Genomic DNA, 55,844 nt, shown 5'->3' with positions numbered 1-55,844 from the left:
GTGAGCTGCGTCTCGGGGTGCTGCAGGCACGGGATCCCGAGTCGGCCGCCCGGCGCCTTTCCACCTATCAACTGGCCCAGCGCTTCGAGCCGCTACCGGTCGACGAGGCCGTTTCCGAGGCATGGGCGCTTCTGGTCGCCCGATTGCGGGTGGCGGGCCGCAAGGCTCCGATCAACGACAGCTGGATAGCGGCGACCGCCCTGGCCTACGGCATTCCCGTGGTGACCCAGGATGCGGACTACGACGAGATGCCCGGTGTCGAGGTCGTCAGGCTGTGAGGCCGTGGGCCCGGCCGGTCGCAGGTCGTACGGCCGGCCGGGCCGTTCCCGGGATCAGGGGACGGGAAGGCGGACGCCTGTGGTGATCCTGTCCAGTTCACCGGCCAGCTCCGGACTGACCGTGACGTGGACGGCGGCGTCGGAGGCCACCCAGAAGGCCCCGGTCCGGCCGTCCGCGCCGGCGGTCCGGATGCCCGTGATGTTCGGCCCGGCGACGGGGGAGGTCAGCCGTTTCCAGCCGCGGAGGAAGTCGTCCAGCCACCGGGTGGAGTGCAGGGCCGCGCCGCGGACCACGGTGACCTCGACGCCGCGGCGGCCGTCCGACCAGCGGCCGGTCACCGATGGCCGCTCACGCGGCCGCCTCCGCTCTCATGCCCGTCCATACGCCCGGCCGGGACGGGAGGTTGCCCGATGGCCGGTTCCCTGGAGGTCGGGAACCGACGGCTTGACGACGGGGAGATGCCGAGTGGATACTGAGGGTGTCATGCCCTCTGGGGCATGAAAGTGGCGCCGGGAACCCCCCGATGGAATCGGGAGCCCGGCGTTCGCGTTTTCCCGCTCATTCTTCTGTGCCTTCCAGGAGGGTGACACGGTTTTCGAACAGGGGCCACCATCGTTGGTCGCCGTCGAGCCATCCGGTGACCACCCCGGCCACCACGTCAGCCGCCCACAGAGCGGCGTCTGAGCTGGCTCGTTCCCAACGAACCGCCATCTCAGCAGAGAACCGCCCTTGCCGGCGCAGAACGGTAAGGATCGCCCTGTCGCTCGCGTCCTGTTCGTGGCGCGACTCGAAGACCACGCCTTCGATGCGGCGTGCGGACAGCTCCGGCAGCAACCTGAGCAGGCAGTGCCGCCGTGATCGCTCTGAACGGCTCGCGTTGCCGTACAGACTGATGGCGACCACTGATGCGCAGTCCAACGAGGCCACCGTGTGGGCGATGAGAGATCTTCGGGGTGTCCGTTCGGTTCTCCAGTGGACGGTGGGTGCCTTGCCATGCCGAAGCGCGTCCATCACCGATCTGATCCGGTCGAGGTCCTCGGTCGGGAGGAGGACCGCGGCAAGGGTGTAGACGCAGTCGTCGTCCTTGCGAACACGACAGCTTTCGTCGACATAGGCGGAGAACACCCGCCTGACTTTACGTTACTTTCTCTTTACCTTCCGTGGTATCGCGTGTGTCAGAAGGACCGGAACTGGCGGGTGGTGGAGATGGCGCCGGAGGTCGTCATGGTGAAAGTTCGCATGGAGTCGGCGAACTTCGACAGGTCCCACTCGGCCGGGCCGTGGTACCAGTACAGGTTGTCGGCCTGCTGCCCGTTGCCGTTGACGGAGGAGACCACGCGGGCCCAGCGGTCCACGCAGTCGAAGATCACGGCGTAGGGCAGGTAGCGGGAGAACAGCTCCACCCGCTGGGCCGCGGGGACGTCCGCGCCGAGGTCGGCGGAGGAGAGATACTCCCGGAAGCCCAGGGTGTGGGCGAGGGCGGCGGCGCCCTTGGCGGTCTTGGCGGGCATGTACTGCCCGCCGACGGCCAGCGCCGCGCCGGCGATGATCAGGGCCAGGCCGAGCAGGCCGTACGTGGTGAACCAGGCCAGCGCCACGGTGGCGAGCACCCCGGCGAAGGTCAGCGCCACGCCCAGGGTGGTCCAGCGGGTGCGGACGGTGTCGGGGCGGCGGGCGAACCAGCCCTGGGTGACCACGTCGCGGTAGAGCGCGGCGCGGACCTTGCCGAGTTCGGCGCCGAAGGAGCCCTTGAGCTCCGAGAGCAGCACCGCGTCGCGGCCGTGGAAGACGGCCTCGTAGAGCGCCCGCTCGTACGGCAGCAGCGAGCCGACGGGGGCGCCGGGCAGCCGGACCAGCGTCCAGTCCGGGGTGTCGTAGGTCTGCCGGGGCCGCTCGTCGATCCGGATGTAGCCCCGCACGGCCAGGTCCACGATGGTGGCGGTCACGTCGATCACGTCGGCCTGCTCGTCCATGAGCGTGCCGATCTGGCCGGGGCGCACGCCGTCCGGCGGGGCGAAGTGGCCGTTCTCGATCGGGCGGAGCGAGCCCGACTCGTGGCCGACCACGCGGGCGTCGCGGCCGCGGGTCCAGTAGAGCAGGCCGAGGCCGCCGAGGAGCAGAGCCAGCAGGCCGGCCAGCGCACCGCCGGTGACGGCGTTCAGCGTGAAGGCGTTGGACAGCTCGAAGCGGCGCTCCAGCACGGGCGCACCGGTCGTGGCTCCGGCCGGGTAGCCGACGACGACGGTCAGCACCTCGCCGGGGCCGAGGCCCTGCTGCTCGAACTCCGCGCTGGTCCCGGTGTGGTCGAAGGACGCGGCGGTGCAGGCCACCGCGGAGGCCAGCACTCCGGCGAAGCAGGACAGGTTCTGCATCTGGGCGGGCCCGGTCACCTTGACCGTGGCCTGCTCCACCGGGACGGACCAGCCGCCCACGGCGTACCAGCGCAGCTCCTGGATGTCGGCCAGCGGGGTCACCGCGCCCTTGACGTCGTACTCGATCGTCGCGGTGCCGGAGCCCTTCAACGTGATCGACCCGTCGGCGAGCGTGCCGTCGCCCTTGAACCCGGTGACCTGGTAGAGCCGGTCGTTGCCGTCGTCGTAGCGCGTCCGGTCGACGAGCGTCCGCTTCGGCGCCCCGCCGGTGAACTCGACGGTCTCCTTGACGTGCAGCACGCCGTCCTGCCGCAGTTCGAGCTCGACCACGTCGCTCTTCACCGTGTCTGCCCAGGCGGAAGCGGCACCCGCCGTACCGGCGAAGGCCGGGGTCAGGCCCGCGGCCAGCGTCAGCACGGCCGCCGCGACCAGGCTTCCGGCCGTGCGATGGACCGTCCGATGGGCCGTCCGATGGGCCGTCCGATGGGCCGTCCGATGAAAGAAAGATCCCGCCATGGCTCGGCAGCCTATCGAGAACCGCGGAGAGGTGACGGCCAGCCTTATTACGATTTTTCGGTCAATAACGGCATGTGATGGTCTATCCGCTAGATTGCCGCGCGGTGATCCAGTCTTCCCCGAGAGGCGGTCAGATGCGCCCGCGCCGGTCGAGCCCCCTGGTCTTCGGTGTCTTCGGCGTCCTCGCCACGACCTTCACCGCCGTCGTGCTGGCGGCCGCCCTGGCGGGAGGGGACGAGGCGGCGGTCCCCGCGGGCCCGGGAACCGCGCCGACGGCCACCGAGCGGGCCGTGCCCGCCCCGACGGAGAGGACGGAGGTCGAACCGCCGACCTTCAGCCCGCCGCGCAAGCTCGACCTCGGCGCGCTGGGCGAGTCCGAGATCGCGCTGGCGGGCGGGAGCACGGCCGCGGACCGGCGGGCCGCACGGAGCGCCATGGCCGTCGACCTGCGGTACATGCAGCGCTCCCAGACCGGCGCCCGGCTGAAGCGCAACCCGCTGTACGGCACCGGCATGATGCGCCCCACCACCTGCCGGGCGCCGCGCCCCTCGACCCAGGCGAGGGACATGCTCGCCTTCCTCAACGCGACGACCGGCTGCCTGGACCGGGCCTGGGCCGCCAAGTTCTCCCAGGCGCGCGCGGTCTTCCAGCAGCCCCGCCGGGTCTTCTGGTCGCGTCCGGGACGCGGGCCGTGCGGCAGCTACCCCGCCTCGGGCGCCGCCGCGTACTACTGCCCCTCCAACCGGGGGATGTACATCGGGCTGTCGCACCTGATCCAGCAGACCGGCCGGATCGACCCGGCGAGCAACCACGTGCCCTACCTGTCGGTGCTCGCCCACGAGTACGGTCACCACGTGCAGTCCATGGCGGGGATCGGCGGCGCGTGGTGGTGGGAGGTCTCCAACAAGTCCAAGACCGCCCAGAACGCGCACTCCCGCCGGTCGGAGCTGCAGGCCCAGTGCTTCGCCGGGGTCTTCATGCGGACCGTCCGGGTCCCGCTCGGCATCACCGCCGCCCGCTGGCAGGCCGTGCTGGAGACGGAGTACGGCCGGGGCGACGACCAGAACGGCCTGGGGCTGCGCGACCACGGCAACGGCCAGAACTTCGCCGGGTGGCTGGACCACGGCTGGAAGTACGCGCGGCCGGGTTACTGCAACACCTGGACGGCCCCCGCCTCGCACGTCAGCTGATCCCCGGCCTCCCGCACGCAGCCCGCGGCGGGACCGCCGCGGACCCGGTCCGGGCCGTCGAGGCGTGCGGCCCACGGGTCGGCGAGCACGGTGAAGAACGCGACCGCGCTCCAGAGCAGCAGGCCTCCGGCGGACAGCTCCAGGGCGAGGCTCGCCCAGCCGGTCCTTCCGCCGCCCGCCTGGCCGCGTCCCCAGCCGGTCCTCCCCCCGTCCGCCCGGCCGCGCGTCCCGCCGGGGCCGCCGGTCGTCCGGTCCGCGATGGTCGTCCGGTCCGCGGTGGCGACCGCCGGATGATGGGCCCTGCCGAGGGCGGCGAACCCCAGGGTGACGGAGACGAGCACCAGGGGGGCCGAGGCCCCGGAGGCGGCCGGGACGAGGCCGGCCAGGACGGCCGCGCCGCCCGCCAGGAGTGACACCAGGCCGAGGCCGCCTCCCGGCTGTGAGCTCCGGGAGGCGCGGCCCGAGCGGGTGGGGCGTGGGCGGGGATCCGGTGGCAGGCCGTGGACGCAGATCATCGATCGCCTCCGATGTGGAGACGCCGGCCCTCGGGCCGGGGAGGGAGTGCGGAGCGGTCCCGCATGGTCGTCTCCTTTGGTCGTGGTCGTGGTCGTGGTCGTCCGCGGCCGTCCGCCCGGTGGGCCGGGCCGCGTCGGCGGGTGCCGGGTCGCCGGCCCGGGGCGCCGACCGGACCCTCTCCCGCCGAACGGATTGCGGAGTGTTGACGGTTCGTTGCCCGCCGAGGTTGCCGTTCCATGACGAACGCATTGGCGTTTCCAGAGCAGCGCCGTCCGTTTTTTCGATAAATAGATAGATATTCCAGGGCATTTTGGAAGGTAAATTCTTTCGTTCCGGATCACCGCAACCGGATGGGCGTGCCTGGTTAGAATGCCGAATGCTCAAGGCGGTCCCCTGGGGTGACCGTGACCGTGGATCTACCTGTCATGAGGGTGTCCGGCCGAGGTCACGGGCGTGGCGCGCACTCAGGGGGCCGCGGTCACATCAGCGGTCCACGGTTCTCCGAGGTGGCATGCACGGGCTTTCGCGGAAACGGAGCGGAGCGTTTTCCTCCGCCCTCGCCGTGGCGCTCTGCTGCCTGCTTCCGGGGTGCGCCCCGGCGGTGGGCGGGGCGGTGGGCGGGGCGGTTCCGGAGGGCGGGCGGGAGTCCGGCGGGCAGGCCGCGGCGCGGCCCATGGCGGCCCGCGCGGCGGCTCCGGTGGTGATGGTCGTCGGGGACAGCTTCACCGTCGGGTCGGGTCCGGTCGAGCGCTGGGAGAGCTACGCGGCCAGGAGCGCGCGCGAGCTGGGCTGGCAGCTGATCACCGCGGGGATGGGCGGGACCGGCTTCGTCAACCCGGGCCGGGTGGGCCGGAACTTCCACGACTCCTTCGTCCGGGAGCTCGCCTGGCGGCCGGCGCCCGACCTGCTGATCATCTCCGGCGGGCACAACGACCGCCGCACCCGGCCGGGGGAGGTCTACGAGGCCGCCGCGCGGCTGCTGAGGACGGTCGCCGGACACTGGCCCGGCACCCGGGTGGTGGTGGTCGGCCCGCTGTGGATGGGGGACGCGCCGCGCTGGGCCTACGGCGTCAGGAACGCCGTCGCGCTCGCCGCGGAGCGGGCCGGCGTGCCGTTCCTCGATCCGCTCGGCATGCGCTGGGGCCGCGAGCTGACCCTCCCCGACGGCGTCCATCCGACGGGTGAGGGCCACGCCCGCATCGCCCGCTGGCTGGTCGCCTCCCTGCAGGAGCGCGCGGCCCGTGAGGACGGGCGGCCTGCGCGGACCGCCCGCCCTCACGGGTGAGACGCGGACCGCCCGCCCTCACGGATGAGACGCGGACCGCCCGCCCTCACGGGTGGGACGCGGGCCGTCCGCCCTGACGGATGAGCGGCCCGCGCATCCCGGCGGGTGGAGCGGAGGTCAGGAGATGACGGGGGTGGGCGGGGCGCCCGAGCCGCTCCAGGAGCCGATGAAGCCGAAGGTGGTGGAGCCGCCGGCGCCGATGGTGCCGTTCCAGGCGGCGTTGGTGAAGGTGTGGGCGCCGCCGCTGCCGGAGCGGACGGAGCTCCAGTTCTGGCTGATGGTGACGCTGCTCGGGAAGGTCAGCGTGGTGCTCCAGGAGGTGACGGGCTCGGCGCAGGTGATCTTGACCTCGCCCTGGAAGCCGCCCTGCCAGGAGTTGACGGTGCGGTAGGCGGCGGTGCAGCCGGTGCCGCCGCCGGGTCCTTCGAGGGTGGTGAAGGTGGTGGCGGCCGAGGGGTCGGAGGTGTTGCCGGCGGCGTCGCGGGCGACGACGTGGACGGTGTAGGCGGTCTCGGGGTCCAGGCCGGTGAGGGTGGCGGAGTTGGTGGTGGTGGAGGCGAGCCTGGTGGTGCCGCGGTAGACGTCGTAGCCGGTGACGCGGACGTTGTCGGTGGAGGCGGTCCAGGTCAGGGTCGCGCCGGAGGAGGTGACCGCGGAGGCGGCCGGAGTGCCGGGCGTGGACGGGTCCTCGGTGTCGTCCGGGTCTCCGGTGTCCCCGTCGGCCAGGGCGTCGTGCACCGCGGTGTAGGACGCCTTCTTGGCGTAGTTCTCGTCGTAGATCAGGGCCGCGCCCTCGCCGGAGAAGGTGTCCGGGACCCAGGAGTGCTTGTCGGTGAAGCCCCAGATCGTGACGCCGGAGCAGCGGCTCACCGCCAGGCAGGCCTTGACCACGTTGGAGTAGTAGGTGGCCTGCGTGCTGTCCTTGGCCGAGCTCCGGGGCATCTGCATCCGGACGTCGATCTCGGTGACCCGGACCTCCACCCCCAGGTCGGCGAAGCGCTGCATGTTCTCCTGGATGTTCGGGAAGCCGTACTGGATCGCCAGGTGGGACTGGAAGCCGACGCAGTCGACCGGCACGTTCTGCGCGCGCAGCGTCCGGACCAGGTTGTACATCGCGGTGCTCTTGGCGTTGACGCCCTCGACGTTGTAGTCGTTGATGCAGAGCTTGGCGTCGGGGTCGGCCGCCTTGGCGTACCTGAAGGCGTCGGCGATGTAGCTGTCGCCCAGCTTCTGGTACCAGAACGAGTTGCGCAGGCTGCCGTTCTCCTCGAAGACCTCGTTCACCACGTCCCACGACTTCAGGGCGGGGTTGCTCGCGTAGCGGCCGGCGACCCTGCTGATGTGGTTCTGCATGGCCGAGCGCATCTCGGTGGCGCCGAGGCTCTGCACCCAGTTCGGCGTCTGGTTGTGCCAGACCAGCGTGTGCCCGTGCACCTGCTGGCCGTTCTGCTCGGCGAAGGCCATGATCTGGTCCGCGCCGCTGAAGTTGAACTGGTTCGGGCTGGACTCGGTGGCGTCCCACTTCATCGCGTTCTCAGCCGTGATCTGGTTGAACTCCGTGGCGGCGATGTTGCGGTAGGCCGTCTCATTGGCCAGCGGCGAGGTGGCGAGCGCGGTGCCGATGAACTTGCCCTGCGCCTCGGCGTGGACGCGCAGCGGCGACGACGCCTGCGCGGGGGAGGCGGGCAGGGCGACGACCGCGGCGGCGGGCAGTACGGCGAGCGCTCCGGTCAGGACCGCTCGGCGGAGTCTGGACAGTTCAGGCATGGTGTTCCTTTCCCGGTGGTGCAGAAACTTGCTGGTTGGACCCGAAATTTTCGGAAGCAGGCCTAGAGGAGGGGGTACGGCCCGGCGGGCCGTACCCCCGGGAGGGGTCAGGAGATGGCGGGGGTGGGCGGGGTTCCCGAGCCGCTCCAGGAGCCGATGAAGCCGAAGGTGGTGGAGCCGCCGGTGCCGATGGTGCCGTTCCAGGCGGCGTTGGTGAAGGTGAAGGCGTTGCCGGAGGCCGACATGGTCGAGCTCCAGTTCTGCGAGACGGTCACGCCGGAGGGGTAGGTCAGCGTGGTGCGCCAGGAGGTGACGGGCTGGGCGCAGGTGATCTTGACCTCGCCCTGGAAGCCGCCCTGCCAGGAGTTGACGGTGCGGTAGGCGGCGGTGCAGCCGGTGCCGCCGCCGGGTCCTTCGAGGGTGGTGAAGGTGGTGGTCTCGGAGGCGGCGGAGGTGTTGCCGGCGGCGTCGCGGGCGACGACGTGGACGGTGTAGGCGGTCTCGGGGTCCAGGCCGGTGAGGGTGGCGGAGTTGGTGGTGGTGGAGGCGAGCCTGGTGGTGCCGCGGTAGACGTCGTAGCCGGTGACGCGGACGTTGTCGGTGGAGGCGGCCCAGGTCAGGGCCGCGCCGGAGGAGGTGATCGCCGAGGCGGCCGGAGTGCCGGGCCTGGACGGGTCCTCCGTGTCGTCGCCGGAGCCGCCGCCGTAGACCTTCGCCTCGACTGCGGTCTGCGCGATGCCGTCGGGACCGTTGAACAGCCGCCGGCCCCAGCTGGTCAGCTTGCTCACGTCGAAGCCGGTGACCTGGTCGAGATACTCGACGCCGCCGCCGTTGCCGCTCCAGGACCAGCCGAAGTAGCCCAGGCCGCGCGCCTGGGCCTGGGCCATGATCGTGTTCTCGTCGGGGTCGCCGTCGGAGTGGTTGTGCCCGAACTCGCCGACGACCAGCGGCAGGCCCGCGGTCCGGAAGGCGTCCATGTAGGCGATGACCTCGGCGGAGGTGTCGAACACGCCGTACATGTGGATGGAGAAGATCGTGTTCTTGTCGGGGTCGGCGGCGGCCACGGTCTTGGCGTTGTCGCGCATGGTGAAGGACCAGTCCTGGCCCCAGTTGGGGGCGTCGACCATGAGCGCGTGGTCGAACCCGGCGGCGCGCATGCGCTTGATCGCGGCGGAGGTGGCCTCGGTCCAGCCCGGGGTGACGGCGTTGTTGCCGATCGGCTCGTTGCCGATGTTGACGATGACGTAGTCCTCCTGGCCGTCCAGCGCGCTCTTCACGCTGACCCAGTAGTCCACGGCCTGGTCCAGGGTGTAGGCGCCGCTCTGCTCGCCGTACCCGGTGGTGTCGTGGTTCTCCAGCACGCAGATGAGCTTGTTCTGCTTGCACAGCGAGACGACGTTCGCCACGTCGGCCGTGTTGTTGGGCGTCCACCGGCCGCCGCTCAGCACCACGCGCACGGCGTTGGCGCCGAGCGACTTGATGCCGGCGAAGGAGGCCGTCTGGCTCGTGTACCAGGTGTGCGCGTGGGAGGTGCCGCGCAGGACGAGGTCGCTCCCGTCCGCTTCGACGATCTTCGTCCCGCTCACGTGGATGCCGGTGGCGGCGTGGGCGGGGGCGACCGCGACGATCGACGGGACGACGAGTGAGATGAGGAATGCGGCGAGAACCGCCAGTCGTGCTCTCATTACCTGCCTCTTCGGGGGAGGGTGGGACCCGGCCGGGCGGAGGGGTCCACTACGCCCGGCCGGGGGCTCTGAGGCCCGCGGAGCCGACGGGACCGCCGGCTCCGCGGGCTCGTCAGCTCGCGGTGCAGGACACCGGGGACGGGACGCCGTTCGTGCCGCCCCGGCTCGCGGTGAAGCCGAACGAGGCGGACGCGTTCGGGGCGAGCGCGCCGTTCCAGGCGACGTTCTTCACCGTCACGTCCGCGCCCGTCTGGGTGTGCGCGCCGTTCCAGAGCTGGCTGATGACCTGGCCGTCCGGGAACCGCCAGGTCACGGTCCAGCCCTTGATGGCGGCCGCGCCCGCGTTGGTGACGGTGACCTCGCCCTGGAAGGCGCCCTGCCAGCCGTTGCCGACCTTGTAGACGGCGGTGCAGCCGCCCGCCGGAGCCTCCGCGGTGGTGAACGAGGTGCTCTCGGACGCCTCGGAGGCGTTGCCCGCCGCGTCCCGCGCCACCACGTGCACGCTGTACTCCGTGGCCGGGGTCAGGCCGGTCAGGTCGTACGAGGTGCCGGAGGCGGTCCCCACCTTGGCGGTGCCGCGGTAGACGTCGTAGCCGGTGACGCCCACCTCGTCCGTGGCGGCGGTCCAGGTCAGCCTCGCCGTGCTCCCGGTGACCGCGGAGACGGCCGGCTTGCCGGGCCTGCCCGGCGGGGTGTCGTCGTCGACCGGCGGCGGCTCGTCGCCGGGCGGGTTCCCCCAGATCCGCGCGGTGCCCGCGTAGACGGTGATGTTGTCCACCCGGACCGGGGTCGCGCCGGGAGTGGTGGCGACGCCCTTGTACGACCAGTCGTTCGACGGGTCCCAGGTGCCGGTGGAGGCGATGCGGAACTGCACCTCGCGCCGGTGCTGGGACTGCCCGGCCGGGGAGATCGAGGTGCCGGAGCAGTCGATCGTGACGTAGTAGGTCTTCCCGGACAGCAGGGTCGGGCCGGTCGGCGGCTTGCACTGGTTGTAGGCCGAGCCGACCGTGATCTGGTTCGCGGTGGTGTCGCCGTCGAGGGTGAAGTAGTAGCGGAAGGAGCCGTCGGTCAGGTTCCTGGCCGGCCAGGCCGACTGGTTGCGGACGATCGCCTTGATCTCGGTGAAGGCGCTCCCGGAGGCGTTCACCCCGGCCTCGATGAAGATCTCGGGGCCGTCGGGGCTCTCCTTCGCCGGGAAGCCCGCCGCCGGGGACCCGCCGTACTCGGAGTACAGCCGCGCCAGCGCGCTGGTGAAACCGGCGTTGTAGTCGGTGGCGACCTCGTTCATCACGAAGTCGTCGCGCCTGTCGGTGTAGGCGTCGTCGGGGTCGGGCGGGCCGCCGACGAGCGCGCCGTACAGGGTGTGGCGGGTCTCGACGGGGTTGGTCTGCTGGTCGGTCCAGGAGCCGTGCGCGGTGCGGTGGTGCGGGTTCTTCGGCGGGTTGGCGCCGAATCCGACCACGTAGGACGACTTACGCGGGTTGTCGCCGAGCGCGTAGTCGATCTGGCGCTTGGCGAAGTCGTGGTAGCGCGCCTTGCGGGTCGCGTCGGTGATCGAGTCGGCGTGCACCAGGGCCGCGAACGAGGTGTTGGCGGCGTAGCGCAGCGACCCCCACCGGTCCAGTACGGCCTGCCCGCCGGGCGAGTACCTGATCTTCTGCCCGTTCACCCCGACGGTCCAGTAGTCCAGCCACCGGTTGGCGTCGTCGAGGTAGCGCTGCTTACCGGTGAGCTTGTGCAGCAGCACGTAGGAGCCGTAGGACTTGTCGTCCCAGGCGATCGTCCACTTGTAGGACTTCGTGGTGCTCTGCGGCTCGGTGCCGAGGTTGTCGTAGTAGGACTCCGCCTTGGCCAGGTAGGAGGCCTCGCCGGTGGCCCGGTGCAGCCAGATCGCGCCCCAGACCAGCTCGTCGTTGTAGCCGCTCCAGGAGTTGTAGTAGCCCTGGGCGTCGGTGATGCACTCGCTGTACTTCTTGCGCACGGTGTCGGCGAAGGCGTACAGCTCCCGCGCGTGCTTGACCAGCGTGTCGGCGTAGGCCGCGTTCGTCGGGCGGAAGACGATCGAGGAGGCGGCCATCGCCGCCGCGGTCTCCCCGGCCAGGTCCGATCCGCCGCAGGTGGCGTCGATCCTGTAGGCGGGCCGCTCCATCTGCATCGCCTCGGCCGGCCCCCACCAGGCGTGGTCCTTGCCGCCGTGGCCGACCTGCCCGTAGAGCACGTTCGGGGACGGGTGGGCCTTGATGAAGTAGTCGTTGACGAACTTCAGATTGTTGAGCAGGTGGGTGAGCTGGCCGGAGGAGGAGTACGCGTCGCGGTACTCCACCACGCCCCAGGCCAGCATGGTCGTGGTGAACGCCATCGGCAGGCCGAACTTCACGTGGTCGCCCGCGTCGTACCAGCCGCCGGTCAGGTCGAGCCCGGCGTCCTCGCCGTCGTCGAGCGCGGAGTCGCCGCGCCAGCTCACCCGGTTCCAGTCCGGCAGCTTCCCCGACTGCTGGGCCTCGTAGAACCAGATGGACTTCTGCAGCGCCTCGCCGTAGTTGAACTCCGCCGCGGCCGAGGACGCCGAGGACGCCGAGGCGGTCGCGGCGGGCACCGGGACGGCCGCCAGGGCCGCCAGCGCGAGCACCGCCATGGATCTCTTCATCGGTGGGGGGTGCCTCTCGGAGAGAAGGTGGTGCCCGGGACGCGGCGGCAGGTCAGGGATGCCGCCGCGCCCCGAGGTCTTTCAGGTGCCGGGTCCGGGGTCAGGGGCCGGACCCGGCGTCAGGGGGCCGGGGAGGTCAGGGGAACAGCCGGCCGTACTCGGCGAGGGCGACGGCGACGTCGACCTGCGCCCAGAAGCGGTGGTACTTGAAGGTCGGCGCGGGGCCGGTGCCCTTCAGGTAGGCGTCCACCTTCGGCCAGTCCGGGTCGTTCTTGTAGAAGGAGCGGATGGACAGGAAGGTCGAGTTGCCGTCGATCACGTCGCCGTTGGGCATCTTGCCGGTCCAGCCCGGCGGGACGTAGACCGGGTCGTTCAGGCGGTTGTAGTCGGCCTTGGTCTCCACGGTGGAGACGCCCTTGGCGTCCTGGTTGTTCTTCCACATGCCGTCGAGCAGGCCCTTGGCGACGTTCTGCGCGTTCGTGTCCTTGGCCCTGGCCGCGTAGTACATCAGCACCTTGGCGTAGGAGCCGGCCACGCCCACGTCGGTCGTGTAGTCCCGGACGCTGACGTGCAGTCCGGAGTTGGAGCCGGGGCTGGCCGGGTTCCAGGTGTCGGGCTGGCCGGTCCACACCAGCGTCGAGGGCATCTGGTAGGTGCCGTCGGCGTTGATCGTGGTGTTGTCGGTGGCCCACTTGACCCACTTGTCCAGCACGGCCTTGGCGTCGGCGTTGCCGGTCGCGTAGTACAGCTCCGCGACCCGCTCCATCGACCACGCCTGGAAGCCGAACCACTGGTTCGACGGCGGGTCGTGGTAGACCGGCTGCCAGTCGTAGGCCATGCCGTAGAAGGTCGGCAGGGTCGACGGCGGGGCGGCGTAGTGGCCCTGCCAGCTGTTGGTCGCGCCGCCGGCGATCGCGCCCTCGGACGACTGCAGCCAGCGGTAGAACTCCAGCTGCCGCTTGGTGCTGGTGGTCCAGTCCTGGACGGCGGTCGCGCCCTTGGGCTTGAGCGCGTCCACGCTGGACAGCACCCAGGCGGCCATCGGGTTCTGGTAGCCGGAGTGGTTGTGGCTGGAGCCGATCCGCCAGGCCCAGCCGGCGGCCGGGTCGGCGGCGCCGCCCCAGGCGTAGTACCAGCTCAGCAGGTAGGAGGCGCTGTCCTTGCCGGTGCCGGCCGCACACGAGGTGCTGGTGCAGCCCTGCTTCTTGAAGTACTTGTCGTACATCGCGTAGCGCAGGTAGTCGCCCATCTTCGCGGCCTTGGCGACCGTCGAGGAGATCTGCGACTCCTTGCCCTGCTCCTTGGCCCAGGTGTGCGCCCAGTAGGCCACCTGGACGGCGCGGGCGTCGGCGTCGGGGGCGTTGGTGTACTTCCACTGCTTGGCGTAGGAGGCGTCCCCGGTGAACAGGTCCAGGAAGCCGTTCTTGCCGCCGTGCTTGAAGGTGTCGCAGGACGGCTGCGGGATGGTCTCGAAGACCGACTCCTCCGGGCCGCGCTGGTAGGTGTTGATGTAGGCGGGCCTGGTCGTGCCGTCGCCGCAGCGGCCGAAGCCGTAGGTGTTGTCGACGTCCAGCAGCCAGTGCATGCCGTACACGTCGCTGGTGCCGTAGGCGCTCTTCAGCTCGTTGGCGATGGGGTCCACGCCGACCGAGACGCCGCCGTCCAGCTTGGACGGGTACTGCTTGATGTCGTCCCACTCACCGGCGTAGGTGGCGGGCTTGGCCGGGTTGTAGAACGAGTTCGTCGGCTGGTCGGCGGTGGAGGGGATGATGTACTTCTCCAGCGAGGCCCAGGCCTCGTTGAACCTGCTCCAGTCGCCCGTCACCTTGCCGTAGGCCGCCTCCAGCCACAGGTAGTAGCTGTAGGCCTCGGAGGTGGTCTCGTGCCCGTGGTCCGGCGCCTCGACCATGAAGGTCTCGACCGAGTGGTACGGCACGCCCTCGGGCGAGAAGTAGCCGTTGGCCGGGTCCTTGATCTTGTTGTACATCGTGGTGAAGCGCTTGATGTACTCGTTGTCGCCGCCGGTGGAGTCGTTGTCCACCTCGGTGGCGGCCACCTTCGCCGCGGTGTGGCCGGTGGCGCTCGCGGTGAACTCGGCGCTGCCGGAGGCCTGGTCGGCGTCCTCGGCGGCCTCGATCTCCACCGTCTGCGCGGTGTTCCAGTTGGCCGGGGTGAACGTCAGCGAGGTGCCGGTGCCGACGGACAGGTCGGCGTCGCCGGAGGTCCGGGCGGTCGTCACGGTGACGTTCGCCGACGGGGCCTTGGAGAGCTTGACCGAGACGGTCTCGGAGTCGCCCTCGGGGACGGCGACCGAGGCCGGGCTGACCACCACGGCGGGCGCGCTGTCGGGCGAGACGGTGATCCCGACCGGGTCGGAGGTCTTCGCCAGGCCCTTGTCGTCGGTGGCCTTCGCGGTGAGCGAGTAGCTGCCCGCCGCCACGCCGGTCCAGTCGTAGGCGTACGGCGCGCTGGTGTCGCTGCCCAGCAGCGTGCTGCCGTTGTAGAACTCGACCTTGGCCACCGTGCCGTCGGAGTCGGCGGCGTCGGCGGTGATCTCCACCGTGGCGGGCGCGGTGAAGGTCGCCCCGGCGGCCGGCTTGGTGAGCTTGACCGACGGGGCCTGGTTGACGGGGTCACCGCCGCCGCAGGTGGTGCCGTTGATCGTGAAGGCGGCCGGCTTGGGGTTGCTCCCCGACCAGCTGCCGTTGAAGCCGATGCTGGTGGAGGCGCCGGTGGCCAGCCTGCCGTTCCAGTCCATGCTCTTGGCGGTGACGGTGCCGCCGCTCTGCGACCAGGTGGCGCTCCAGCCCTGCACCAGCTTCTGCGAGGCGTTGGGGAAGTCGAAGCCGAGGGTCCAGCCGTTCAGCGGGTCGCCCAGGTTCTTGATCGTCACGCTGGCGGTGAAGCCGCCCTGCCAGTCGTTGGTCGAGTAGGCTACGTCGCACGAGACGGCCGCGAAGGCCGGTGAGGCCGCCAGGGCGGTCGTCGTGCCGGCCGCCAGGCTGAGCAGCGCCACAGCCGCGACCCGTCTCCGGAGTCGTGGGAGCGCTCCCGCTCTGATGGGGGATCTGTACATCGAAAAGGTCCTCCAGGGGTGGACCCGTCGTGATTCCGCTGGTGACGGCCTCGCGTCGGATCGGACAGGGGAGAAGATGGGTGGGAGCGCTCCCAAACAGGATTCTGGAGTCCGCCACCCGGATGTCAATGGCGTGTATCCCCGGTTACACCGGGGTTTCGTGTCAAGGGGCGGCAGGCTGCGGTGATCCCGCGGGGGTGATTTCCCGCCCGTGAAACTTTCAGCCGAGCGCGTGCTCCATCGGTGGGGCGGCGCCCCGGCCACGGAGTCCGGAACCGGGACGCCGCACCAACGGCGCGTCTCAGCCGCCCGAGCAGGCGACCTCGGCCGGCTCGCCCTGCGGGCCGTTCGCGGTGAAGCCGATGACGACCGACTGCCCGGCGGGCAGGTTCGCGGCCCAGGCGGGCCCCTTCGCCGTCCAGGTGGTCCCGGAGGCCGTCACGACGGCGTTCCAGGCGCTGCCGAGCGTCACGCCCGCCGGCATCTTCCAGGTGGCCGTCCAGCCGTCGAGCGCCGAACCACCGGTGTTCTTGATCGTCAGTTCGCCCTGGAAGCCGCCCTGCCAGGAGTTGACCGGCTTGTACGACGAGGTGCACGAGGGCGGGTCCACCGTCGAGGTCACGGTCGGGGTGGCCGACGGGTCCGGACCGTCGCCGCCCGTCGGCGGGATCAGGTAGGGCTGCAGGATGTCCTGCTTCTCCTGGTTGATGGAGGTCCAGTCATCCTTGGCGATGCCGCCGGTGTCACCCGAATTCGGGTTCCATGACCAGTAAGTGAAGGACATGCCGTTCACCCCGGTGCCGGTGTACTTCATCAGCTCCTGGAGCCAGACCTTGTCCACCGCCGCCTGCATGGTGGTGCCGAACTCGCCGATCATGATCGGGGCGATGTTCTCCTTGTGCAGGTAACCCCAGTACCGGTCCCAGATGGCCGGCATGTTCGCCGGGTAGGACGGGTCGTCGAACCACTTCTGGCGGAAGACCGAGGTGGCGTACTCGTGCGGGGAGTAGACCAGCCGGTTCGGCACGCTGAGCCGTACCGGGAACTCCTTGGCCTTGGAGAGGTTCCCGCCCCACCAGCCGCAGTCCTCGTCGTTGGACGGGTCGTTGTCCCAGACGTCGGACAGGCCGCCGCTCGGGCAGCTCACGCCCTCCACGAAGATCAGCCAGTTCGGGTTGACCGAGAGCACCGCGTTGCCCGCGCGCTCGGCGGCCAGCCGCCAGTCGCGGGCGGGGTCGCCGCAGCCCCAGCAGGCGCCGGTGGCGGCCGGGTTGGTGCCCTCGGCGTGCGGCTCGTTGTGCAGGTCGGCGCCGATGACGGTGGGGTCGTCCGCGTAGCGCCGGGCGAGCATCTTCCAGTCCTCGATCCAGGTGCTCTCCGGCGTCGAGGCGACGTACCAGAGCGCGGACTGCCCGGCCGCGGTCGGGCGGTGCCGGTCGAGGATGATCCGCATGCCCTTCTGGCCGGCGTAGTCGACCACCATGTCGAGGATCTGCAGCGGGCTCTTGCCGACCAGGTCGGGGTTGACGAAGTCGTTGACGCCGCTGGCGGTCGCGCCGGGCTTGAGCGCGTCGTTGGAGAACGGCACGCGCAGGGTGTTGTAGCCGAGTGAGGCCATCTTGTCGATCTGGCCCTTCCAGGGGTTGTTCGACCACAGCCCGTGGAAGGTCTTGTTGTCGGTCTCCATGCCGAACCAGTTGATTCCGGTCAGCCGGACGGTCGCCCCGGTGCTGTCGACGATCTTGTTGCCGGAGGTGTGCAGGTAGCCGGTTCCGGTCCCGGCCGCCGCCCCCGCGGGGGAGGAGCCGAGCGCGACGGCCAGCGCAGCGGTGGTCGCGAGCGCCGCGAAAGCGGCCGACCACCTGCGGACACGCAGGACTTTCATGAGATGCCCTTCGAGGACGGGATCTGCTCGCGAGGCGGGAACCTCGTGGTGGGTGGGGGTGCGGCCGGTCGCGTCGTCATGGTTCGGTGCCCGCCGGGCGGACGTCAACCGTCCCGTGCGCCGTCCGGCGCCGCCGGGCGGGGCGCGCGACCCCCTCTAGCTCGGCCGGTACGGCTCACGCGGCGGGCCGGGCGGGGTGAAAGTTTCATCCGCGCGGCCCTCTGCGGGGTGAGCTGCGGACGTGTCCGTCCGGAGGGGGAACACGCACTCCACCCGGGGCTGTGTTCGCTTGATCGCCCCTGTACGTTAGGCGGTAACGGCCATCGCGCCTGTCGCAACATCACAGCCGCTTCCGCGGTAAAGCTCGAAGGCAGGCGAACATTGACGAAGTTGTCCATCGAGGTGATCTCACACCCCGCCTGCGCCGTCATCTCCGTCTCCGGAGACCTGGACAAGGTCTCGGCTCCGCAGTTGGAGAAGGTGATCTCGGAGGTGCTGGGGGCCGGGCACGTCCACCTCATCGTGGACGTCTCCGCCCTGGGCTTCTGTGACTCCACCGGGGTCTGGCTGCTGCTGGCCGGACTGCGCCGCTCCTTCGAAGCCGGAGGATGGCTCCGGCTGGCGGGCGTCCGGGGCTTCCTGCAGCGGCTCCTGGAGCTGACCCGGCTCAGCGAGGCGTTCCCCACCGATCCGACCGTCGCCGAGGCCATGCGTCATGTCCCGGCCCGGCGCTCCGGCCAGGCCACGCCCCCCGCGCCGGCCTGACGGACCGTCCACCCGAGGGCCCTGTCCCCGCCCACGGGTCCCGACCCCGCCCGAGGGCCCTGCCCCCGCCCGAAGGCTCGGCTCCGCCCCGCGGCCCCGTCCGGGGAAGCCGCCCGGGGAAGCCGTCCGTCCGAGGGCCCTGCCCCGTCCACGGGTCCCGACCCCGCCTGAGGGCCCTGCCCCCGAAGCCCCCGCCCCGAAGCCCCCGCCCCGAAGCCCCGCCCCGGAGACCCGCCCGGGGACGCGGCGCCGTACGCGTCCCCGGGCGGGGCCGTGCTCACCCGGCCAGCAGGACCGCCATGGCCTTGAGCTGGGCGTTCAGCGACTCGCGGAGCCGGCCGGTGAGGGAGCCCTCCCGGTGCCGGTCTGCGATCTTCTGCCGGACCGGCGTGAGGTCCTGGGCGCAGCAGACGCTGTTGGCCAGGACCTGCCGCAGGTCCAGCGCCACGTCGGGGCGGATCTCCCCCCGGCCCGCGCTCTCGGCCAGCAGGGTGTTGAAGCGCCGTACGCGCTGGTCCAGCGTGAGCCGTTCCGCCCGCACGTTCTCCACCAGGAGCACCGTCGGTTCCGCGCTCGGTTCCCCGGCCCCGCCGGCGTCGGTCTCCTGCTCCCGCCCGGCGTCCGGGTCGTCGGCACCCGGCTCCCGTCCGGCGTCCGGGGCGCCGGTGGGCTCGCCCGCCGGTGGCCCGGCGGTCCCCGCCCCTCCTTCCGGCTCTCCGGAGGAGGGAACCGGAGAGGGGTCCTCCGTGAGGGCGGGACTCGGCTGCGGGGCCGGGCCGAGAGAGATGACGGCTCCGTTCCGCTCGCCGCCGACCTGCCCCCAGACCAGGAAGCCGGTGACCATCGTCAGAGCGGTGACGGCCGCCGTGCGGTGGACGATCGAGCGCCGCGCCGAGCCCCCCGATCTCCTGCGCCGGGCCCGCGCCGCCGCCAGGCCGTCGGCCACCTCCTGCGCCCTCGGCCGGGACCCCGGATCGTGCGCCAGGCAGCGCCGGCACAGCGCCGCCACCTCGGGCGGCAGCCCCGGCACGCGCAGCTCGGGCGGGGGTCCCTCGCGCCGGGCGTTCTCGATCTCCTCCCAGGTCCGCTCCGGGTACGGCGTGGCGCCGGTGAGCATCTCGAAGAGCAGCACGCCCAGGGCGTAGACGTCGCTCGCGGGGTCGGCGACCCGGCCGGTCAGGCGTTCCGGCGCCACGTAGGGCGGGGTGCCGTACTCGCCGGTGCGGTCGTCGTCCTCCTCCCCGATGAACGCCGCGATGCCGAAGTCGAGCAGCTTGGCGCCGTCCGAGGCCAGCAGCACGTTCTCGGCGGTGACGTCCCGGTGCACGACGCCCCGCTCGTGGGCGGCGGCCAGGACGGTGGCCAGCCTCCCGGCGACCGCCACGGCCTCCGTCCAGGGCAGCGGCCCCTGGACGATCCGGTCGGCCAGCGGCCGCCCCTCCAGCAGCCGCATCACCACGTAGGCGGCGAGGCGGCCGTGGGAGGTCACGGTCTCGCCGTAGTCGTAGACCTCGATCGTGTCCGGGTGGATGAGGCGCGCGGTGGCCCGGGCCTCGCGCCGGATGAGCTCGCGGTCCGCGCCGAGGTCCGCCTCCAGGATCTTGATCGCCACCATCCGCTGGAGGGACTGGTCGAACCCCCTCCAGACGACGCTCATGCCGCCCCGGCCGATCTGCTCCATCAGCAGGTACCTGCGGGTGAGCACGTCGCCCGCGCGGAGTCCTCCGGGTTCAAGCAGATTCACGGACCACCAGCTCCGTCGGCAGCACCGGGTTGTTCCTGGTGCTCTCGGGAGAGTTCATCGACATCAGCAGCAGCCGGGTGGCGAGTGCGGCGAACTCCTCCACCGGCTGGCGCACCGTGGTCAGCGTGGGGGAGGTCCGCCGGGCGATGGGGGCGTCGTCGAAGCCGATCACGGCCACGTCGTCGGGCACCCGGCGGCCGGCGCGGCGCAGGGTCTGCACGGCCGCGGCGGCCATCACGTCGGAGGCGGCGAACACCGCGTCCAGATGCGGCATCCTGCGCAGCAGCCACTGGGCGGCGTGCACGCCGGAGGAGTGGGTGAAGTCGCCGTACGCCACCGGGATGCCCGTCATGCCGGCCAGGGAGAGCGTCCGGGTGAAGCCCTCCAGCCGGTCCCGGGCCGCGGGGAGGCCGGGCGGTCCCGCGATGGCGGCGATGGACCGCCGCCCGCCGAGCAGCAGGTGCTCGGCGGCCTGCCGGGCGCCGTCCGCGTTGTCCATGTCCACGTACGGAAGGTCGATGCCGTCGGGGGCGCGGCCCGCGCTGCGCACCGGGACGCCGGAGGCGGCCAGGGTCACCACGAGCGGGTGCCGCTCCCGCGCGCCGATGAGCAGGACGCCGTCGACGCCGCCGGCGACGAGCTGCGGGGTGGCGATGGTGGAGGTGGCCGAGGTGGCGGTCATCACGGTGAGGGGGATCCCCTGGCCGGTGAGCACCTCCTCCGCCGCAGTGATCATCCTCGCGTAGAACGGCTCGGTGAACAGCCGCTGTGCGGATTCGCAGACGACCACGGCCACGGTCTGGTCGCACCGCCGTCCGGAGCCGCCCCGGGGTGCGCGGTGGCGCACGTAACCGAGACGGGAGATCGCGTCGTGCACCTGTCGTCGGGTCGAGGTGCTGACCCTGACAGAGCCTGTGAGGACCCGGGACGCCGTTGCCGGGGACACACCTGCTTCTGCGGCGACCTGGGCGAGTGTGGGCACATCAGACATAACTTCCTCCACACCTAGTTCCGTGCAGGTGGGAGCGCTCCCAGTGAACGTAGCATTGTTTCGGAACTGTCAACAGACGTTTCCGAAAAATCACGTGATGTCTGTCAGATCTTCTTGACCTTCCAGTCAGGAGCGAGCATCGACATGATGATCGAGTCATGCCGTTCCCCTTTCCAGAGGAGGGCGTCCCGGCGGACTCCCTCCTGCACGAAACCGACCTTCCGGTAGACATGGGCGGCCCGGTCGTTGAAGTCGAAGACCTCGAGCTCGATCCGGTGCAGATCCGTGGTGGCGAACGCGTGGTCGAGCACGAGCCGGATCGCCTCCGTGCCGTAGCCCCTGCCGAACGCGCGCGGGCCGACCAGTGCGATCCGCAGGTTGCAGGAGAGGTTGGCGGCGTCCAGGTCGTTGAGCACCACCTCGCCGACGTAGGAGTCGTCCTCGGCGGCGCAGATCGCCAGGTCCAGGCGGTCGTCGTGCTCGCCGCGGGAGCCGTACCAGAGCTCGGCGGCCTGGTAGGCGAACATGCCGTGCGAGCCGGTCAGCCGGGCGACGTCGGGATCGTTGACGAGCTCCCAGAGCCCGTCGACGTGCTCGGGCCCGACGGGCCGGAGCGTCACGCGCTCTCCGTGGAGTGTGGGTTTTCTGGCGAACATCACCCGCGTGTCTACCGTCTCGGGGAGCTTACGGGCAAGCCCTTACCAACCGGGTGGTCTTCGCAGCGAAGCCGAGAGCTGTCTTTCCGGGCTCAGACCGGACATCGCTCGAGGGAGGGCGAGGCGCCCTCCGGGGGTCTACCAGGGACCGTAGGGGCCCGAACTGCCGCCCTTGCCGACCTCCCGTACGGCGGGCCGCACGTCGGCGAGGTAGATGCCCGCCGCGATCACGGACACGATGGTGAGGAAGCCGATGCCCGGGAGATAGCCCACGGCGGAGGCGAAGGAGAACAGCGCGGCGAGACTCAGGATGATCGTCCACAGCTGCTTGGTCTGCTTGCCGGTGACCGCGAAGGCCCGTGCCGGGGTCTTGAGCGCGTGCACGAGGGCCCATGCGGAGAGGATGAAGGCCCCGATGCCCAGGATCAGGAAGATCAGGTCCAGGACACCGTAAATCTGGAACATCGTCCCTCCATGGGATCGCCGCGCCGGTCGCCCCCAGACTAGGCGATGCCGCGCACCCCCCGGTAAGCCCTTTTCCCGGCCCGCGCCGCCCCGGGCGGTCGGCCGGGCCGCACCGCCCACTGCCCGGCCGCGGACGGAGAGACCCGCCCCGGGCGGTCGGCCGGGCCCCACCGCCCGGCCGCGGACGGCGAGACCCGCCCAGGCGCCGGCCGCGAACGGCAGGACCCGCCCCGGCCGGTGCCGGGGCGGGTCCTGTGCGATCCCGTGCGGGCCCTGAGGCCGCGGACGGGGTCCGCGGCCTCAGGCGGAGGTCGGACCCTCGCCGCGGGAGACCGGGTCTTCACCGCGGGAGGTCGAGCCTCCGCCGCGAGAGGTCAGGCCTTCACCGCGTTCTTCGGGGCGCGGGCGTTCCTCCTGGGAGCGGCGGCGGGGGTGGCGGCGATCGCGGGCTCGGCGCTGGTGGAGACCTCCTCCAGCTCCAGGGCGGCCTCGCCGCTCACCTTGGAGACGACCTTGCGCCCGCGGTTGGCGAACTCCTCGTAGAGCTCGTTCGCCTTGGCGGTCAGCTGGTCGGCGTAGTCGCGGGCCTTGACGGGCAGGTCCTTGGCGTAGCCCTCGGCCCTGCCGCCGAACTCCTTGGCGTAGCCCTCGGCCCTGCCCGCGATCTCCTTGGCCTTGACGGGCAGGTCCTTGGCGACCTCGCGGATCTCCTCGCGGCGGCTCTGCAGCCGCTGCACCTGCTCGGGCAGCTCGCGCAGCTTCTCCACCGCGAAGTCGCCGGCTCCGGCGACGGCGTAGAACGGCTTGGAGTCGGTGATCTTCTTGACCTCGGTGGCCAGAGTCATGAGTTACCCTTTCCTGGTTTCGGTTCGGTCGTGCCGTTCGCCGAGGACGCCGTGTAGGGCTTCAACGCGGCGGCGAACTCCTCGGGGAACGGCCCCTCGTCGTCCGGCGGGGAGACCGTGTCGCCGTTCTGGGGCTCCGGTGCGGGATGCGCGCTCTTGGCGGCTCGCGCGTCCTCGTCCGGGGCCCCGGCCCGGTTCTCCTTGCGGAACGACTCGTAGATGTCGATCAGCACCTGGCGTTGCCGCTCGGTGATGAGGGTGTCGGCCCGGATGACGGTCAGCACGTCGCTGTCCGGCTCCCGGTCCTCGATGAGGCCGGCCTGGATGTACAGCGCCTGCGCGGAGATGTGCAGACCCTTGGCGATCTGGTTCAGGATCTCCGCGCTCGGTTTGCGCAGCCCCCGCTCGATCTGGCTGAGGTAGGGGTTGGAGACCCCCGCCGCGGCGGCCAGCTGGCGCAGGGAGATCTTCGCCTGCGTGCGCTGCTCGCGGATGTACTCGCCGATCGAGCCGACCTTGGGTAGTGCCATGCCTCAAGTCTGCCCCACGTTGCTTGCAATTGCAAACACGTTGGCTAACACCAGCAAGCAGTCAAATGTGCGTCATCGGCGCCCTGATCAGTGGGGGACCAGCCAGAGCAGCGGTGCGGAGGCGGTCAACGTGACGGAGAACACCACGACGCCGTAGCGGACCCGGCGGGGGAGCCGGGGGCCCGGCGAGACCAGGCGCTGGACCCGGGCCATCACGGCGGAGGAGGGGCTCACGGCGCCCAGGGCCCCGTGCGGAGCGGGCACGGCGCCGGCCGTGCCGAACCGGAGCAGGGCGGTGGCCAGGCGGCGCGGCGAGCAGGAACGCCGGGCGGCGTCGTCGGCGGCCATCTCCACCAGCAGGGCCACCTCGTGCTGGGCGTCCCGCACCGTGCGGGACCAGGGCAGCGCCCGGCGCAGCGCGGCGAACGGGAGCAGGACCAGGTCGTGCCGCTCGCGCACGTGGGCGCTCTCGTGCGCCAGGACGGCGTGCAGCTCGTCCGGGGAGAGCAGCTTCAGCGCGCCCTCGCTCACCACGACCTGGGAGCGCAGGCCGGGCACGCAGTAGGCGGTCGCGCCCGGGTGGTCGACCACGTGCACGCCGGGGACCCCGGGGTCCTCGCGGGCGATGAGGGTCAGCAGCGTGCGGTGGCGGCGGCGGGCGCGGAACGTCTGCAGGCCCGCGGCCAGCAGCACCACGACCAGCACGGTGAACGCGGTCAGCCCGGCGATGAGGGCGAAGATCCTCGGCAGGTCGTACGGCCCGCGCGGGCCGTACCCGCCCTCGACGGCCGAGAGGGCGAAGGCGCCCAGGCCGTGCAGCACGCCCCGGCCGTAGGGCTCCAGGGCGTAGGCGAGCAGTGCCCCGGTGCCGGCCAGGCCCCAGGTCACCCCCAGCGCCTGCCACAGGACGATGGCCACGTGCGGGGCGCGGTAGGTCCACCGCGCCCGGACCAGCCGCCAGGCTCCGACCGTGCAGACCGAGGCGAGGAACGCCAGGGCTGCCGCGGTGATCACTCGTCCTCCAGCTCCGTCAGGGCTCTGCGCAGGATCTCGGCTTCGGATCCGGAGACGGCCTGGGCGAAACGGGTGAGAGCGGCCGACCGGTCCCCGGTCATGTCGAGAGCCTCCAGCATAAGCTCCGCGACGTAGGCGTCGCGGCTCGCCGCGGCCGCGTAGCGCCACGCGCGCCCGTCCCGGGTGCGGATGAGGAAGCCCTTGCGGGTCAGCCTGTCGAGCACGGTCATCACCGTCGTGGGCGCGAGGTCCCGCTCCTCGATGAGGCGTCCCACCTCGCGGGCCGTCACCGCGGACGGCTGCGCCCAGATGATGTCCATGATGCTGCGTTCAAGCTCACCGAGACCTTTCACGTGAACAAGCCTAACCCCGCACCACGTCGGGTAGTACTACGGGCTGTCGAGCGGGGCGACGGCCGCCCACGGCACGGTGACCTCGCCGAGCCGCCAGCGGGACCGGCCGCCGAGCGGGGGGCGGAGGAAGACCGGCCAGGCGGCGGAGAGCGCCTCCACCGAGGCGATCCAGCGCTGGCGCGCGCCGTACGGGGCGAGCGGGGCGCTGACCGCCCAGGCGTGGTCGAAGTCCCGCAGGAAGGCGTGGACCGGCTCGCCCGGCACGTTGCGGTGGATGAGCGCCTTGGGCAGGCGCTCGGCCAGGTCCGAGGGGCGCTCGAAGGCGTCGAACCGGGCCGACAGGGTGAGCGTCCGGGGTCCGGAGGCGTCCAGGGCGGCCCAGACGGCGCGGTGCCCGACCTCCGAGCAGGTACCCTCGACGATCATCCCGTCCGGGTCGATCCCGGACCTGAGCAGGTCCCAGTGCTCCCAGGCCTCCGCCTCGCCGTACTGCCGCAGCACGTTGAAGGCCCGCACCAGCAGCGGCGGCCGGGCCACCGGCAGCTCGAAGCCGCCCAGCCGGAACTCTAGGCCCGGGCGCTCGTACGGCCGGGCGGCGGCCACCCGGGCCGGGTCGATCTCGATCCCGGTGACCTCGACGTCCGGGCGGACCCGGCGCAGCCGCAGGAACAGCTCCAGCGTCGTGGTGTGCGAGGCCCCGTAGCCGAGGTCCACGACCAGCGGCCGGCGGGCGGAGCGGAGCATCGGCCCGCAGACCGCGGCGATCCAGCGGTCGGAGCGCCGCAGCCGGTTGCAACCGGTCGTGCCGCGGGTGATCGCACCGACCGGTCTCCTCGGGCGCGCCACCGGATCAGGGGGCGACGCGGTGGATCTTGTGCTGGGCGGCCTGCGCGCGCGGGCGGATGACCAGCCGGTCGATGTTCACGTGCCACGGGCGGGTGACGCACCAGGCCACGGCGTCGGCCACGTCGTCGGCCGAGAGCGGGCCGGGCACGCCCTCGTAGACCTTCCCGGCCCGCTCGGCGTCGCCGCGGAAGCGGGTCAGTGAGAACTCCTCGGTGTGGACCATGCCGGGGGCGATCTCGACGATCCGGACCGGCTCGCCGCACAGCTCCAGCCGGAGCACCTCGGTCATCGAGGTCTGCGCGTGCTTGGCCGCGTTGTAGCCGCCGCCGCCCTCGTAGGAGACCAGCCCCGCCACCGAGGTCAGCATCACCAGCACGCCGTCGCCGGAGGCGACCAGTTTCGGCAGCAGGGCCTGGGTGACCCGGAGCGAGCCGAGCACGTTGACGTCGTACATCCGCTGCCAGTCGGCCGGGTCCCCGGAGGCCACCGGCTCCAGTCCGATCGCGCCCCCGGCGTTGTTGACCAGCACGTCGCAGCGGTCCAGGGAGGCGGCCAGCTCCGCCACCGACTCGGGGGAGGTCACGTCCAGGGTCACCGGGCGGATCCCCGGGACCTCGGCGGCCAGCTCGTCCAGCCGGTCCCGGCGGCGGGCCGCCGCCACCACGTCGAAGCCCTCCCGGGCCAGCCGGCGGGCCGTCGCCGCGCCGATGCCGCTGCTGGCCCCCGTCACCACAGCCGTCTTCTTCATGACCAGCCATCCTGCCAGCACCGCCGGACGCCGCCCTGCGCGGCCCGGTATGTCCGGAGACTGTGGGAATGCCGGGAAGATATGCGAGGTTATATCCGTCTCGGAGGTGGTGTCGGTGAGGCGACGACGGGTCAACCGGGTCGCGACGATCAGCATGCACACGTCCCCCCTGGACCAGCCGGGGACCGGAGACGCGGGCGGGATGAACGTCTACATCGTGGAGGCGGCCAAGCGCCTGGCCGAGCTGGGCGTCGAGGTGGAGATCTTCACCCGGCAGACGGCCCGGGACCTGCCGCCGGTCGCCGAGATCGTCCCCGGTGTCTCGGTCAGGCACGTCACCGCGGGGCCGTACGAGGAGCTCGACAAGGGCGACCTGCCCGGCCAGCTCTGCGCCTTCCTGTCCGGCGTGCTGCGCACCGAGGCGATGTACGACCCGGGCCGCTACGACGTCATCCACTCCCACTACTGGCTCTCCGGCCAGGTGGGCTGGCTGGCCAAGGAGCGCTGGGGCGTGCCGCTGGTGCACACCATGCACACCATGGCGAAGGTCAAGAACCTCCTGCTCGCCGAGGACGACCGGCCCGAGCCCACCGCCCGCGTGCTGGGCGAGGAGCAGGTCGTCGACGTCGCCGACCGCCTGGTGGCCAACACGCCGACCGAGGCCGCGGAACTCGTCGAGCTGTACGGCGCCGCCCCCGGCCGCGTCGAGGTCGTCAACCCCGGCGTGAACCTCACCGTCTTCCGGCCCGGCCCCCGCGGTGCGGCCCGCCGCCGGCTGGGCGTCCCGCACGACGCCCTCATGCTGCTGTTCGTGGGCCGGGTGCAGCCGCTCAAGGCCCCGGACGTGCTGCTGCGCGCCGCGGCCCGGATGCTCGTCGACGACCCCTCGCTCCGGTCGCGGCTCGTCGTCGCCTGCGTCGGCGGGCCCAGCGGCAACGGCCTGGCCCGCCCCTCCCACCTGGCCGACCTGGCCGCGCAGCTCGGCATCGCGGACGTGGTCAGGATCGTGCCCCCGGCCCCCCAGCACGAGCTGGCCGACTGGTACCGCGCCGCCGACGTGACCGTCGTGCCCTCGCACAGCGAGTCCTTCGGCCTGGTCGCGCTGGAGTCGCAGGCGTGCGGCACGCCGGTCGCCGCGGCCTCCGTGGGCGGGCTGCGCACCGCCGTGCGCGACGGCGTGTCGGGAGTGCTCGTGGAGGGGCACGACCCGCACGACTGGGCCCACGTCCTCGGCCGGTTCGTGCGCCTGCCGGCCTGGCGCGACGAGCTGTCCGCGGGCGCGGTCGCCCAGGCCGCCGCCTTCGGCTGGTCGGCCACCGCGGCCCGGCTCGCGGAGGTCTACGCCGGAGCCATGGCGCACCTGCACCGCGCCCCGGTGGCGGTGCCCTGTTCGTAGGACGGGCCGGGTCCGGGTGGCGGTGCCCTGCTCGTAGGACGGGCCGGGTCCGGGTGGCGGTGCCCTGCGCGTGGAACGGGCCGGGTCCGGGTGGCGGTGCCCTGCGCGTGGAACGGGCCGGCGCGCTCGTAGGGTGGGGTCCATGCGCGAAGTGATCGAGGCGGCGCTCAAGGGCGCCGAGGTCTCCTTCGAGGAGCCCAGGCCGGGCGCCTTCCTGGTGAGGCTGCCCGGCCAGCACAAGCTCGCCACCATGACCTGGCTGATCGTCGGCGACCAGGCGCTGCACGTCGAGGCGTTCTTCTGCCGCCAGCCCGACGAGAACCACGCCGAGTTCTACCGCTGGCTGCTCACCAAGAACGGCTCCATGTACGGCGTGCACTTCGCCCTGGACCCGGTCGGCGACGTCTACCTGGTGGGGCGGATCGCCCTGCCGGCGATCTCGGAGGAGGAGATCGACCGGCTGCTCGGCTGCGTGCTCACCTACTCCGACGAGGGCTTCGACCGCGCGCTGGAGCTGGGCTTCGCCTCCTCCATCCGCAAGGAGTGGGAGTGGCGGGCCAAGCGGGGGGAGTCCCTGGCCAACCTGCAGGCGTTCGCCCGGTTCGCCGACCCGGACCGCTGAAGCGCCCGGCACGGCCGGTGCGGGACGGGCGGCGCACCGGCGCGCGCGGCCCGGCACGCACGGCCTGGGGCGGGTGGTGCGCGGCGGGCCGGTGGTCTCCACCGCACCGGCCGGTGCGGCGGGCCGGTGATCCGCGCCTCTGACTAAGCTTGGCCGCATGGCGACTTTGGTGCTGCTGCGGCACGGTGAGAGCGAGTGGAACGCCAAGGGTCTGTTCACCGGCTGGGTGGACGCGGGACTCTCGGCCAAGGGCGAGGAGGAGGCACGGCGCGGCGGGCGCCTGCTGCTGGAGGCCGGGGTGCGGCCCGACGTGGTGCACACCTCGCTGCTGAGCCGGGCGATCCAGACGGCGAACCTCGCGCTGGGCGCGGCCGACCTGCTCTGGCTGCCGGTCACCCGGTCGTGGCGGCTCAACGAGCGCCACTACGGCGCGCTCCAGGGCAAGAACAAGGCGCAGACGCGCGAGGAGTTCGGTGACGAGCAGTTCATGCTCTGGCGCCGCTCCTACGACGTCCCCCCGCCGCCGATCGCCGACGACGACGAGTACTCCCAGGCCGGCGACGCCCGCTACGCGCTCCTGCCCGGCGAGCTGATGCCGCGGACCGAGTGCCTCAAGGACGTCGTCGAGCGCATGCTGCCGTACTGGTACGACCAGATCGTGCCGGACCTGGCGGCGGGCCGGAGCGTCCTGGTCGTGGCGCACGGCAACTCGCTCCGCGCGCTGGTCAAGCACCTGGACGGGATCGGCGACGACGAGATCGCCGGGCTCAACATCCCCACCGGCATCCCGCTCCGCTACGAGCTGGACGCCGACTTCCGGCCGCTCGCCAAGGGCGGCCTCTACCTCGACCCGGACGCGGCCGAGGCCGCCATCCAGGCCGTGGCCAACCAGGGCAGGTGAGGCGCCGTCCCGGGCCGCGCGGCCCGGGACGGCCGGTGACGCGAAAGGGGCCCGCTCGTCCGAGCGGGCCCCTTTCGCGATCCCGTTCCGCTCCGGCCCTCCGGCCTTCCCGGGACCGGGCGGACGCGGTCCCGGGTCAGTCGGTGACGCTGATCTCGTGGGGACGGGAGCCGGTGACCAGGTAGACGACGTCTCGGGCGACGCGGACCGCGTGGTCGGCGTAGCGCTCGTAGTAGCGGCCGATCAGCGTCACGTCGATCGCCGGCTCGACCCCGTGCTGCCAGGTGGGCTTCATGAGGGTCTTGAACAGCTTGCGGTGCAGCCTGTCCATGGCGTCGTCGTCGTGCTCCAGCTCCAGCGCCGACTCCACGTCGCGTGAGGCGATGCAGCCGCCGGTCTTGGTGACCAGGCGCTCGGCGATCTGGCCCATCTCCAGGATGGTCGCGCGCAGCTCCGGCGGGATCGCCGAGTCCGGGTGGCGCAGCCGTGCGACCTTGGCCACGTGCTGGGCCAGGTCGCCCATCCGCTCCAGGTCGGTGCCCATGCGCAGGGCCGTGATGACCATCCGCAGGTCCACGGCCACCGGCTGCTGCCGGGCCATCAGATCGAAGATCGTCGCTTCGATCTCCGCGAAGAGCCGGTCGACCTCCGTGTCCTGGGAGATGACGGTCTCGGCGAGCTGGAGGTCGGAGTCGAGCAGGGCGGTGGTGGCCCGGGAGATCGCCGACCTCACCAGCCGGGTCATCTCGACCAGTTTGCCGGTGAGGGAGTCGAGTTCTTCGTGGTAGGCGTCGCGCATGGCCTCACCGTACGGGCGCGTCCGTGAACGAACCCCGACCGGCGGGTGAACTTTGCGGGAAGGAGGGCGGCACCGCCCTCCCGGGCCGTCCTGAGGGGGGAGTGGCGCGCCTACCATCGAGGACGTGAAGCCGACAGGAGGACCACGTGAGTGAGCTGATGGCGAGCCTGGCCGTACTGGCCGGGTTCGTCGTGGGAGCGCTGGCCGTGATGGCCGTCCGCCCGGTCACGGGGCGGCAGCGGGCGGTGGCGCCGATCGACGACCTCCAGCCCGGCGGGCTGCCCCAGGGCGTCGCCTCCGTGCTGGCGGTCCTGCCGTCCTCGGCGGTCGTGCTCGACCGGGAGGACCGGGTGCTGCGGGCCAGCTCCGCCGCCCGGGCCTTCGGCCTGGTCAAGGGGGACCGCCTGATGGCGGCCGAGCTGCTCGCGCTGGCCAGGCAGGTGCGCAGGGACGGCGAGATCCGCGAGAGCGAGATCGAGGTGGCGGGGCACAAGTTCGGCCAGGAGGCGACCAACTTCGCGGTCCGCGTCGCCCCGCTCGGGCCGTACGGCCAGGTCCTGGTGCTCGCCGAGGACCAGACCGAGCACCACCGCGTCGAGGCGGTGCGCCGCGACTTCGTGGCCAACGTCAGCCACGAGCTGAAGACGCCGGTCGGCGCGCTGAGCCTGCTGGCCGAGACCATCCAGGACGCCGCCGACGACCCCGAGGCGGTCACCCGCTTCGCCGGGCGCATGCAGCACGAGGCCGCGCGGCTCACCTATCTCGTCCAGGACCTCATCACGCTCTCCCGGATCCAGGGCGCCGAGCCCGTCCCGACCCCCTGCCCGGTCCCGGTCGACGAGGCCGTGCACGACGCCGTCGACCGCTGCAACACCACGGCGGCGGCCAAGGACATCACCCTGGTGGCCGGCGGAGTCGAGGGCCTGCAGATCTGGGGGGACGAGGAACTCCTCGTCACCGCGCTGCGCAACCTCATCGACAACGCGGTGGCCTACAGCCCCGAGCACACCCGGGTCGTGATCAGCGCCCGGCCGGCGGGCGACTCGGTCGAGATCAGCGTGAGCGACCAGGGCATCGGCATCCCGGAGAGCGCCCAGGAGCGGATCTTCGAGCGGTTCTTCCGGGTCGACACCGCCCGCTCGCGCGCCACCGGCGGCACCGGGCTCGGGCTCGCCATCGTCAAGCACGTCGCCGCCGCCCACAACGGCGCGATCACGGTGTGGAGCAAGGAAGGCTCCGGCTCCACGTTCACCCTCCGCCTGCCCGCCCTCGGCGGCGTGGCGGTCCCCGCAACACCCGACATCGGCACCATCCCCCTGGAGGCCTCGAAGTGACCCGCGTGCTCATCGTCGAGGACGAGGAGTCGTTCTCCGACGCCCTGTCCTACATGCTGCGCAAGGAGGGGTTCGAGGTCGCCGTGGCGGCCACCGGCCCCGAGGCGCTGGAGACCTTCGACCGGGGCGGCGCCGACCTGGTCCTGCTCGACCTGATGCTCCCCGGCCTGCCCGGCACCGAGGTCTGCCGGTCCCTGCGGCAGCGCTCCAACGTGCCGGTGATCATGCTGACCGCCAAGGACAGCGAGATCGACAAGGTCGTCGGGCTGGAGCTGGGCGCCGACGACTACGTGACCAAGCCCTTCTCCTCCCGCGAGCTGGTGGCCCGCATCCGCGCGGTGCTGCGCCGCCAGGGCGACGTGGACGAGCCGGAGTCGTCGGTGCTCACCGTCGGGCCGGTGCGGATGGACGTGGACCGGCACGTCGTCGCCGTCCGGGGCGAGGCGGTCCAGCTCCCGCTGAAGGAGTTCGAGCTGCTGGAGGTGCTGCTGCGCAACGCCGGCCTGGTGCTCACCAGGGGCCAGCTCATCGACCGCGTCTGGGGCACCGACTACGTGGGCGACACCAAGACCCTGGACGTCCACGTCAAGCGCCTGCGGGCCAAGGTGGAGGCCGACCCCTCCAGCCCGCGCTGCATCCTCACCGTGCGCGGTCTGGGCTACAAGTTCGACCCCGTGGAGGAGTGACCCGCGGGGCTTCGCGCCCGCGTGCGACGTCGAGGGGGGTACGGCTCGCGGAGCCGTACCCCCTCGACGCGCGGTGCCGGTGACCGCGTCCGCCACGCCGGCGCGGTGAGGCCGTGCGGGTCCGATGGGCGGGTGACGCGACCCGGGGCGGATCCGGTGAGCCGGTGGCATGAGCCCGTGCGGGCTCCGACCGCGCTCAGCGGCCCCGTGGCCCAGAGGCCCGGTGGCTCAGTGGTCGCCCTCGCCGTGCTCCGCGGTGGCGGACGGCGTCGGGGTCGGCGTGGGGGCGGCGGAGGCGCCCTGCGCGGGGGGCAGGGTCGCGAACTCGCGGCTCCGGGTGACCACCGGGATCCGCAGCGGGACGATGCCGGCCTTCTCGAACTGCAGCTGCACCTGGATCTCCTCGCCGCCCCTGAGCGGCTTCTTCAGCTGCTCGATGACGATCGAGGGCGCGGGCCTGCCGACGACGGCGGCCTGCTTGCCTCCGGCCGGGAGCGGAACGGGCGCGGGGACCTTGGCGGTGCCGAGCGCGGGGTCCACGCCCACGCCGACGAGCTGGTCCGGCTGACCGGTGGTGTTGACCATGTACAGGTAGAGCGGGGTGCTGGCGCCGGCGGGCAGGGTCCCGCCGGAGTCCGGGCCGAGGAGGAAGGCCTGGGTGATGTCCAGCCCCTTGACCTTGACACTCGTGGCCTCGGTCGGCGCGTAGGGCTGGCTGGTGATCGCGTCGAATCCGGCGCCGCAGCCGGCCAGCGCCGGAGCGGCTGCGAGGAACGCGGCGGCGGCGATCGCCCGGTGACGGCTGTTGCGGGTCACGGTGCGGGTTCTCCTTGTCACACTAGAGATAGGGCAGCGCCAACCTTATCCGTCCGCTTTCCCGGGTTTTCCGGCGGCCTGGTGGATCGCGGGCATCGGGGGCGTGCAGGTCATGAGTGCTTTTCCAACCCTTGATTCACACAGTCGGACGCTTGTCAAGGCTTAAAACGCGGCTTTGACCTGCAGTTATGGTGATTTCACTGTTCCGGGAGCCTGTGGATACGTGGTACTCTGGAGTACAGCGGAAGGGGTACTTGTCACATGACTTTCCAGGTCGGCGACACTGTCGTCTACCCCCACCACGGGGCTGCTCGGATCGAGGCGATCACGACTCGGACCATCAAGGGCGAAGAAAGGACCTACCTGGTTCTGAAGGTCGACAAGGGCGACCTCACCGTCCAGGTTCCAGCCGACAACGCCGAGCTCGTCGGAGTTCGCGACGTCGTCGGCCAGGAGGGCCTTGAGCGCGTCTTCGACGTGCTCCGCATGCCTCACACCGAGGAGCCCACCAACTGGTCCCGCCGCTACAAGGCCAACCTCGAGAAGCTGGCGTCCGGTGACGTCAACAAGGTGGCCGAGGTCGTCCGCGACCTGTGGCGTCGAGACAAGGAGCGCGGACTCTCCGCAGGAGAGAAGCGCATGCTCGCCAAGGCGCGGCAGATCCTGGTCAGCGAGCTGGCTCTCGCGGAGAAGACCAACGAGGACAAGGCCGAGGCCCTGCTCGACGAGGTTCTCAACTCCTGAACACGACATTTCCACGGGTGGGCGTCGGGGTCGACGTCCACCCGTTCGCATCCGGGCGCGAGTTGCACCTCGCGGGTCTGCACTGGCCGGGCGAGACGGGCCTGGCCGGGCACTCCGACGGTGACGCCGCGGCCCACGCCGCCTGCGACGCGCTGCTGTCCGCGGCCGGTCTCGGTGATCTCGGCGGTCTCTTCGGCACGTCCGATCCCCGGTGGGCCGGTGCCTCCGGGGCCTCCCTGCTGGAGGAGACCGCCAGGCAGGTCCGGGCCGCCGGGTTCGAGATCGGCAACGTGGCCGTCCAGGTGGTCGGAAACCGCCCCAAGCTGGCGCCGCGCCGTACCGAGGCCGAGAAGGCCCTCAGCGCGGCCGTGGGCGCGCCGGTGAGCGTCAGCGCCACCACGACCGACGGGCTGGGGCTCACGGGCCGCGGAGAGGGAGTGGCGGCGATCGCCACCGCGATCGTGGTGAACCTGAACGGCGGGCCGCGCGTCCTGTAATGCGGAGCGCGTGAGCGTTCGTCGCGTTCCGGCGGGTGGCGCGGAAAACCCTCCGGAACCCCTGCGGGGCGGCCCGTTTCCTGGCGCGGTACGGGTCGCCTCTTTTTCTTCGGATAATCCCGTATGTCCTGGGTAGGCCTCCAATGACCGTGTCCCGTCACAGGGGGGAGCTGGACATGCTTTGGTCGATCATCAGCGCGATCGTGATCGGAGCCATTGTGGGCGCGCTCGCGCGTCTCATCATTCCGGGCAGGCAGGGCATCAGCATGGCGCTGACGCTCATCGTGGGAATCGCCGCCGCGCTCATCGGAACGCTCATCGCAGGCGCGCTGGGCATCGCGAACACCGGGGGGATCGACTGGTGGGAGCACATCCTCCAGCTCGCTCTGGCGGTGGTGGGGGTGCTGCTCGTCACGCAGATGCGTCCCGGCAAGACCCATCCGGGAGGAACCACCCGGACCTGATCCGGCAGGAATTTTATATTTCCAGGAGTAATCCTGGAGTACGGGGTAGCCCTCTTTCCGTGAGAGTGAAGGTCTCACCCTCACGGGGAGGTTGATATGACTATCGCATCCATTCTCGGGGCCATCGTCATCGGCGCCGTCATCGGCGCAATCGGTCGTCTCCTGCTTCCTGGCCGACAGGCGATCGGATGGGTCCTGACCATTGTCGTCGGTATCGTCGCCGCACTGATCGGTACCGCGATCGCCCAGTCGCTGGGCGTCGCCACCACCGACGGCATCGACTGGATCGAGCTCGTCATGCAGGTCGTCCTGGCCGTCGTCGGTGTCGGCCTGGTCGCGGGGCTCCGCCGCTCCAGGGTCTGACAGCCGAGCGCACCTTCCCGGTGACCGGCCGCGGTCCGGACGGGCACCGTCCGCCCCGGAGACGCCCGCGGCATCAGGCTCGATGTCCTGGCTTCCGCGCAGAGACCCGCCCGGCGCCCACACGGCGCGCCGGGCGGGTCGCGGCCGTATGCGGGGCCGGCTCCCTTCACGGGCCCCGGAGCCGGCCCCGCACACGGCCGATCGGGGTGGTTCACCCCTCCGGGGGGACGGGGGTGCTGCGCATGCGGCCCGAGGGCGGTGCCGTGACCTCGTCCTCCTGAGGATCGGCGGCCTCGGCGCCGTGCGCCGGATCGGGGCCGAGATCGGGGTCGGAGTCGGGGGCGGGACCGGGGGCGGGTGAGCCGTCGTCCATCACGCGCATCGGCTGGGTGTCGGCGTCACGGCCGGCGGGGCCGCCGGGAACCGAGGGGGGCGCCTCCGGCCGGAGACCCGTCCCGGAGCCCTCCGCCTCCTCGTGCGGCGCGGCGGTCCAGGTCTCCACGCGCTCTCCGGTCCGGCCGCCCCCGGGCCTCCGGTCCTGTACGGCACCGCCTTCCGGATCGCGCACGGTGCCGTGTTCCGGATCCTGTACGGCATCGCGTTCCGGATCGCGTACGGCGCTGCGGGGAGGGTGCACGAGCAGGTCACCCGGGTGCGGGCGGACCAGGTCACCCCAGCGCACCGGCTTGTCCCGGGGGACGGGGGCCGGCTCCGGAGCCCCGGGAGCGGCCGTTTCCGACCGGGGCGCCGCGGAAGGGCCGGCGGGCCGGTCCGCGGACTCCTCCTCCACGCGCTCCGGGTCCTCCACGCGCTTCACGTCTTCCACGTGCTCCGGGTCCCCCGCACGGGCCGGCTCTCCCGCACCGGCCAGGTCTCTCATATGGTCCGGCTCTCCTTCGCCGCCGCGCTCTCCGGCGGGCCGGTCCTCCGCGGGGCCCGGTCCGGGCAGTTCGTCCACCTCCGGCGTCTCCGGGGCGGGCGTGGGCCCGACCACGGGCTCGGTGGACAGGTCGTGGAGCGGAACCGGGTCCAGCGGCGCGGACTCCAGGGGCGGGGCGGCCTGCGGGTCGAGCGGGGTCTCCACCGCCGGATGCGGGACCGGGCGGGCGGAAGGACGGTCCGCGGCCTCCGGCCCGGCCTCGGGGAACGGCACGATGTCGCCGTCCCGCTCCGGACCCGTCCGGTGGGCGTCCAGGGCGGCCCGCCGTACGTGGGCGTGCTTGATCAGCACGAGCCAGAGCCACAGGGCCACGGCCAGCATCGCCCAGGGCGCGACGGCGACCACGACGGCCGCCCGCCGTACGTCCACCGCCGTTCCGGCGGCCCTGACCACCTCGGCGGCGACCACGGCGGCGAACAGCAGGACCAGGACGGCCCCGGCCTGCAGGCGGATCGGCCAGCGCGCACCGCGCAGCAGCAGCACGCCGATCATGGTGATGACCAGGAGCGCGTCGAAGCCCGCCGGGTAGAGGTAGGACAGGTCGGCGCGGGCCCCGCCGGTGACGGCCAGGGCGCGCAGGGTCTCGAAGGACAGCACGCACGCCGTACCGGTCAGCGCGGCGACGCCGATCCCGGCGAGCGCGACGCCCGCGTGGCGCAGGGCTACGGCGGCCCGGCCGGGGGAGGCCGGAGCGGAGGACAGGGCAGAGGACGGGCGGGAGATCGGACCTGCCGCCGCGGGGGATTTCACGTCCATGGCCCTTCGACCCTACCGCGATCATGCCGTCGCGCCCCAGGCCTTCGGCACAGGCCGAACCGCGTTCTTCCTGGTCCGCAGAGGCCGGATGTCCCGAATGGCGCGGAGAGGACCGATGCGGTCGTGATTTCAACGTCGCGTAACCCGGCTTGCCGGGCGGGGGAAGGCGTTAGCCTTTTCTCGTGAGCCTGCGCCTTTACGACACCAGCACACGCACGGTCCGCGAATTCGTTCCGGTGGAGCCCGGCCGGGCGTCGATCTACCTGTGTGGCGCCACCGTGCAGGCCCCACCGCACATCGGCCACATCCGGTCCGGCGTCAACTTCGACGTGCTCCGCCGCTGGATGACCCGGTCCGGTTACGACGTCACCTTCTGCCGGAACGTCACCGACATCGACGACAAGATCATTCGAGTCGCCGCCCAGGAGGGCGTGCCCTGGTTCGTGGTCGCCGAGCGCAACCAGCGCGCCTTCACCTGGGCCTACCAGGTGCTCGGCTGCCTGCCGCCGACCGTCGAGCCGCGCGCCACCGGCCACGTCCCCGAGATGATCGAGCTCATGGAGCGGCTGATCGCCGCGGGCCACGCCTACGCCGCCGAAGGGGACGTCTACTTCGACGTGGTCTCCTACGCCGACCGGTACGGCTCGCTCTCCAACCAGAGGCTGGAGAACATGCGGGCGGCCGGCGACACCGACACCGACTCCTGCAAGCGCGACCCGCGAGACTTCGCCCTGTGGAAGGGGGAGAAGCCCGGCGAACCGACCTGGCCGACCCCGTGGGGCCGGGGCCGTCCCGGCTGGCACCTCGAATGCTCCGCGATGGCCACGAAGTACCTCGGGGCGACCTTCGACATCCACGGCGGCGGCGTCGACCTGATCTTCCCGCACCACGAGAACGAGCTGACCCAGTCGCAGGCCGCCGGGGACGGCTTCGCCCGCTACTGGATGCACAACGGCATGCTCAAGATCGGCGCGGAGAAGATGAGCAAGTCGCTCGGAAACTCCCTGCTGATCCCCGAGGTCACCAAGAAGGTCCGGCCGGTCGAGCTCCGCTACTACCTGGCCGCGCCGCACTACCGCTCGGCGATCGACTACTCCGAGGAGGCGCTGCTGGAGGCCGCCGCGGCCTATCAGCGCATCGAGGGCTTCGTCACCCGGGCGGCCGAGGTGATCCACGACGTGGACGCCGACGCCCCGCTGCCCCAGGCGTTCACCGACGCGCTCGACGACGATCTGGGCACGCCGCAGGCGCTGGCCGTGGTGCACGAGGTGGTCCGCGAGGGCAACGTCGCCCTGGCGCACGGGAACAAGGAGCAGGTGGCCCGGCTGCTGGCCGAGACGCAGAACATGCTCGACGTGCTCGGCCTCGACCCGCGCTCGGAGCAGTGGCGCTCCTCGGGCGGCGACTCCGGCCTGCGCGCGACCGTGGACGCCCTGGTCGCCGTGGCGCTGGAGCAGCGGCAGGCGGCCCGGGCCCGCAAGGACTTCGCCGCGGCCGACGCCATCCGCGACGGGCTCGCCCAGGCGGGCGTCGCCGTGGAGGACACCCCGCAGGGCCCCCGCTGGGAGCTGTCGAGGTAGCCCCGGGGGCGGTAGGTCCCCGGGGCCGGTTGCGACGCCGGTCCCGGACGCGGACGCGGGACCGGCGTCGGGGTCCCGGCCCGCTCCGCTCCCGCGTCGTCCCGTGTCGTCCCGTGTTCCGCTGTGCTGCCGCTCGCCGCTGTGCTGCCTCTGCGCCGCGCCGTCCGCGGCTCTCCCGTGGCCGCGGGCGGCGCGGGCTCGGCGGGGCAGGCCGTACGCTAGGGACCATGGCTGGTGGGGGTAGAGGGTCCGGGCGACCCGCGAAGAAGAAGAGTCCGACCAAGGGCACGGGCGGCAACGTCCGCCGTGGTCTGGAGGGCAGGGGCGCGACCCCGCCGGCGCACATGCGGCACTGGTACAAGGACAAGGCGCGCGCGGAGCGGCTGGAGCGCGAGGAGAAGACCGGCAGGTCCTCGTCGCAGCGTCCCGCCCCGGCCCGCACCCGGCGCAGCGAGGACGCGCCGGAGTACATCGGCGGCCGCAACCCGGTCCTGGAGGCGCTCCGGGCGGGAGTGCCCGCGAGCGCGCTCTACATCGCGCAGCGCATCGACAACGACGACCGGGTCAAGGAGTCGGTGCGCATCGCCGCCGACCGGGGCATCCCGATGCTGGAGGCCGGCCGGGAGAAGCTGGACCGGCTGACCGAGGGCGGCGTGCACCAGGGCGTGGCCCTGCAGATCCCCGCCTACGAGTACGCCCACCCCGAGGACCTGGTCCACGCGGCCCAGGACGCCGCCGAGGTGCCGCTGATCGTGGCCCTCGACAGCGTCACCGACCCGCGCAACCTCGGCGCCATCGCCCGTTCGGCCACCGCCTTCGGCGCCCACGGCCTGGTCGTGCCCTCCCGCCGCTCGGCGGGGGTGACCGCCGGAGCGTGGAAGACCTCGGCGGGCACGCTGGCCAACATGACCGTGGCCCGTGCCGCCAACCTCACCGCGACCCTGCGGGACTACCGCGAGGCGGGATTGTTCGTGATCGGCCTGGACGGCGAGGGCACGGTCGACGTCGGTGACGCCAACCTGCTCGACGGCCCTCTGGTCGTGGTCGTGGGCTCGGAGGGCAAGGGCCTGTCCCGCCTGGTCCGGGAGGCCTGTGACCTGGTCGTCCGCATCCCCATGAGCGCCGCGGCGGAGTCCCTCAACGCGGGCGTCGCCGCAGGCATCGCCCTGTACGAGGTGGCTCGCCACCGCAAGCGGTAGATTCCGCCCGCGGTTCGCGCCCGTTCCTCAGTGACGTCAGGGGCTCAGGCCGACTACACTCGTCAGGCGACCATGCCGACGTAGCTCAATCGGCAGAGCATCTGTCTTGTAAACAGAAGGTCAGGGGTTCGATTCCCCTCGTCGGCTCGTAAAGAGAAAGGCCCCTGAACAGGCGTTACGCCGTCAGGGGCCTTCCTGCTTCCGGTGGTCAACCGGTGTCCTCGGCGTCGCTGGGAGCCACCCTGGGAGCCACCGGCGTCTGCCCGCCCAGCAGGGCTCCGGAAATCGCCGTCGTCGCGGCCCGCTTGTCGCCCTCCACCAGGTGCCCGTAGACGTCCTTCGTGATGGCGATGCTCGCGTGCCCGAGGATCTCGGAGACGACGTGCAGGGGAGTGCCCTGGGCGAGCATGAGCGAGGCGCCCGAGTGCCGCAGCTCGTGCGGGTGCCAGTGCCCGAGGCCGGCCTTCTGCGACAGCCGGGAGAACAGACGCGAGAAGTTGTCCGGGTCCGAGGGGCTACCGAAAGCGGTCGGGAAGATCAGCCCGTGTTCGGCCCACTCCTGCCCGGCCTGGAGGCGCTCGGCGTTGTGCGCGGCCCGGTGCCGCTTGAGCACGTCGACCAGCTCCGGGGTCAGGCAGAGTGTACGGCGTGACCTCTTGGTCTTGAGTTCGGAGATAACGAGCCGGGTTCTCCGCTCGGCCCGGGGAGCGCGGTTCTTGAGCCGCTTCACGGCGTGTGTGACTCGCAGGGTTCCGGCGTCCGAGTCGAAGGCGTCCCACATCAGCCCGAGCGCTTCACCGCGGCGGAGCCCGAAGACGAGCGCCAGGAGGACGAGCGTTCCCATCCGATGCCCGTTCACCTGATCGAGGAGCTTGCGCGCCTGGGTGACGGTGAGCGTCCGGCCCTCGTCGTTGTTGACTCGGGGCGGCATGGACAGCGCGGCGACGTTCCGCCCGACCAAGCCCTCACGCTCGGCCTGCCCGAGTGCCTTGCGCAGTACGGCCCGCATGTTCCGCACGCTGTTGGGCTTGTACTTCTCCCGCTTGGCCTGCCAGAGGGCATCGACGTGGGCGACGGTCAGAGCGGTGAGCTTGTGCCGGCCGAGTCCCGGCTTGAGGTGGAGCCGTACCGTGTCCTCGTAGTCGTCCAAGGTCGAGTCCGCGATGTGGCCGGGGAGCATGGACAGCCACCGGTCGAGGAACGCGCCTACGGTGATCTTGTCGTCGGGGACGGGAAGGCCCTTGGTGATGCCCTCGCGGATCTTCCGGATCTTCTCGACGACCTCGGCCCGGGTCTTGCCCGAGACCTTCTTGCGGATGCGATTGCCGTCCGGGCCGTACCCGAGGGAAAGCGCACCACGCCACCGGTCGCCGTCCTTGTAGATGGAGTCCTCGTTCTGACCGCGCCGCTTCTTGCCGCTCATGCCGCATTCTCCTCTTCCAGGTGGGTGACGAATTCGATGAGCGCGGTCCGGGGGATCCGGCGGAGACCACCGACGCGGACCGAGCGGAGTGCGCCCGATCTCATGAGCGCGTAGACCTTCGTCCGGCCGATGCTGAGCAGCTCCGCCGCCTTCTCGGGCCGCAGAAGCAGGGGATCGGCGTCATCGATCATGCGGCCTCCCTGATTGCCGAAAGGTCGGGGACGGGGCGACCGGCGGCTTCTGCTTGCCGGGTGAGGAGGGTTGCTCGCCAGCGCTGACGTTCGGCGACCATGCGCAGCAGCCGCAGGGCGAGCGAGGGAACGCCGCCGTCTCCGGCCGGGACGGGCTTCCAGAGGTAGCGGCGCGGGTCGCTCTTGGCAGGATCGTCGGCCAGGCCGAGAGCTTCCAGGACCCAGGTACGCCGGTCGCGCTTGTGCTCGGCCAAGGTCTTGTTCGACCACTTCCGGGAGACGAGCACCCGGCGGCCCGCGTAGCCGAGATTTTCGGGCTTGTGGGCCTTACCCCGGCACCGGCCCGGAGCCATCCCGGCTTTGGCGCCCTTGGGCTGGACGCCGTAGCGCAGCCAGTTCGGGCAGGTCGGCGAGCACGGTTCGTAGCGCAGGGCCTCGACCAGCCGAGCCGCGTGATCCCGCCGAGCCAGGTCGTCGGTGTCGAGGCTCTCACCGAGGGACTTGGTCAGGTACTTCGACAGGTAACGGATGCACTGGTCGGCGTCCGGGGTGCCGGCCAAGACGCCTTGAACGTCGACCTGGTCGCCGAAGCGCAGTATGTGCAGGGGTTCGGCCGTCTCGTCCTGGTCGAGCTGGTCGAGGGCTTCGCCCCAGGTGGGCAGCAGCTCTCCTGTGGCAGGGTCGAGGTAGTCGCCGGCTTGGCCGTCCGGGTAGGTCTCTCCATCGGGGAGATCGGCCCGCGGCGTCCACACCGGCAGGTGATCGCCCTCGAAGCGGACCTCATCGACGGGCGGCCACCACACCTGGTGATAGGTCGCGGCGGCGATCTGCTTGATCTCCGCCCGGGGCAGGGTGCCGCGCACCGCCATGTGCAGGTGCGGAGCGAGCCGCTTCTGAGGCTCCACGGACGCGAAGTACTGCACGTCGTATCCGGCCACCCTGCGGAGGTTCTGCACGAACCGGTCGACCAGCTTGGAGAAGTGCAGGGCGTCCCGGGCCGCCCGCCGGTAGTCGTAGGTGCTCGGGTCGACCGGCACGCCCTGGCCGGCCCGGATCCGGCCGTAGGACGGCAGGGTGAGCGTGATGAACATCGACGGCCGGTAGACCTTCCCATCGGTTCCGGAGAAGGCTCTACCGAGCGTGGTGGGGCTCATGGCCCGCTTGGGCAGGTCCGGGGCGTCCTGCCGTCGCCGGGTCGACCGGGAGCGCTTGCCCGTGTTGCGGCCGGACAGGCTGCCGCGCATCCCGGCCGCGCGGATCTCAGCGTCGATCTCCTGGATCGCCTCGTCCCAACTGGCGATCTCGGCGGCATCACCGTCGCGTTCGGCCGCGTCTCGCTTGGCCTGGACATCGGCCCGGAACTCGATCAGCCACCGCTGCTGCTCGTCCGGCTCATCCGGGGTAGTCACCGGTTCGTGGTCGAGGTGCCAGCCCTCCCGGCACTGCGCCATGCGCAGGTAGCGGTTGCGTTTCGCGCACGGCGGGCACACGGTCTCCCGGGTGGCCCCGCACGGGACGTTGACGTCCTCACTCTGGCCGGTACGCACATCCAGCCGCCGCAGAACGATCGGGCGGATGCACACGCCGTTGTGCTTGGCGATCTCCACCGCCACATCCAGCGCGACCGGCATCCGCTGCCGCTGCGCCCGGGAGATGGAACGGTCGGTCGTCGGGGTGGTCATTCGTTCACCTCCTCGCGGTGGATCTCGGTCAGGTCGGCCGCCAACCGGTAGACGGCCCCGTACGGGTCGGTGCTGATGGAGGGGTCGGACAGCTCGAAGGCCACCACGCGCTGCGTGCGGCGCGGCCCCAGCAGCGCCAGGACGGGCCGCTCGCAGATGCGGGTGATCTCCTCGTCGGTGCCGTAGAAGCAGACCCTCATGCCGCCACCGCCTGGGCCATGGCGCGGATGTCGGCATCGGAGACGTAGGCCGCGCGCACCCGGATCGGATCCGGTGAGGCTTCCAGGCGGACGTAGCCGACGCCCGCGCCCTGCTGGGGGATCGGGGAGATGTGGTCGGCCAGCGCGCCCCGGTCGCGGGCGCCGTCACCGAGGACCATGTCCACCTGTTCGGACTCGTCCAACCGGAGCGCGATCTTGTCGGGGAACAGGTTCCGGATGGTGAGCACGTCCTTGCGCGGGTCCTGGAGCGCCGCCATCACCCCGACGCCGACCGCCCGCCCTTGCGTGGTGAGCGTCGCCAGCGCGGCGGAGATCCGCTGCTTCAAGGCCCGGTCCGATTGGTAGGCGGTCAGGAACGCCACCTCATCGACCACGACCAGGACGAACGGGTCATCGACGGTGGGGGTATGAGAGCGCTGCTGGCCGGCGAACCGGTCGGCCCGCTCCTGCATCACCTCGACGGCCGCGTCCAGGAGATCGGCGCACTGCTCCGGGGTCGCCGCGTACCGCTCCCCGAACAAGGTCCGGCCGAAGGACAGTTCCATGCGTTTGGGGTCCAGCGCCCAGATCTGCACCAGGCCCGCCATGACAGCGGGGAGCAGGCCGCGGATGGTCGACCAGATCACCGAGCCCTTGCCCGCCCCGGTGGCCCCGGCGACCAGGACGTGAGTGCCGTGAACCTTGAGGAACCAGGACGAGCCGTCCTCACGGGTCCCGACCAGGACCGGCCCCACCGACGCCGCTTCGGGGATCGGGATCGCCGGGAGCGGCGTGGACAGCGGATCGCGGCGGGGGAAGACGAGCGTCAGGCGGCCCGCCCGCGCGATGGAGACCCGGCAGGAGCGGACGCCGAAGCCGTGCGCCAGGTGGTCGATGCGGTCGGCCCAGTCCTTGACCGCCTGACCGTGCAGCATCTTCACGGTGACCACATCGGCCCACGAGGTACAGGTGACCTTGACCAGGTGGGGGAGGTAGTCCCGGCCGCGCAGGTGCCGCCCCAGCCCGGAGACGACCATCACGGCCTGCCAGTGCCGCCGGTAGATCCACAGGAAGCGCCAGAAGGCCAGCAGCCGCCAGCCGACCAGCCGCAGGAACGAGGGCCGGTGCACCGAACACCACAGCGCGAGCACGGTCACGGCCACCGCGATCAGGACCAGGCCCGTCCGCCAGCCGTACAACCACGCCACGGCGCACGGGACGGCGACGACGGCCGAGGCGACCGGGTGCCGCCAGACCAACCGCACCAGACCGGCGAGCAACCGCCAAGCGAAGATGACGAGCGTGACGAACGCCGGAGTACGGACCACGGCCGGGCGGAAGACCACGGCGGTATCAGGGGTGGTGGAGACGAGGTGCTGCGCCTCGTCACCGGGCATCTTCTTGAACATTAGGCTGGTGTCCTCTCTTGAATCGCATCTGGGGAGAACCGAGGGGCCGCCGGAAGTTTGCCGCTTCTGGCGGCCCCGCTTGCAGGTCAGGCCGCGTTCGCGTCGGCCGAGGTGGAGCGTTCGGCGTGCAGGTGCTCGCACATGGCGAGGTAGCGGGCAGCGGCGTCGGCGAGCCGGCGGGCGAGTGTCACGTCCTGGTCGGTGACCGGTCCGCCGCCCGTGGTGGACAGTGACACCCGCGCCTCAGCGCTGGAGATGGTCAGGATCGGCCGCTGCCGTTCGGTCCCCAGCACCGTGACCGCCAGGTCTCCGGTGTGGAAGGAGACGCCGAGCCGGGTACCGTCGGCGTCGATCGACGTCGTGACGAAGGTGTACGGCTTGTGCTCGCTCACGCCGCGACCTCCTTACCGGCCGTCGGCTTGACCGGGGCTCCAGCCGCGCGGGGAGCCCGCATGGACGTGGCCCGGATGGAGTAGGCCAGGCGGCCGGTGTTCTGGCCGACGTACGGGGTCACGGTCATGCCGTCGAACTCGACCGGCACGAACGGCAGGCCCGGCAGCGCGGGCGGAACGACCGGCTCGACCGGCGACAGGATCTTGACCGAGACCGTCTTCTGGCCGGCCTTCACCGCCGGGTCGGCGTCCATCACCGCGACCTGCCAGACCAGTTCGCCGGTGGTCTTGTCCTTGGCGTAGACGGTCCGGCTGCTGGTCGAGGCGTCGAAGTCCTTGACCTGCTCGACCGCGCCGACGATGTAGCAGCCGTGCGGGAAGACCTGCTCGAAGCTGATCGGGATGGGTCCCTGAATAGCCATGATCACTCCTTTCGTTGGGAACGCCCTTCATTCGGACGTCCACTTGTGCGGACAAGTTGAGAATAGGCGATCCCACTCGTCCGCACAAGTGAATAAGCGGATCGAGTGGGAGAGCCGTCAGGTCACCGGATAGACGTCGAGCAGCTCATGCAGGTCCCCCGGCATGGCCACGCTCATCGCCAGCAGCACGGTTCCCGAGGCGTCATGCACCGTGGCCAGCACCCCGAGCACGGGCGTGGACGAGCCGAGCAACTCGGCTTCCTCCTCGGTGGACATGCGCGCGGTCAGGCGTTCGGTGATGTGGTCGAAGCGCAGGTGCTTGACTGCCTGGAGATGCTGGCGGATCCCGTGCCGCAGCGGTTCGGCCTTGTCCAGATCGGTGCCGAGCGCCACCTCCAGCGGGAACCAGAAGGTCTCCACCGCCGAGCGCCGACCGCCCTGCTTGGCCACCCTCCGGCGTTCGATCACCGGAGTCCGGGCGTCGACCCCCAGCAGGCGCGCGACGTGCCGGGGAGCCGGAACGCGGCGCACGTCGGTGATGTTCTCGGCGCTCTCGGCGTGCTCGGCCGTCTCCAGCGCGGGCCGGATCCGGTCGGCCGAGGTCTCCGGCCGGCCTTTGACGAACGAACCGCGCCCGTGCTCACGCTCGATCCACCCTTGCATGGCAAGCGTCTGCAACGCCCGCACCACGGTGGTCCGGCCGACGCCGAACTCCCGGACGAGCTGCGTCTCGGACGGCAGCATGTCACCGGGCGCGTATTCACCCTCGGTGATGCGTTGCTGTATCGCCGTCATCACCTGGGCGTACTTCGGTGGGGCGAAGTCCATGCTCATCTCAACCGCCCGATCACTCTTCCACTTGTCTGCATAAGCACAGTACCGGCGGAGTGGAGACCTGTCAGGACCTCAGCGCCCACGGGCATGCCGAGGTCAGCGGACCAGGCCCGCCACCAGCGCCGACCACATCTCCCGCGCTCTGCGGCACGACCACGCCTCACTGTAGGAGACGGCCCGCCCGCCGTCCCGGTCAATCGTGCGGCGGATGAACGCCAGCCCGCCGGCCTCGCACAACTCGTAGAAGGTCACCCGATGCTGATGGCAGGTCCAGGCCACCACCCGCACCCGACCGAACCGCGCCGCGCCGTACCAGGTCAACGCCCGATGCTCATCCCGCACCGGAGGCAGGTGCAGGGACGGGCACGGCGACTCCCAGCCGAGGGCCCGAGCGTTCACGAGGTGACCCGCTCAAAACGCACCGTCCCAGCCGGGTCCACCGTCGCCGTGAAGATGATCCGCCGGGACCAGTCGTCCGGGACGGTGCCGAAGTCGTAGACCCGGTGGACGACGCGCCCCCACACCGTCACGCCGGCCTGCGCAGGTTCGGCCGCCAGGCGGCGCAGCGCCGTGCGCAGGGTGTCCATCGCGGTGGCCTGCCCGGAGTTGGTCCCGCACGGTCCCAGCTCGTCGACCCCGGCGGAGGTGGAGAACACCTCCCACTCGAACATCTCCACGACCTGCGTGCTCGGGTCGCCGCTGTCGCAGTACAGGCAGTCCTCGCGCGCGGACATCTCCAGGTGCAGCCCCATGGCCGCCACGCATCCCCGACGAGTGACGATCTTCCAGCCGCGCCCGTCACACGCGGTGCACTTAACCGGTGTTGTCATGCCGGAAAGGATGTCCAACCAGACTTTCTCCGCCTATTCCACGCGGATATACCAGGGTGAGATATAGAGTCCGGCCTGTAGCGATGCACCACCTCGGGGACTGGCAACCGGAGGACGGGAATGCACGGGAACGCGTTCGACCCGATCGAGATCCCCGCTCAGGTGTGGGACCGCGAAGAAAGCCGGGAAATCCTTAAAAGCCGGGATGTAGCCGGGTTGTTCAACCTCGCTGTCAAGTACAGCGGTGCCACCCAGGTCCGCATCAGCACCGCCACCGGCATCCCGCAAGGCCGCATCAGCGAGATCATCCGCCGCCAGCGCCAAGTCACCGACCTGGAGGTGTTCGAGCGCATCGCCGCCGGCCTGGGCCTGCCCGACCACGCGCGCATGCTCTTCGGCCTGGCCCCGCTCGATACCGCCTCCCCGACCGGCGACCACGGAGGCGAGCACCAGGAGCAGATAGAGAAGCTGACGGCCCGGCTTGAGGCCTCCGCCGTCGTCGACCCCGTCATGGTCATGATTCTGACGATGGAGACCAACAACCTCCGGCTGATGGACCGCCGCGTCGGCGGGGTGGCCATCGCCGACAAGATGCGCGCTCAGATCGCCCACATCGAACACGTCCACCGCCACGCCGTACGGCCCGGCATCCGCGCCCAGCTCGCCCACGTCCTTGCCGAAACCGCGTCCCTGGCCGGGTGGCAGGCCATCAACACCGGCGCCCTGGCCGACGCGTGGGATCACTACGAGCGCGCCAAGGCCGCCGCCCGGGAAGCCGACAACCCCGCCGTCCTGGCCTACGTCTCCGGCGAGCAGGCATATGTGCTCATGGACCTGGGACGGCCGGCCGAGGCCACCGAACTCCTCCAATACCTGCACGCCACCCACCGCGACCGCATCCCTCCGCGCCTGCGGACCTGGCTTGCCGCCGCCGAAGCCGAGGCCGCCGCCATCCTCGGGGACGAGGCCACCTGCCGCACCGCGCTGGAGCAGGCCGCCGCGCTGCTGCCGGACGGGGCCGCCGACGAGGACATGCCGTACCTGTCACTGGACCGCCATCACCTGGCCCGCTGGCGCGGCAATTGCCTGGTGCGGTTCGGCGACCCCGGCACCGTCGAGGACCTGCGCTCCGCGCTGGCCGGGATGGACGGCACCTACAACCGCGCCGAGTCCGCACTCCGTTGCGACCTGGGACACGCTCTGCTGGCCGGAGGAGAGCCCGAGGCCGCCCAGCCGCACATTCAGCGCGCCCAGCAGTTGGCGACCATGACCGGCTCCCGCCGCCAGCGCAAGCGCATCGAGGAGCTGTCCCGAGCGGTCAAGCGCGCCCTGAACTGAGCCGCGCCTGAGCCGCATACAGCCCGATCAACGTCCCCGACGTCCAGATGTCCCCGCGGGCGATCATGTCCGGGATCTCCGCCATCGGGATCCACTCGATGAGGTCCGCCTCCACCTCTTCACCGGTCGGCTTGCCGACGAGGTCAGCACCGCGGACGAGGAACAGGCTGTGCTCCGAATCCACCATGCCGGCCATCGGCTGGTAGGTGACCAGGTGCTCCGTCTCCTTGGGCCGGTACCCGGTCTCCTCCTCCACCTCCCGCACAGCGGTCGTCATCGGGTCCTCGCCCGCGTCGACCAGGCCGCCGGGCAGCTCCCAGCCCCACCGGTCGAACAGGAACCGGTGCCGCCACATCATCAGCACCCGGTCCTGCTCATCGACCACCACCGCGATAGCCGCCCGGTCCAGATGCACCGCGTGATGCTCGAACCGCTCCCCATCGGGGATCTCCACGTCGACCAGGCCCAACCGGATCCACCGGTTGTCGTAGACCAGGCGTTCCCCGTGCACGATCCAGCGCGTCTGCTCTTCGTTGGTAGCCACACCGTGAAGTTACCGGCCGAGGTCGTCGGCGTACATCTCTCTTGCGGCCCGGGACATCTGGGGGCGGCGTGTGCGCGGACCCTGATTTCACGCACATACGAGAACACGGAGCATGTTCCACGCACCTGCCTGTTGGGTGCTCGTCGATTCGGAAAGAGGGGTCGCGGAGGGAGCCACCGCTCGTCATGAAGATCCGAGGCCGGATAGCGAGCTTCGCCTATGCGTGCCCACAAGCCCGGTAAAGTACGAATCTTCGGCTGGCGCAGCCTGCTGGAGTCTTTGAGGGCAGATGCCATGATGACCCCCGGCCAGAGTCCTGAGCGGCCCCGTCTCCGTGCCGCGCTGAAGCGCGTGGCCGTCACCTTCCGCGGGATGACCGCCCACCCTGACGAGAGCAACTGCGAGTGCCACTGGGGCAGCGCGGAAGAGCTCGCACAGTTGAAGGTCCCCAACGTGACGTTGGAGCCCGATCTTCTACATCGCGCCTGGCAGGCCGCCGACTGGGACGACCACGCGGCTGTGCTGCGCCGCATCCTTCCCCAGCTCTCCACAGCCCTCGTCAGCGGTCTCGTCAAACCCTTCTCCGGCATGGAAGAAGTCGGACGCTCGCTGGATCGCGGCCAGTGGCAGCAATGGCCCTCCATGCAGGCCGCAGCGGTGCGGGAATTCCTGAACGCCTGGTGGAGCCACACTCTCACCGACCCGGACCCCGCCGTGCCCGCGCACGAGGTACTCGCTCTGTGCGCCGAGGCATCCACCGCACTTGGTCCGTGGCTGGAGACCTGGGAGGCGCAAAGGTGCGCCGTGGCCGACCGGCACCTGATCGAGGCGGTAACGCGCTGGGAGTACGACCTGCTGGGAGACCAACTTCCCTGGGAGAGCTGGGAGAACGAGGAGGAGACGTGCGCGGAGCTGACGGCCTGGCTGATCCGCCACGCCCCTGACCGGCTTCGCGCCCAGAACGCCCACGAAGAACTGCTCCACCGAGTACGGCTACTTGGTCTGGCCGGCCCTGCCCGGTGGGAGGACCCGCACTGGCCCGACTACCGATACTGAGCCACCGTCCACCCTGATCTTTGTGTGCAGTCTTCTTGACGGCAACATGGCAGCATCGACGTTACGGGACAGCCGTTATCGCAGCTCATGCATCGAGGGCTCGTCAACGTGTGGCTTCATCACTCAGAGCACTGCCGAATTGTTCTTGTAGGGATCAAGGCGGCGGCGCGCCGCGCCGCCGCACCCCGGCCCAGCGTCGCGGACCCCGGCCGCGCATGCGGCCTGGGGGCCGGTCACGGCCGGGGCCGCACTCGGGCCGGCCACCGTACCGCGCGCCCGCCGTACCCAGCCCACGCGCCGACCACCGGCCCGCCGCCGCTACATGCCGTCGGACCCTTCTGCCTCACGCCTGCGAGCCGGCCGCTCTTCCGCTTCGCGCTTCTGAGCCGCCCGCTCCACCGCTACCCGCTCCCGCAGCTCCGCATCCGCCACATCCCGGGGACGTGGAATCTGACTCCTCCGATCATGCTTGAGCGCCAGCCGTATCGCCCCGTAGATCACCAGGAACAGCACCGCCAGCGAGAACAGCCACGAAAGTACTTCGCCCAGCGATACAAACAGGTTTCTCAATTCATTCACCCGAGCTCTGCTGTCGGTGCCTCGACCATGATTTCGATCAAGCCTGCCTGACGCACCCCCTCACCGTCCATCGCCTCCGGCGGGGGCACTCCGGCTCCGGGATATCCACCACGGGCGTGCTCATCACCGCTGGCCTGTCGGTGGCTGGGGTAGGGGCCTGCTCATCCCGTCCGCCATCGACCCGGGACAAGCCGAGCGGGGCAGGGCCAGGCGGTCAAGGTCGTTCGTCCAGCGGGGCGCTCCACCTTGACCGCCTGGCCCTGCCCCGCTTCCCCTGCGGGCGGGTCGACGGCGGACGGGATGAGCAGGCGGGCGGAGTGTGCGCGTCCGCGCAGGTGAGGAACCAATCGGGGGACGGCCAGGAGCCGAGCTGCTATGCCGTATAGGTCCTACACGTACCTGACGCTCGCTTCCTCAAAGTGCTGCGCTGCCATACGATCATCCGTTATGACCGATATCTTTGACAGTCTTTTGGTGCTGCTTCCGCTGGTAGCTATCGGGCACGCGGCGTATCGCGCATTCCTGAACCCGCGCGATGTGACTGGAATCTTCCGTAGAGGATTTCTCGCCGGTGGCGTTGTTTTGCTTCTTCTATCTCTGGTGGGCGTAGTTCGGATCTTCGGTAACGGATTCTCCGCTGACTCGGAGACGCTTGATGTCGCAGTGAAGGCAGGGCTCGGAATGCTGATCGCAGCTCTCATCTGTGCAATCGTCGAGAATAAGCAGAGCCAACACCAGAGGTGAGTGTCCGAGGTTTACCTGGTTGCCCTATTCTCAACCCGAATCTTAATGACGCGGCAAGATTGAGCTGCTCCATGTACATGTTTTCTGCCAGTGCCTGCAGAATGGAGTTTTTTGACCCATTTATCGGATCACCTGATATTGCTCACATCAGCTGAACAATCAGCGTCGGGATTTGTCGCAGCTGTGTAGATGATGAGGCAGTACGAGTTCAGATTGGATTGCAGCCCGTAGCTATCCAATGCCATCACGGCCTGTTGTTCATGCTGAACCGAGCAGGGCGATCAGAGGTCAAGCTAGTATGCAAATCCATCAGAATAAGGTGGGAGCTCCTGGCTCTTCCGCCAGCGTGTCCATCAGCCTAGATTCTGTGCTGCTCACATAGTCACGCAATAGAGGAACAGCCGTTAACACGAGTTCCCTTAATGGTATTTTAGCAGGCCCCTCTGTTGTTGCGAGTGCTCGCGAAAAGTGAACCTTCAGATGCTTTCCTCTAGAGAGCGAAGCAACAGCACTAGTTACGGTTGCGGAAGGGCCCAAAGAAGTAGATATGTTAAGAAGGTTTGGATCCCCCGATACGTCTTCGTTGTCTTCCGATCCGTAGCTCATGAATCTTTTTCCATTTTTAAGAACTAGCTCACCGAGGCGAATGTCATTACTTTTCGCCCGCTCTATCAATTCCTCGATAGAAGGCTCTTGGGAATTAATCGAAATATGTTCTAGTTGTTCACTTAGTGTTCCAATTAATGCCTCATAGGAGTCCCCTATTAAGCATAGAAGACTGTTTCTTACCGCCCACCACGGAGTTGGATATTCATGGGCATCCAAGGTTGTTTGTAGGCCATGGCTTGAGACTTTAACGACTCGTCCCCATAGTCTATCGATGTTGGCATCAACTAAATACTGAAGGTTTGGAAAGTGTCGTGGCGGTATTGGCAGCCTACCGATTTGATCGATGGTCAGTCTGCTACCGATCCTCCGCCAAAATTCTGCAGAGTCCGCTACACCTTCCGTTTCGATTAGAAATGCTAACGCGTCATCGTCGAGAGGGCCTGAAAGAGCTGTTTCACCCGGAAATGTGCTCTCGGCTCCTCCTGATCCCACCCATAGTGCTTGAAGGAACCGTTGGATGCGACTCTGCGATGGTCCACTAAGAACATCCTCCAGAACTTCAGCAGCGCGACGGGTCGGTTCGGCGTCTAACGACTGGGCTGCTTCGACGCCAGTTGCTAAGGTTTGACTAGTCTGAGAGGCGAGATGCTCATCAATCACACCTCTCCCGCCTTGGAGTAGCGCCCGACCGAGTAAACGCAGGATGGGCTGATTCCGCTGCTCCGCTTCAATTTCTGTTAGACCATCAGGATTTGTGATTAAAGTGTCACTACCTCTGGCAACTTCCCGCAGTCTATCAATAGACTCCTGATCTTTTGTTTGCTTTTGATTTGCATTAATATCTAATTCTATTACCATGGGATGCTGTTGCGCGACTAGCTCAACTTCTTCAGCAAGATATGCTGGATCATCTGCAAACTTTAAGTATACGGGCCTGTTCGAAGTCTGACTTCCAGGCCAGCTCAGAATGAAATCTGGTGCATAAGAGTGATTGAAATATTCTGTTTCATGCACCTTCGGGGTTTTGTCGATTGCGAGCAACCCTTTGCGTACTGCTTCTTTGACTCTCCTAATGCTAACCTCTGGATTACGTTCCTCCAGGCCGTCTTGGACGGCCGCGGCTAGCTCAGATCTAGCCATCAGTCATCCCTCCCAACAATAAAAGCTTCCACTACCTGACGGGATGGCTTGGTTGGTACGAGCTGCTCCTGTTCTGTGGAAAGAAAGACCAGCCAAGTTCTTTTCGATACTTCTTTACACGTTTCTTCGTCAATATCCGGTTCGCCATCGCTTGTCGTGACACCGAAGACTTTTTCCTGATGGGTGCGAACGCATTCTCTCACAAATTCTGGGGTTCGAATTTCATCCCACCTGGTCACCATGAACGGGGACCAGGTAATCCATAAGAATACATCGCAGCGTTGAGGAAGAATTGAGAAGGCGCGATAGCACTTAGCTAGATATTCCCGATATAGAGCATTTTGGTCGTATGCCCTGTGGTAGTACTTAGACTCAGCCAGAAATTCTAGCCCTTCCAGTTCTTCGCCGCGGAATAGTCCACCTAGATCAAAAGAAAATGTGCTCGCGTTTGCCCAGGGAAACTTCAGCTTGGCTGCCCCAACTGGGTTTACCCATGGGGCGTTGGCTCTAGTGGTAGCTTCGAGCCACTTCTTGGCGCGGCGGGCGCCTATGCGGCCAGCCTCCTGCGTTTCCTCCCCTGTCATGCTTTCAGACATTACAGTCCCATGACCCTCTATGCACCCCCTTGCCGGCCACTGATTGACGCCTTCAATCATTTTGTTATGCGGAAATTCGCCATAAAGCGGACATGGATGTCCGATTCTTTCGTTGGATGGTTACCTCTTAAGGAAGGTGGGTATCCAACACCTCTTGCCTCCCCCTCCTATAGCCCTTGACGGCCTGAATGGACATAGGGGTATGAAGTGGACAGACGTCAATCGCATATAGCGAGCTGATGAGACCCTCTAGAGATCGTTTGTCCTCGCAAGGCTTATGGCTGCAGTGCGGGATATATGCGGGATGATCTTCTGTCGTTGCAGCCAGAGGAGAGCCTTCCGCCCTGCTAGGAGGCCTCGTCACTCTTGGGAGCGCAGCCCTCTTGAAAGCCGCTAGGGCTGGTGAGAGTGTTCGCCGGGAGCTGTCGGTGTTCCGTGTCGGTGCCGCCTCCTAGGCTTCCCGCCATGGCACTGACCACCCCTGACCCTCCGATCGATCTCACCCAGCTGTTCCCCGAGCTGCGCGCGTACGCCAGAACGGCGGTCCGCCTCCATCCGCGGCCAGGGAAGCCGACCATGCATGACAGTCACATCGGGGCGCCGCTGATCTGGCCGGTCGCCGAACCGTGGCCCTCATGCGACCAGACCCTCCAAATGCCGGCCGCTCCCTTCGGCGAGCCAGGCTGGGCGGACTGGGGAGATCGCGTACCCGAAACCTCGACACCCATGGTCGGCGTCGCGCAGTTCTATGCACGCGACATCCCGGAGATCCCCTTTCCCGAGGGAGTCGACCTTCTTCAGGTGCTGTGGTGCCCCAACGAACACGAGCTGGATGACATCCGGGGACCCGCGCCCCTACTGGTCTGGCGCAGCACCGCAGATCTCACCGACGTCCTCACCGAACCACCCATGCGCCACCACGCCACACCCGACAGCCTCCCCGGAGCCCCGGCGGCAGACCTCAGCCGGGAGGACTACCTGCCGCGTCCCTGCGTGCTCCACCCCGAACGGGTCACCGAGTACCCCGATAACGAGGAACTTCCCGAGCAGGTCCGGACAGCCCTCAACGAGTGGGACGACCAGGCAGGTGACGGCAGCTACCAGTACCTGCTGTCCATGGCGCCCGGCTGTAAGATCGGCGGGTGGGAGTCCTGGCATCTCACCGACATGTACCCGCTGCCCTGCACCGTCTGCGGCACCGAGACCGAACCGCTCCTCAAGCTGGACAGCAGCGAATGGGACGGCGGCAGTGAGCCACGATGGCGTCCATGGGAAGAACGCCACCTCGAATGGGGAACGCCCGAATGCGAGGAGACCGTCGAACCCACCACGCTCGCTCTCGGACGATCCGGAGCCCTCACCATCTTCCTCTGCCCCCGCTCTACCGAACACGGCTACCGCCTGACCATCCAGTAGTCGTCCACCAGCCTTCACGCCTCCGACAGGAGCGCAACGGCTCCATGGTGATCGCCAGTGGAGAGCTCCCAGGCTCGACCGATTTCGGGAGCCACGTTGGGAGCCACCCAAGCGGACGATCACGAACCGAGCCGGACGGATCTGAACGACCGGAGTCCCGACGAGCAGCGCGGCGAACGGCCCTGAACGATCCTGGAAGCCGTTTGGGGACCTTGTAAACAGAAGGTCAGGGGTTCGATTCCCCTCGTCGGCTCGTAAAGAGAAAGGCCCCTGAACAGGCGCTATGCCGTCAGGGGCCTTCTTGCTTCCTTGATCGTCCGGCCGGTTTGCTAACACCCTTGCTAACAGGGTGGCTCCCGGCTGGCTCCCATCACTCGTCGAGCTTCTCGGCGAAGACGTCGGCGGCCGTCGCCGCCTGCTCGTGGATCACGTGGGCGTAGACCCGGAGCGTGATCGCCGGATCGGCGTGGCCGAGGCGAGCCGCGACGACGTGAACCGGGACGCCCGCCAGGAGGAGCGTGGTGGCGTGGACGTGGCGGAGGTCGTGGAGCCGGGCAGGAGGAAGCGGCGTTTCCGGTCGTGCGTCCGCCTCAACGTGCGCCGTCGCCGGCCGTACGGTCTCACTGCGGGCCGGAGCGGGTGTGCCGTCTCACCAGGAAGATCAGCCCTAGCTGGATGACGAGCACCACCAGTGCGATCAGTCCTGATGCGGCGGACATCTCTTCCTCCGAAAGCCCGCCGCCGCATTCTGTTATGTTGCCGCCCCCGTACAACACGACACAGTCGCGCCCCAGGATCGCCGCAGCGATGAACCAGTTGGCGAGCAGAAGGGGGACCGCGCCCAGGACAAGGGCCGGCGTGATGTACCTCGCCTTCCCGACCGTCGGCTCCGTCTTCGCCGCAACAGGTTCGAGACGCCTGACCATATCCGAATCAGAACTCACACCGATCACGTAAGCACAGGCGAGCGATCGCGTACCAGATGCGCGCCAGAACAGGCGGGAACCGCGGTCACCCAGGGACACTGAGCTGATTCCATCCTGTTTTCGCAGGTAAATGAGGGTGGCCTGGTCGGGATTGGCGTGATCTCTGCTGGTGAGCGGCGATAATCATCGTCCTCGATCGTCTGTCACCGGGTGTGCTCGGTCGTGGACAGGACCATCAGGG

At 69.9% G+C, this 55,844-nt stretch carries 56 protein-coding genes, 1 tRNA gene and 1 pseudogene (1 of these 58 running past the window's edge); 20 read left to right on the top strand and 38 right to left on the bottom strand.

Translation table 11 applies throughout. The features are described from left to right. Positions 1-278, top strand: partial view of a type II toxin-antitoxin system VapC family toxin gene (locus IEZ06_RS12990; protein WP_189236944.1) — the 3' portion only. It extends 115 nt beyond the left edge of the window; the window shows 278 of its 393 coding nt (coding positions 116-393); its start codon lies beyond the left edge, outside the window; the stop codon is at positions 276-278. Between the two features lie 54 nt (positions 279-332). Here IEZ06_RS12990 and IEZ06_RS12985 read toward each other — a convergent pair whose 3' ends face one another. From IEZ06_RS12985 to IEZ06_RS12975, 3 genes are all read right to left on the bottom strand, one after another. Continuing rightward, positions 333-617 (bottom strand): hypothetical protein, encoded by a 285-nt coding sequence (locus IEZ06_RS12985; protein WP_189236943.1) that lies wholly within the window; start codon positions 615-617, stop codon positions 333-335. A gap of 220 nt (positions 618-837) precedes the next feature. After that, positions 838-1,404, bottom strand: coding sequence for a hypothetical protein (locus IEZ06_RS12980; protein ID WP_189236942.1), 567 nt, complete (start codon positions 1,402-1,404; stop codon positions 838-840). Positions 1,405-1,454: 50 nt separating this feature from the next. Next, positions 1,455-3,068 (bottom strand): DUF2207 domain-containing protein, encoded by a 1,614-nt coding sequence (locus IEZ06_RS12975; RefSeq protein ID WP_229798061.1) that lies wholly within the window; start codon positions 3,066-3,068, stop codon positions 1,455-1,457. Between the two features lie 233 nt (positions 3,069-3,301). On the opposite strand from IEZ06_RS12975, the gene IEZ06_RS12970 reads away from it, so the two are divergent. Then, on the top strand, positions 3,302-4,357 hold the full coding sequence (locus tag IEZ06_RS12970; protein ID WP_189236940.1) for a neutral zinc metallopeptidase: 1,056 nt from the start codon (positions 3,302-3,304) through the stop codon (positions 4,355-4,357). Here the strand turns inward: IEZ06_RS12970 and IEZ06_RS12965 are convergent. Then, on the bottom strand, positions 4,315-4,773 hold the full coding sequence (locus IEZ06_RS12965; RefSeq protein ID WP_189236939.1) for a hypothetical protein: 459 nt from the start codon (positions 4,771-4,773) through the stop codon (positions 4,315-4,317). The two genes, IEZ06_RS12970 and IEZ06_RS12965, sit on opposite strands and share 43 nt — an antisense overlap. Positions 4,774-5,474: 701 nt before the next feature. Here IEZ06_RS12965 and IEZ06_RS12960 point away from each other — a divergent pair. Further along, entirely contained in the window at positions 5,475-6,158 is a 684-nt protein-coding gene (locus IEZ06_RS12960) for an SGNH/GDSL hydrolase family protein (RefSeq protein ID WP_203871834.1), read from the top strand. 117 nt (positions 6,159-6,275) lie between these two features. Here the strand turns inward: IEZ06_RS12960 and IEZ06_RS12955 are convergent, their stop codons facing one another. From IEZ06_RS12955 to IEZ06_RS12935, 5 genes are all read right to left on the bottom strand, one after another. Next, positions 6,276-7,925: an endo-1,4-beta-xylanase gene (locus tag IEZ06_RS12955; protein ID WP_189236937.1), complete on the bottom strand. Its 1,650-nt coding sequence runs from the start codon at positions 7,923-7,925 to the stop codon at positions 6,276-6,278. Positions 7,926-8,032: 107 nt separating this feature from the next. Further along, entirely contained in the window at positions 8,033-9,610 is a 1,578-nt protein-coding gene (locus IEZ06_RS12950) for a cellulase family glycosylhydrolase (RefSeq protein ID WP_189236936.1), read from the bottom strand. 112 nt (positions 9,611-9,722) lie between these two features. Further along, positions 9,723-12,257, bottom strand: a complete 2,535-nt coding sequence (locus tag IEZ06_RS12945; protein WP_189236935.1) for a glycoside hydrolase family 9 protein — start codon at positions 12,255-12,257, stop codon at positions 9,723-9,725. 136 nt (positions 12,258-12,393) lie between these two features. Further along, positions 12,394-15,333, bottom strand: coding sequence for a glycoside hydrolase family 48 protein (locus IEZ06_RS12940; protein WP_189236934.1), 2,940 nt, complete (start codon positions 15,331-15,333; stop codon positions 12,394-12,396). 301 nt (positions 15,334-15,634) lie between these two features. After that, complete coding sequence (locus IEZ06_RS12935) at positions 15,635-17,218, bottom strand: cellulase family glycosylhydrolase (protein WP_189236933.1); 1,584 nt, start codon at positions 17,216-17,218, stop codon at positions 15,635-15,637. 390 nt (positions 17,219-17,608) lie between these two features. Between IEZ06_RS12935 and IEZ06_RS12930 the strand changes: the two genes are divergently transcribed. Next, positions 17,609-17,983: an STAS domain-containing protein gene (locus IEZ06_RS12930; RefSeq protein ID WP_229798059.1), complete on the top strand. Its 375-nt coding sequence runs from the start codon at positions 17,609-17,611 to the stop codon at positions 17,981-17,983. Between the two features lie 277 nt (positions 17,984-18,260). Here the strand turns inward: IEZ06_RS12930 and IEZ06_RS12925 are convergent, their stop codons facing one another. The 10 genes from IEZ06_RS12925 to IEZ06_RS12880 form a co-directional block, all read right to left on the bottom strand. Beyond that, the gene (locus IEZ06_RS12925; RefSeq protein ID WP_189236931.1) at positions 18,261-19,727 is read right to left on the bottom strand and encodes a serine/threonine-protein kinase; all 1,467 of its coding nucleotides are present in this window, start codon (positions 19,725-19,727) and stop codon (positions 18,261-18,263) included. After that, the gene (locus IEZ06_RS12920; RefSeq protein ID WP_068896450.1) at positions 19,714-20,718 is read right to left on the bottom strand and encodes a LacI family DNA-binding transcriptional regulator; all 1,005 of its coding nucleotides are present in this window, start codon (positions 20,716-20,718) and stop codon (positions 19,714-19,716) included. The genes IEZ06_RS12925 and IEZ06_RS12920 overlap by 14 nt, the downstream gene beginning before the upstream one ends. Positions 20,719-20,822: 104 nt before the next feature. Then, positions 20,823-21,338: a GNAT family N-acetyltransferase gene (locus IEZ06_RS12915; protein ID WP_229798057.1), complete on the bottom strand. Its 516-nt coding sequence runs from the start codon at positions 21,336-21,338 to the stop codon at positions 20,823-20,825. Between the two features lie 174 nt (positions 21,339-21,512). Then, entirely contained in the window at positions 21,513-21,839 is a 327-nt protein-coding gene (locus IEZ06_RS12910; RefSeq protein WP_189236929.1) for a DUF2516 family protein, read from the bottom strand. Positions 21,840-22,213: 374 nt separating this feature from the next. Continuing rightward, positions 22,214-22,684 (bottom strand): hypothetical protein, encoded by a 471-nt coding sequence (locus IEZ06_RS12905; protein WP_189236928.1) that lies wholly within the window; start codon positions 22,682-22,684, stop codon positions 22,214-22,216. Beyond that, positions 22,681-23,214: a helix-turn-helix domain-containing protein gene (locus tag IEZ06_RS37470; RefSeq protein ID WP_068896454.1), complete on the bottom strand. Its 534-nt coding sequence runs from the start codon at positions 23,212-23,214 to the stop codon at positions 22,681-22,683. Before IEZ06_RS37470 ends, IEZ06_RS12905 begins: the two co-directional genes overlap by 4 nt. An 87-nt stretch (positions 23,215-23,301) precedes the next feature. Next, positions 23,302-24,228 (bottom strand): M56 family metallopeptidase, encoded by a 927-nt coding sequence (locus tag IEZ06_RS12895; RefSeq protein WP_189236927.1) that lies wholly within the window; start codon positions 24,226-24,228, stop codon positions 23,302-23,304. Further along, positions 24,225-24,581 carry a BlaI/MecI/CopY family transcriptional regulator gene (locus IEZ06_RS12890; protein WP_084008187.1) on the bottom strand — a complete coding sequence of 119 codons (357 nt, stop codon included), beginning with the start codon at positions 24,579-24,581 and terminating at the stop codon, positions 24,225-24,227. The genes IEZ06_RS12895 and IEZ06_RS12890 overlap by 4 nt, the downstream gene beginning before the upstream one ends. Positions 24,582-24,617: 36 nt before the next feature. Next, entirely contained in the window at positions 24,618-25,427 is an 810-nt protein-coding gene (locus tag IEZ06_RS12885; protein ID WP_189236926.1) for a class I SAM-dependent methyltransferase, read from the bottom strand. 4 nt (positions 25,428-25,431) lie between these two features. Then, positions 25,432-26,175: an SDR family oxidoreductase gene (locus IEZ06_RS12880; RefSeq protein WP_189236925.1), complete on the bottom strand. Its 744-nt coding sequence runs from the start codon at positions 26,173-26,175 to the stop codon at positions 25,432-25,434. 154 nt (positions 26,176-26,329) lie between these two features. On the opposite strand from IEZ06_RS12880, the gene mshA reads away from it, so the two are divergent. The 3 genes from mshA to IEZ06_RS12865 all read left to right on the top strand — a co-directional run bounded on the left by mshA (position 26,330) and on the right by IEZ06_RS12865 (position 29,094). Next, on the top strand, positions 26,330-27,571 hold the full coding sequence (gene mshA / locus IEZ06_RS12875) for a D-inositol-3-phosphate glycosyltransferase (RefSeq protein ID WP_229798077.1): 1,242 nt from the start codon (positions 26,330-26,332) through the stop codon (positions 27,569-27,571). A 142-nt stretch (positions 27,572-27,713) separates the two neighbouring features. Next, entirely contained in the window at positions 27,714-28,193 is a 480-nt protein-coding gene (locus tag IEZ06_RS12870) for a type III secretion system chaperone family protein (RefSeq protein ID WP_189236924.1), read from the top strand. Between the two features lie 157 nt (positions 28,194-28,350). After that, the gene (locus IEZ06_RS12865; RefSeq protein WP_189236923.1) at positions 28,351-29,094 is read left to right on the top strand and encodes a phosphoglyceromutase; all 744 of its coding nucleotides are present in this window, start codon (positions 28,351-28,353) and stop codon (positions 29,092-29,094) included. A 136-nt stretch (positions 29,095-29,230) separates the two neighbouring features. Here the strand turns inward: IEZ06_RS12865 and phoU are convergent, their stop codons facing one another. Continuing rightward, complete coding sequence (gene phoU, locus IEZ06_RS12860; protein ID WP_189236922.1) at positions 29,231-29,893, bottom strand: phosphate signaling complex protein PhoU; 663 nt, start codon at positions 29,891-29,893, stop codon at positions 29,231-29,233. A gap of 158 nt (positions 29,894-30,051) precedes the next feature. Here phoU and IEZ06_RS12855 point away from each other — a divergent pair, with 158 nt between their 5' ends. Beyond that, positions 30,052-31,227 carry a sensor histidine kinase gene (locus IEZ06_RS12855; RefSeq protein ID WP_189237062.1) on the top strand — a complete coding sequence of 392 codons (1,176 nt, stop codon included), beginning with the start codon at positions 30,052-30,054 and terminating at the stop codon, positions 31,225-31,227. Beyond that, entirely contained in the window at positions 31,224-31,913 is a 690-nt protein-coding gene (locus IEZ06_RS12850; RefSeq protein WP_068896462.1) for a response regulator, read from the top strand. The genes IEZ06_RS12855 and IEZ06_RS12850 overlap by 4 nt, the downstream gene beginning before the upstream one ends. Before the next feature lie 228 nt (positions 31,914-32,141). Here the strand turns inward: IEZ06_RS12850 and IEZ06_RS12845 are convergent, their stop codons facing one another. After that, positions 32,142-32,729, bottom strand: a complete 588-nt coding sequence (locus IEZ06_RS12845) for a copper chaperone PCu(A)C domain-containing protein (protein WP_189236921.1) — start codon at positions 32,727-32,729, stop codon at positions 32,142-32,144. A gap of 261 nt (positions 32,730-32,990) precedes the next feature. On the opposite strand from IEZ06_RS12845, the gene IEZ06_RS12840 reads away from it, so the two are divergent. The 4 genes from IEZ06_RS12840 to IEZ06_RS12825 all read left to right on the top strand — a co-directional run bounded on the left by IEZ06_RS12840 (position 32,991) and on the right by IEZ06_RS12825 (position 34,797). Beyond that, entirely contained in the window at positions 32,991-33,473 is a 483-nt protein-coding gene (locus tag IEZ06_RS12840; RefSeq protein ID WP_012887713.1) for a CarD family transcriptional regulator, read from the top strand. A 17-nt stretch (positions 33,474-33,490) separates the two neighbouring features. Then, positions 33,491-33,970 (top strand): 2-C-methyl-D-erythritol 2,4-cyclodiphosphate synthase, encoded by a 480-nt coding sequence (gene ispF / locus IEZ06_RS12835; protein ID WP_068896464.1) that lies wholly within the window; start codon positions 33,491-33,493, stop codon positions 33,968-33,970. A 176-nt stretch (positions 33,971-34,146) separates the two neighbouring features. Beyond that, entirely contained in the window at positions 34,147-34,434 is a 288-nt protein-coding gene (locus IEZ06_RS12830) for a GlsB/YeaQ/YmgE family stress response membrane protein (RefSeq protein ID WP_189236920.1), read from the top strand. A gap of 96 nt (positions 34,435-34,530) precedes the next feature. Next, a complete protein-coding gene (locus IEZ06_RS12825; protein ID WP_068896465.1) occupies positions 34,531-34,797 on the top strand; it encodes a GlsB/YeaQ/YmgE family stress response membrane protein in 267 nt (88 codons plus the stop codon). A gap of 211 nt (positions 34,798-35,008) precedes the next feature. Here the strand turns inward: IEZ06_RS12825 and IEZ06_RS12820 are convergent, their stop codons facing one another. Next, the gene (locus IEZ06_RS12820; RefSeq protein ID WP_189236919.1) at positions 35,009-36,493 is read right to left on the bottom strand and encodes a DUF2637 domain-containing protein; all 1,485 of its coding nucleotides are present in this window, start codon (positions 36,491-36,493) and stop codon (positions 35,009-35,011) included. Between the two features lie 182 nt (positions 36,494-36,675). Between IEZ06_RS12820 and cysS the strand changes: the two genes are divergently transcribed. From cysS to IEZ06_RS12805, 3 genes are all read left to right on the top strand, one after another. Then, positions 36,676-38,073: a cysteine--tRNA ligase gene (gene cysS / locus IEZ06_RS12815; RefSeq protein WP_189236918.1), complete on the top strand. Its 1,398-nt coding sequence runs from the start codon at positions 36,676-36,678 to the stop codon at positions 38,071-38,073. 227 nt (positions 38,074-38,300) lie between these two features. Then, on the top strand, positions 38,301-39,272 hold the full coding sequence (rlmB, locus tag IEZ06_RS12810) for a 23S rRNA (guanosine(2251)-2'-O)-methyltransferase RlmB (RefSeq protein ID WP_189236917.1): 972 nt from the start codon (positions 38,301-38,303) through the stop codon (positions 39,270-39,272). A 74-nt stretch (positions 39,273-39,346) separates the two neighbouring features. Next, positions 39,347-39,419 (top strand) — tRNA-Thr (locus IEZ06_RS12805). Positions 39,420-39,480: 61 nt separating this feature from the next. On the opposite strand, the gene IEZ06_RS12800 is transcribed toward IEZ06_RS12805, so the two are convergent. From IEZ06_RS12800 to IEZ06_RS12755, 10 genes are all read right to left on the bottom strand, one after another. Next, positions 39,481-40,695, bottom strand: a complete 1,215-nt coding sequence (locus tag IEZ06_RS12800) for a tyrosine-type recombinase/integrase (protein ID WP_189236916.1) — start codon at positions 40,693-40,695, stop codon at positions 39,481-39,483. Next, positions 40,692-40,886: a helix-turn-helix domain-containing protein gene (locus IEZ06_RS12795; RefSeq protein ID WP_189236915.1), complete on the bottom strand. Its 195-nt coding sequence runs from the start codon at positions 40,884-40,886 to the stop codon at positions 40,692-40,694. Before IEZ06_RS12795 ends, IEZ06_RS12800 begins: the two co-directional genes overlap by 4 nt. Further along, complete coding sequence (locus IEZ06_RS12790; RefSeq protein WP_189236914.1) at positions 40,883-42,568, bottom strand: replication initiator; 1,686 nt, start codon at positions 42,566-42,568, stop codon at positions 40,883-40,885. Before IEZ06_RS12790 ends, IEZ06_RS12795 begins: the two co-directional genes overlap by 4 nt. Next, the gene (locus IEZ06_RS12785; RefSeq protein WP_189236913.1) at positions 42,565-42,768 is read right to left on the bottom strand and encodes a hypothetical protein; all 204 of its coding nucleotides are present in this window, start codon (positions 42,766-42,768) and stop codon (positions 42,565-42,567) included. Before IEZ06_RS12785 ends, IEZ06_RS12790 begins: the two co-directional genes overlap by 4 nt. Next, positions 42,765-44,177 (bottom strand): FtsK/SpoIIIE domain-containing protein, encoded by a 1,413-nt coding sequence (locus tag IEZ06_RS12780; RefSeq protein WP_189236912.1) that lies wholly within the window; start codon positions 44,175-44,177, stop codon positions 42,765-42,767. Before IEZ06_RS12780 ends, IEZ06_RS12785 begins: the two co-directional genes overlap by 4 nt. An 86-nt stretch (positions 44,178-44,263) precedes the next feature. Further along, positions 44,264-44,569 carry a hypothetical protein gene (locus IEZ06_RS12775; protein ID WP_189236911.1) on the bottom strand — a complete coding sequence of 102 codons (306 nt, stop codon included), beginning with the start codon at positions 44,567-44,569 and terminating at the stop codon, positions 44,264-44,266. Further along, positions 44,566-44,991: a plasmid replication, integration and excision activator gene (locus IEZ06_RS12770; protein WP_189236910.1), complete on the bottom strand. Its 426-nt coding sequence runs from the start codon at positions 44,989-44,991 to the stop codon at positions 44,566-44,568. The genes IEZ06_RS12775 and IEZ06_RS12770 overlap by 4 nt, the downstream gene beginning before the upstream one ends. Before the next feature lie 117 nt (positions 44,992-45,108). Then, entirely contained in the window at positions 45,109-45,825 is a 717-nt protein-coding gene (locus IEZ06_RS12765; RefSeq protein ID WP_189236909.1) for a GntR family transcriptional regulator, read from the bottom strand. Positions 45,826-45,921: 96 nt separating this feature from the next. Continuing rightward, entirely contained in the window at positions 45,922-46,224 is a 303-nt protein-coding gene (locus tag IEZ06_RS12760) for a hypothetical protein (protein WP_189236908.1), read from the bottom strand. Next, complete coding sequence (locus IEZ06_RS12755) at positions 46,221-46,655, bottom strand: hypothetical protein (protein ID WP_229798055.1); 435 nt, start codon at positions 46,653-46,655, stop codon at positions 46,221-46,223. Before IEZ06_RS12755 ends, IEZ06_RS12760 begins: the two co-directional genes overlap by 4 nt. Positions 46,656-46,871: 216 nt before the next feature. Between IEZ06_RS12755 and IEZ06_RS12750 the strand changes: the two genes are divergently transcribed. Next, entirely contained in the window at positions 46,872-47,993 is a 1,122-nt protein-coding gene (locus IEZ06_RS12750; RefSeq protein WP_229798053.1) for an NsdA family TPR-like regulatory protein, read from the top strand. Here IEZ06_RS12750 and IEZ06_RS12745 read toward each other — a convergent pair. Beyond that, positions 47,974-48,537 (bottom strand): NUDIX hydrolase, encoded by a 564-nt coding sequence (locus IEZ06_RS12745; protein WP_189236906.1) that lies wholly within the window; start codon positions 48,535-48,537, stop codon positions 47,974-47,976. The genes IEZ06_RS12750 and IEZ06_RS12745 overlap by 20 nt on opposite strands. Before the next feature lie 279 nt (positions 48,538-48,816). Between IEZ06_RS12745 and IEZ06_RS12740 the strand changes: the two genes are divergently transcribed. Further along, positions 48,817-49,593 carry a hypothetical protein gene (locus tag IEZ06_RS12740; protein WP_229798051.1) on the top strand — a complete coding sequence of 259 codons (777 nt, stop codon included), beginning with the start codon at positions 48,817-48,819 and terminating at the stop codon, positions 49,591-49,593. 318 nt (positions 49,594-49,911) lie between these two features. On the opposite strand, the gene IEZ06_RS12735 is transcribed toward IEZ06_RS12740, so the two are convergent. Further along, entirely contained in the window at positions 49,912-50,172 is a 261-nt protein-coding gene (locus tag IEZ06_RS12735; RefSeq protein WP_189236905.1) for a hypothetical protein, read from the bottom strand. 447 nt (positions 50,173-50,619) lie between these two features. Here IEZ06_RS12735 and IEZ06_RS12730 point away from each other — a divergent pair, with 447 nt between their 5' ends. Further along, positions 50,620-50,916, top strand: a complete 297-nt coding sequence (locus tag IEZ06_RS12730; protein WP_189236904.1) for a hypothetical protein — start codon at positions 50,620-50,622, stop codon at positions 50,914-50,916. Positions 50,917-51,225: 309 nt separating this feature from the next. Here IEZ06_RS12730 and IEZ06_RS12725 read toward each other — a convergent pair whose 3' ends face one another. Both IEZ06_RS12725 and IEZ06_RS12720 read right to left on the bottom strand, forming a co-directional pair. Next, positions 51,226-52,665: a hypothetical protein gene (locus IEZ06_RS12725; protein ID WP_189236903.1), complete on the bottom strand. Its 1,440-nt coding sequence runs from the start codon at positions 52,663-52,665 to the stop codon at positions 51,226-51,228. Then, complete coding sequence (locus IEZ06_RS12720; protein WP_189236902.1) at positions 52,665-53,249, bottom strand: hypothetical protein; 585 nt, start codon at positions 53,247-53,249, stop codon at positions 52,665-52,667. The genes IEZ06_RS12725 and IEZ06_RS12720 overlap by 1 nt, the downstream gene beginning before the upstream one ends. A gap of 477 nt (positions 53,250-53,726) precedes the next feature. Here IEZ06_RS12720 and IEZ06_RS12715 point away from each other — a divergent pair, with 477 nt between their 5' ends. Continuing rightward, a complete protein-coding gene (locus IEZ06_RS12715; RefSeq protein WP_189236901.1) occupies positions 53,727-54,677 on the top strand; it encodes a hypothetical protein in 951 nt (316 codons plus the stop codon). A gap of 370 nt (positions 54,678-55,047) precedes the next feature. On the opposite strand, the pseudogene IEZ06_RS12710 reads toward IEZ06_RS12715, so the two are convergent. Further along, positions 55,048-55,245: pseudogene (locus IEZ06_RS12710) on the bottom strand (tyrosine-type recombinase/integrase); the annotation flags it as partial. Between the two features lie 52 nt (positions 55,246-55,297). Next, positions 55,298-55,702, bottom strand: coding sequence for a hypothetical protein (locus IEZ06_RS12705; RefSeq protein WP_189236900.1), 405 nt, complete (start codon positions 55,700-55,702; stop codon positions 55,298-55,300). Between the last annotated feature and the right edge of the window lie 142 nt (positions 55,703-55,844).

The organism is Planomonospora antibiotica, assembly GCF_014647955.1.
Lineage (GTDB): Bacteria > Actinomycetota > Actinomycetes > Streptosporangiales > Streptosporangiaceae > Planomonospora > Planomonospora parontospora.
This window is presented reverse-complemented; position numbering and strand designations above follow the sequence as displayed.

Bases quoted from the DNA above. Each gene is read 5' to 3' on its own strand.
- IEZ06_RS12970 (WP_189236940.1), top strand. From the start codon at position 3,302: ATGCGCCCGCGCCGGTCGAGCCCCCTGGTCTTCGGTGTCTTCGGCGTC.
- IEZ06_RS12955 (WP_189236937.1), bottom strand. From the start codon at position 7,925: ATGCCTGAACTGTCCAGACTCCGCCGAGCGGTCCTGACCGGAGCGCTC.
- IEZ06_RS12950 (WP_189236936.1), bottom strand. From the start codon at position 9,610: ATGAGAGCACGACTGGCGGTTCTCGCCGCATTCCTCATCTCACTCGTC.
- IEZ06_RS12945 (WP_189236935.1), bottom strand. From the start codon at position 12,257: ATGAAGAGATCCATGGCGGTGCTCGCGCTGGCGGCCCTGGCGGCCGTC.
- IEZ06_RS12940 (WP_189236934.1), bottom strand. From the start codon at position 15,333: ATGTACAGATCCCCCATCAGAGCGGGAGCGCTCCCACGACTCCGGAGA.
- IEZ06_RS12935 (WP_189236933.1), bottom strand. From the start codon at position 17,218: ATGAAAGTCCTGCGTGTCCGCAGGTGGTCGGCCGCTTTCGCGGCGCTC.
- IEZ06_RS12920 (WP_068896450.1), bottom strand. From the start codon at position 20,718: ATGTCTGATGTGCCCACACTCGCCCAGGTCGCCGCAGAAGCAGGTGTG.
- IEZ06_RS12910 (WP_189236929.1), bottom strand. From the start codon at position 21,839: ATGTTCCAGATTTACGGTGTCCTGGACCTGATCTTCCTGATCCTGGGC.
- IEZ06_RS12905 (WP_189236928.1), bottom strand. From the start codon at position 22,684: ATGACTCTGGCCACCGAGGTCAAGAAGATCACCGACTCCAAGCCGTTC.
- IEZ06_RS37470 (WP_068896454.1), bottom strand. From the start codon at position 23,214: ATGGCACTACCCAAGGTCGGCTCGATCGGCGAGTACATCCGCGAGCAG.
- IEZ06_RS12880 (WP_189236925.1), bottom strand. From the start codon at position 26,175: ATGAAGAAGACGGCTGTGGTGACGGGGGCCAGCAGCGGCATCGGCGCG.
- mshA (WP_229798077.1), top strand. From the start codon at position 26,330: ATGCACACGTCCCCCCTGGACCAGCCGGGGACCGGAGACGCGGGCGGG.
- IEZ06_RS12870 (WP_189236924.1), top strand. From the start codon at position 27,714: ATGCGCGAAGTGATCGAGGCGGCGCTCAAGGGCGCCGAGGTCTCCTTC.
- IEZ06_RS12865 (WP_189236923.1), top strand. From the start codon at position 28,351: ATGGCGACTTTGGTGCTGCTGCGGCACGGTGAGAGCGAGTGGAACGCC.
- phoU (WP_189236922.1), bottom strand. From the start codon at position 29,893: ATGCGCGACGCCTACCACGAAGAACTCGACTCCCTCACCGGCAAACTG.
- IEZ06_RS12855 (WP_189237062.1), top strand. From the start codon at position 30,052: ATGGCGAGCCTGGCCGTACTGGCCGGGTTCGTCGTGGGAGCGCTGGCC.
- IEZ06_RS12840 (WP_012887713.1), top strand. From the start codon at position 32,991: ATGACTTTCCAGGTCGGCGACACTGTCGTCTACCCCCACCACGGGGCT.
- IEZ06_RS12830 (WP_189236920.1), top strand. From the start codon at position 34,147: ATGCTTTGGTCGATCATCAGCGCGATCGTGATCGGAGCCATTGTGGGC.
- IEZ06_RS12825 (WP_068896465.1), top strand. From the start codon at position 34,531: ATGACTATCGCATCCATTCTCGGGGCCATCGTCATCGGCGCCGTCATC.
- IEZ06_RS12820 (WP_189236919.1), bottom strand. From the start codon at position 36,493: ATGGACGTGAAATCCCCCGCGGCGGCAGGTCCGATCTCCCGCCCGTCC.
- rlmB (WP_189236917.1), top strand. From the start codon at position 38,301: ATGGCTGGTGGGGGTAGAGGGTCCGGGCGACCCGCGAAGAAGAAGAGT.
- IEZ06_RS12800 (WP_189236916.1), bottom strand. From the start codon at position 40,695: ATGAGCGGCAAGAAGCGGCGCGGTCAGAACGAGGACTCCATCTACAAG.
- IEZ06_RS12795 (WP_189236915.1), bottom strand. From the start codon at position 40,886: ATGATCGATGACGCCGATCCCCTGCTTCTGCGGCCCGAGAAGGCGGCG.
- IEZ06_RS12790 (WP_189236914.1), bottom strand. From the start codon at position 42,568: ATGACCACCCCGACGACCGACCGTTCCATCTCCCGGGCGCAGCGGCAG.
- IEZ06_RS12785 (WP_189236913.1), bottom strand. From the start codon at position 42,768: ATGAGGGTCTGCTTCTACGGCACCGACGAGGAGATCACCCGCATCTGC.
- IEZ06_RS12780 (WP_189236912.1), bottom strand. From the start codon at position 44,177: ATGTTCAAGAAGATGCCCGGTGACGAGGCGCAGCACCTCGTCTCCACC.
- IEZ06_RS12770 (WP_189236910.1), bottom strand. From the start codon at position 44,991: ATGGCTATTCAGGGACCCATCCCGATCAGCTTCGAGCAGGTCTTCCCG.
- IEZ06_RS12765 (WP_189236909.1), bottom strand. From the start codon at position 45,825: ATGAGCATGGACTTCGCCCCACCGAAGTACGCCCAGGTGATGACGGCG.
- IEZ06_RS12755 (WP_229798055.1), bottom strand. From the start codon at position 46,655: ATGACAACACCGGTTAAGTGCACCGCGTGTGACGGGCGCGGCTGGAAG.
- IEZ06_RS12730 (WP_189236904.1), top strand. From the start codon at position 50,620: ATGACCGATATCTTTGACAGTCTTTTGGTGCTGCTTCCGCTGGTAGCT.
- IEZ06_RS12725 (WP_189236903.1), bottom strand. From the start codon at position 52,665: ATGGCTAGATCTGAGCTAGCCGCGGCCGTCCAAGACGGCCTGGAGGAA.
- IEZ06_RS12720 (WP_189236902.1), bottom strand. From the start codon at position 53,249: ATGACAGGGGAGGAAACGCAGGAGGCTGGCCGCATAGGCGCCCGCCGC.
- IEZ06_RS12715 (WP_189236901.1), top strand. From the start codon at position 53,727: ATGGCACTGACCACCCCTGACCCTCCGATCGATCTCACCCAGCTGTTC.